Here is a 53,453-nt window from a genome sequence, read left to right on the forward strand (position 1 = left end):
CGGGCGACCGACGATCTGCGCGCGCACCGCAGCCTGCACCGCGGCACGCACGGCCGGATTGAGCAGCGCCTCCTCTGGCGGCGTATCGACGAGGTGCGAGCAGGCCTTCGCCAGCAGCTCATCGGGAAGGCGGGTTGGGATAGGGCGCATGTCAGGCTCCGGTGGCTTTTGCGATCGCTTCGCGCAGCTTGAAAAGCGCGATTGCTTCGGGATCAGTTGAACCTTCGATCCAGCGACCGCGTGCGAGGGTCGCCTCGGCGGCGATTGCTGCATCCAGCAGGTCCGGACATGCAGCGATGAGCAATTGATTCGCGTTGCTTTCCGCGGAGGTCTGCTCATGGTCGGAGCAGAGAAATCCCCACCCGATGTATTCCGCGGTGAGGATCGTGTGCACCGCATAGTGCTGAGGCTCACAGGCAGGATTCGGTTCGACGGGGTAGAGGTTGTAGCCTTCCCACTTCCATGGCCCGGGTGTGTGTTTGAGCTCGGACATGACGAGCCTCACAGGCAACGGGTGAGAGTGCACGACGTGTCGCCAGCGTCGACACGATCCTGGTACTGCTGCCAGCCCGTATAAAGCAGATAGGCGAAGAACACACCGAGGGCCGCGAGGACGTTGCGCACGACGCGGAGCGTCCGAACCAGCACGCGGATGCCGCGCGCGCCGGTGCGCGCGGCGCTGGCGGTGGGGGTGGCTTGCTGTTGCTGGGACATCGTTCGCTCCGTGTGCGTTTGCGTGTTGCGATCTGATGGAGCGAATATTAGAACTTCTCTCTCTTTATGTAAAGAGAACTTCTAATAAAAAATTCGACGAGGCGGCAATACCTCGAAGATGGGCTTACTGTGCTGAGGGATAGCCGCGGCGCGCGATCACGTCTTGACAGTTGACGATAGCTACGCCGGCTTGATAGCGGAGGAGCTTGTTTTCGTATCCGGAGATATTTGCAGCGCGCTTATCCTGCTCGATCGCATATTGGGCATTCGAGATCGTGCGCCGGCAATCGACGACGGCGCGGTCTGCTGCGGCTTTCTTGCCGGCTGGACTGTCTTCGTAGTCGCGCTGAGCCTGAATCTTTGCCATTCTCTCGTTCTCAGCTGCTTCGCGCGCAATTTTTTGCTGGAGCCGGGAATCATTTATGGAGAGGAACGAGGCGGTTGCGGCGCTCTCGGAGTCATTGACCGGCAGACCATTGCTACTGACGAAGGACCACACGGCATTCTCAAATCGATCAGTGGGTGAAAAACCGCGATCGAAAACGCCCGTCTTGAAGCGCTCGGTCGTTGCCGTGTAATACTCGAATCCTGATGCCGTTCGTTGCGTGGTGAGATGCAGGATAGCAGCGACGCGCATGCTAGGCGGATCGAACGAGGTCCGGCCCGAAAGAAGCGGGATCCCAGGAGCATCCGGAGCAATCGCCGGCGCGGGCTCATCGTCGCGTTCGCAATAAAGGCCGATGCGCGTGAACACGCCGGCGCATCTCGCATCGACAGCTTCTTTCGATGCTAAAAGCGTGGTTGTGGCGCATGCAGCATGCGAAACGGATAGGGCGAAAACTGCTGCCAGCCCGAATGTGTGAAGGTACCGGGTGCCTGTTCTTTTCATATCGAAGCGACGTCCATGAGCTCGTTCATAAGGGCAAGAAGCCCTCGGATAAGACGCGGCGCGTCAGCGGCGTTGACGTCGACCATGCCGTACTCAATTTCGTCCTGAGGTGTGATTTTGCTATAGACCGAGGGCTGCGGGGGACGCTGCCGTCTGCCGGCCGTGTATGGGAGCACACATCGACGACGGAAGTCGACCTTGATTACATTGTTAGCCCGACCCTTCCCGCTTGTTCTGTCCACCCGACTGCCCCGCGACGGTCTCGGCCAGAACCTTCTTTCTGGTGTGTCGCTGCGGGGACGGTGCGCGGGTCTCGAGCCGAAGTACGCCCATTAGGAGATCGAGTTTCTCCTCGGACAATCGACCCTCTCTCTCAGCGTGCGCGAGCTCGTTCCTGAATGCGGCAAGCTTCTGGCTAAAGGGTGTATTTAAATCCGTGCTGAGTTGTTTGCCACTAGGGGAAGTATCGACTTCATAATCCTTCACCGCTGCCGTTAACGCCCCAACCGCAGCTTTCTTTTCTTCGGGCGTCGTCGCAAGACCCATGTCAATGAATGGCTTCATCAGCCGCGGGCTGATGACTTCGGGCTTGGCATCGATCTGCGAGCAAATAGCGACGAGGGCCTTGAGGTTGAGCGGAATGATGCCCCTCAAATATTGACCCATCAGGCCCTGCGATCCGAGTTTGCTTGCGCTACCGAGCCATGCCTGTGTGACGCCCTTGTGGACTGCCTTGTAGTCGCGATATGCGGCCTCCAGCCGAATGGCTTCGGCTTGCTCCTCGCTCGTCAGTGGACGCTTTTCTACGGTTGCCATGGCGCGATTTTAATTAGCTGCGTTAATTTCCGTGCAACAAGGCAATTAGAAGGTTTGCGCTTTACTAATAAAAGAAGCTGTTCTAATATTCGCGCATGGATCTTCGAACCTACCTCACCAAGGTCAAGCACCGGCAGCGCGAGTTCGCTGACTCCCTCGGCGTTACGCAGGGGCTGATCAGCCAATGGGCGCGCGGCAAGGCGCTCCCGCCTCCTAACCGGTGCGTTGCCATCGAGCGCCTCACTCACGGAGAGGTGACGCGCAAAGAGCTTCGGCCGGTGGATTGGGCCGAATACTGGCCCGAGCTTGAGCACACCGCGCAGCACGAGGAGGGCGTCTGAGATGGCGACGCGAGTTCCGAAGCCGTATCCCGAAGAGCCGGCGCCGACGATCTTTCGGGCCGACTGTTTAAACGCAGTGCACGCCGATGTTCGTGCCGTTATTGAATCGAGTTCCGTTCGACCTGCGTGGTGGAGGTTCGAATGGCTTCGGCGATTGCGTAGAGGTGTTTCGAGATGGATTCGGGGCTGATTACCTCTGGCGGCATAGCTCGCGCGGTGGCTTCGAGCTGCCCAGCGATGTCGCTGCGATCGATCAAGCCCTTCGCGTGCAGTGCGTTGACCAGGACGACAAATGCCATGCGCTGGGCGGTAATGGGCGCGGCGAGTGTTTCGCCCATCTGGGCGATCAGATTGTCGAGATCCATGGGGATTCCTCCTCGTGAAGAAGCGGTTGGTGTGGGAACCACCGATTCTAAACGGGGCGTGAATCCCCACCCATTCGCCAGGAGTGCGTAGATGAAATCGCAACTGTTCTCCGGACTTCTCGCACCGCTGGCTGAAATCGTGCTCGGCTGGTATTGGCTGGCGGGTGGCCACGACGTCGCTGGCCGCCTGCTGACGTTCTATTGGTGGCTGACCGTCGCAGTGCTTTTCGGCTTCTCGTTCCTGGTCGTCATTGTGCGCATGGTGCTGGATCGCGCGTGGCCCACGCTGGCGCCCAGTTCGCGCGCGAGCCGCTTGTGGATGCGCTCGCTGTTCTTCGCACGCGTGATCGCGCAGGTGGCAATCGGCTGCACGACGCTTGCGGTCCTGTCGCTGTCGGCGTGGCTGTTTTGCCGTCTCGCGTTGCTGATCGCTTTCGACGGCGAGACGAAGGGCGCGGAGACGTGAATGGCTGATCGCACGCTGCGCGAGATCCTCGCCGACATCGTCGATGCTGGGCACCGATACCCGGCATTGCATGCGCAGATCTTCCATTGCCTGTTCGAAGGCGAGCAGCTGCGCCGCGGTCTGTTTCGCTACGAGTGCGGTACAGCGCCGCATCGGGCCGGCGACGGCATGCAAGTGACGGTGCTGGTGACGAAGGTCTGGCCGACCGAATGGCTGCTGCAGCTCGCGCATGCGCTTGGCCGCGGCGTGGTGCCCGAAATGGTGCTGGCGCCGGCGGATGAGTTTGATGGACATGAAATCTCGCATACGCGTGAGGAACATGAAGCGACTGTACCTGGCGATGCGTTCATGCGCATTCCTGAATATTTGAATCCGGAGTAACCCTGATGAATGCCGTTGCACAGACGGTCCCACTGATGCCTGCGCGCACGCCGCTCGTTGAAAAGCTGCTGCGTGAGGCGATCGCGGACCCGAAAAAGAAGCAGGCGATCCTCGACGCGACGGGCTGGGACCCATCGATGCCGTCGAAGATCCTCTCCAATTCCGCGGGCGTGACGCTCGAGCATTTCAACGCGCTTTTCTACGCGCTTGGGCTCGTGGTAACGACTGTCGGGTATATGGACTATCTCGCTGAGGGCAACGTGATCGGAAGCAATTGCCGCTGCGCGCGCATGAACATGGGCGCATGCGGCGCGGCCGCGTAGGCACAGATTCAGCCGTATTCCACGATCGTTGTCTAAATGCGCGGGGTCGCATCGCATGTCGTTTCATCTTTCGAATCTCGCCTGGGAAATCGAGCTTCGCGGACCGCAGAAGCTCGTTTTTCTGTGTCTGTCGCATCTGAGCCTGCAGAGCACGCGCGAGTGCAGCGTGACAATTGCGCGGCTGATGGTGCTGTGCGGAATGTCGTCGAGCGGCGTTCGCCAGCAACTGGCCACGCTCGTCTCGCTCGGGCTCGTCGAGGAGCTGCGCGACGGCCGCGTCGTGCATTACCGCGTCAATCTCGGCGCGCCGAGAGCGTGCGATGGCGAAGCCTGAGAACGTCTCCTGCGGCGCGCGGGCCCGCGCGCCGCAATTCAATGCCGGCCTCATCGAGGCCGCAATCCGGCGCCATGTTGATCACCGCGCAAATACGCTCATCCCCGAAGCATCGGTTCGCTACGGCCTCGGCTCGGCGCGCGGCGAGTACCGCGCTGACTTCGTCATGGTCACGCGCGCGGGCTATGCCACGGAGCTCGAAGTGAAGATCTCGCTGGCGGACTGGCGCAAGGATCTGTCGAAGCCGAAGTGGGTGGGCATGCCCGCCTGGATCACGCGGTTCGTCTACGTCGTGCCCGAGCGGCTCGGCATTCCCGAGTGGGTGCCCGAGCGTGCCGGCGTCTGGCATGTGCGTCCCCAGCCGCCGCGCTACGCGTCGTGGGAAGGTCCAACGCGGCCGGATGACTTCGAGATTGTCGTGGCCCGCGCGCCGCACGTCCTCGGCCGCGAGAAGCTGCCGGCGGCCGTGCTCGGTACGTGGCACAAAAACCTCTACTACCGCTACTGGGAGCAGCGCATGGACGCGCAGCGCCGGATTGCGCGGCACGTTCGTGAGGGCGTCGCGTGATCGATCAGATCGTTATCGGCGCGCTCGGCGCGGCCGCAGCCTACCTTTCGCAGGACCGTCTCGATGGCCGCCGGCGCTATGCGTGCCTTTGTGGGCTTGCTGCGCAACCGTTCTGGTTCTATGCATCGTGGACCGCCGGACAGTGGGGGATATTCGCGCTTTCGATCGTCTACACGCTTGCGTGGGCACGCGGGCTCGTGACGCATTGGCTCTGGAGGCGCTCATGAGGGCAGCTGACGTTCTCCGCGAGCTCGGCCGTCCGATCGCGTATTACCCCTTCCTGAGCCGCTATCTGGGCGGCGTCAATGCGTCCGTGCTCTTCTGCCAGATCTTCTACTGGCAGGACAAGGCGACGAGCGAGCTGGGCGTGCACAAGACGGTCGAGGAGCTCGAGGAGGAGACCGGGCTCAGCTATGAAGAGCAGCGCGCCGCGCGCGCGAAGCTGCGCGCCTGCGGCGTGCTGATCGAGACCGCGAAGCGCATCGAGCATCGCACCTACTTCCGCATCGACGAGGACGCGCTTGAGCGGTTGCTTGAATCTCCGGCACCCGAAAGAGCACCTCGTAAAAGTCCATCTCCCCGAGTGGGAAAATCCCATCTCCCGAGATGGGAAAAGTCCATTTCGGGAGATGGTAAAAGTCCACCTCACGAAATGGACAAACCCGAGCTCGCGAGCGAGGAAAAACCTATGCCGCGGGATGGGGAAAACCACGCCCGCGGGAACGGAAATTCCCATCCCGTTAACGGTACAGAGACTACAGCAGAGATTACTTCAGAGACTACAGCAGCAGCAGCGCGCGAGGGGCCATCTGTGGATAACTCTGCTGCCGCTGCTGCTGATGAGCAAAAAGCCGGAACGACCCCACTCGATGCTGAAGCCCAGCTGACCGATCTGCTGATCGGCCTCGAAGCCGAGCGCGGCAAGCGCCTCGTGGTCGACCGAAGCCGCGATCGCCTGCACATCGTGACATGGGTTGGTCGAGCGGTGACGCACGCTGAGCTGCGCGAGGCGCACAAGTGCGCCGTCGCGGCGCGGGATCGCGACGACGACTCCAGGGCGCTGAACGTCGGCTTCGTCGCACGGTTCGTCGACGAGGTGCTGGCGGCCCGCCAGCGCGAGGCTGGCGGCGCTTCCGACAGCGGACCCGGCAACGCAGCCGCGCCGGCTTCGGATTGGTGGCTGAGCGATTCAGGGACCGGCGCGCAGGGCAAACGCGTGCGTGTTGACCGCCGGCCGAACGAGTCCACCCCCGAATACCTCGTACGCGTGGCGAAGGCATCCGGCCGTGGCCCTTGGATCGATCACGTCCTGAAGAGCTGGCAGGGCAGCACGCGCTACCAGCAGATCATCGATTTCCTCGGCGCCGAGCTTCTTCCCTCGGACTTCTACGCATGATCAACGTCATCGACATCGACGAGCTCCGCGTGCAGCTCCAACTGCGCCATCTTTCTTTCGGCGGGGTTTAGACCATGAAGGCAACGGTCAACGCTCGCGGGATGCTCATCGTCGAGCCGGAGAACGAGCTCGAAGCATACGCGCTAGGCAAATGGTCGGCCGCAAACCTTACCGACCGGTTTTGCGCCTCGAAGCCGGACCTGAAGTTGATCGTGAATTGCGAGCAATGGCCCGATGCCATCGAGCCCGTGACGGTGGGTGTCATTCCGTGGCTTTCCCGCGGAGCTCAGAAGCCGTGAGCAAGCGAACCATACACATGTACCCGAGCGTTATCGCCGCGCGCGGCGCAGGGCGCAAGCGCATTCGGAAACAGATCGCCGACGCGGCGCGCGAGCTGGCGGACGAGAGCCCCGCGGCGCTCGGAAAGCCAATGCAGACGCTGCTTTCCACTTCCGTGCTTGCATCGCGCGCAGCTGGCCTGATGTCTCGCGAAGAAGCGTGGGGCGCGTTGGGCGCGCCTGCCGGCCATTGCTCACGCGTCGACGCGATGCGCGCGAAAGAGGTCGAGATCGCAACGCGCCCGCTCGCCGGGGCGATGGCGTTGCCCGCGCAGCTCGTGGCGTCTCAATGGCACGAAGCCAATTATCGATTCAGCGTTTCAGCCGTCGCGGCTGACGCGCAGAAGATCTCACCAGCCGCAGCTGGTGATCAACCACCCCTGGAGCAACGAATGACTACGATGCGAGCGAAATTGCAGGTTCAAGGTGTGTCCGATATCAACACGTGCGGCCCAAACTGGACGCCGGATAACCAGGATCTCGTGAAGAGTGGCGAGCGCCTCAACTTCATGGCTGTAGGCCTCGGCCGAGCATACAACGAGGACGGCTCTGGCGACGAAGACAACACCTATTCCCGCTGGTCGCCGCAAGCGAACTTCGATCTCGTGTGCATGAATCCGGCGTTGTTCGGCCAGTTCAAGGTCGGCGACAAATTCTACGTCGACTTCACGCGTGCCGACGTTGCAGCGGGAGTGCAGGAAGGCGCCGACGCCACGCAGGGCTGACGCCGCTCAATTCGATTTAGCCGGCCGCGCGCCGGCGAGTACTCAAAGGCTCATGAACGAGGATTGGCAATGCACATCAGCAAAAGGGACGTGCCCGACGCCGCTGGCGCAACTGACGCGGCGCCGACGCACATGCCCGCGCGCCGCGGGCACGGCATGGTCTTGAAAGACTCGGAAATCGATTATCGCGATCTCACCGAGTTCGGGCGCATCACGATCGAGCGCTCCGGGTTCGACGTCTACATCACCGTCGACGGCTTCAGGTTTGAGGACGTGACAACGGGCCGCCAGCAGGTTGCGAAGGCGTTCGCGTGGGGCCGCGACATGCTGGCGGCAAAACTCGAGGCTTTGCGTCTCGTGCCGGGTGGCGGCGTGGTGGCCGTCAGCGGGATAACGCAGGACGACCTCGATATCGAACGCCTCGCGCGCCGGGAGGCATCGTGAGGCAATTCTGGACGAGCGAGGAAGACGACGTGCTGCGAGACGTGGCGCGCCGCGGGGTAGGGCTGATCGGCGAGATGCATCGTCTTCCCGGGCGCACGCACTCAGCTGCACGCCAGCACGCTTGGGCGGCTCTCAAGCTGAAGCTTGGCGGTCGGGTATGGACCGATGACGAGCGCGAGACTCTGCGCCGCATCTACGCCTCGGACGAATCAGTTAAGCACGCTGTCGGCCGGCTGCTCCCGGGCCGCACATACTCTATGGCCAAGCAGGAGGCCGTGCGCCTCGATATCGCGAGCGGCAAAGTGCGGCGTGTGTATGGCTATTCGCTGATCTTCTATCGCGCGGAACGCCTGTTGGCGGACGGCCGCAAGGTGAGTGTCAAGCAGCTGGCGGCTGAGCTCGGTTCGTCCATCAGCGCCACGAAACGCGCGCTGAAGAGGCAGCACGGCGTTCGGACCCGCGTCGGAGATTACGGGCGTCTCTCGAACGGCCACTGGGAGGACCTGTGGATGCTCGGTAGCGGGCCTGATGCGCCGCGTCCGCCCCGCAGGACGGCGGCGCAGGTATGCCGCCTCAAGCGCGCCCGCGCGAAGGTGCGCGAGGGCCGCATAGATCCGTTCGCAACCCTCCGCCAGCAGATCGCAGCATGAAGCGCGGCGCGCCGATGAAGCGGACCGGCTTCAAACGCAAATCCGGTTCGCCGTTCAGCAGCTTGGCGAATCGCGGCACGGCGCTGCGGCGCGCGGCCATGAAACGGCGCATGCACAAACCGACGGTCGAAGAGGGCGCGCTCTATCTGGCGGCATGCCGAGGCGAGCCATGCTACCTGCTCATCCCCGGCGTGTGCCGCCTCGATCCGCATGACAAGACGGTCGTGCCGTGCCATTCGAACCTGCTCGAGCACGGCGGCGGAATGGGTCTCAAGGCGCACCACCAATTCACTTTCCCGGGCTGCGATGTATGCCATTTCTGGCTCGATCAATCCCGGATTCCAACGAAACAGCAGCGCCGCGCCGCGACGCACGCCGCGCTCGCGCGCTGGCGGCCGGTGCGCGCGCGAAAGATGGCGGCGGTGGAGGGTGCGCAATGACCGTTGTGCTAACGACAGAAGTGCCGACGATGGTGCCGATCCAGTATCGCGGCCGCGTTTCGTATCAGCCAGGCTTCGCCGAGCATGTCGCGCGCGTGCGCGTCGTCAGGCGTATCCGACTCCCGGACGGCTCGCTGGATCGTGAGCGCGCCGAGGTCGAGGTTTATGTGCCAGAGGATCGTCGCGCCGGTATCGAAGCGCCGCGCGATGCTTGGGTGACGCCCGAGTATCTGCGCTGCCATGCGCTTCGAAGCAAGAACAAGAAGAGCCTGCGCGACTTCTTCGAATCTGACGTGATGGAGCTGGCGGTTTGAACCGCCAGCCTGCGCGCGCGCTGCGCACGGATCTCGAAAGTGCATTGCGCGAGGCCTCACGCGCCGTGCGCGCGGGGCATCCCGAAGATCCGGTGACGATCTCGGCGTCCGCGCTCTGGCTGCTGAACGAGACGCTGCACGCACAGAGCGAACGAATCGAGCAACTGAAAAACATGCAACTCAAAAAGGCCAACCGATGAGCGAGACCACCGAAACACTATTCCGTACGCCTCAAGACGCTCTCGTGTTCGCGTTCAATTATTCGATGCAGACCCGCGATCGCTCCGCTATGGACCGGCTCGCTGCGCCGTCGCCGCGCACGGGGAAAGGCCTAAGCGGGAATGACGGAGCCGGACAGGCCGGCATGATCCGTCGCGAGCTGCAGCAACTGACGGATCTTGAGCGCGCGGTGCTCGTCGCGCGCTTTGCGCCAAAGGCGTGGCCATGCACGTGCGGCCATGCATGCTGTTCTGGCTACACGCCGAACCCTGAATATCAGGAGGCAATCACCCTGCTGACGCAAAAGGTGATGCCCTCGCTCGCAGGGCGTCTCGTTCACTATCAGCTACGGCGTGGGCTGATCGAGAAGGCGGCGGGCAGGAAAGTCGAAATCAAAGCACTCGCGCTTATCTGCGAGGTGTCGGAGAAGACCGCGGGCGAGCATTGGCAGATCATCAAACTATGGTTTCAAGGGCAGCCGAAGCGTAAAGCGAAGCCTTCGAAGCGGCGGCGCGCAGCAGCTGGGACTGCAACCGCAGATATCGCCGACGAAGCGCACCTACACGACGAGGCGATCGATGCGCCTGCGATTGAGAGTGCCGTTGACGGCGTGGATTCGAAGGCGCGGAAACGTGCCGATGAGCTGCTTTCGACGCTCCCTTTTATTCGTCCGTGACGGATTTTCTTGACGCCTTCCATTTTCGACAGTAAATTACGCCTCAATCTGACACTGTGAATAAGTGTCTCCAAAGCCCGCACGGTTGCCGCCGCGCGGGCTTTTTCGTTTCTGGCGTCCGAATTACGGATGCAGCGCCTTAGCAGCTTGATGCCCGCGCTGCTCGATTTCGCCAAGCGTCAGCGCATCGAGATGCTCGTGCTCAGCGACGGTGATGCGCACGTGAACGGACTGACCCGTTTCATCGGCGATCCCGACCTGCAGTGTTTGTGGTTTGCCGTTGCGATTGATATTGAGACTGCTGAGTTTCATGCTCATTTGTTTCTCCTTTTTACGGTGTAGCCGCAGCGTGTGGATGCTCGCGGAAAAGCTATATGGCGGTGCCAATCGTCATATCAACACAGGCGTAAACCCTGGCCATCGGCGCGCGCGCTCTTCATCTGGATGACACGATGAACAAACCGAAGTCAAAGGGCGTCGCGCCCATGATCGCGCGCCCGCGTCTCGGCGAGAGCGTCATCGTGCGCGCGCCATATTTCGGCAAACCGACTGTAGCGATCGTGATTGCCGACTATGGTGACGACACCGATGACATTGCCGTGCAGGCGTTTCCGTTAGGTCGCGATTCGCTGCAGATTCCTGCCATTCCATTTTTCGATACGGAGCCGGATGCAAGCGTTCGGTCGGCGGCATGGCCGGCCTGATGACGATCCGGGTCACGTCGAATGCACGTGACCTCGCGCGCGGGCTGAACGACTTCATCCAGAAGCAAGTTCCGTTCGCTATCGCGCAGGGCATCAACCGTACCGCGCAGCGCGTGGCCGATGTCGAGCGCGAAAATCTCGCAGACACGCTTACGAATCCATCGCCGTTCACGCGCAATGCGGTCGGCGTGCAGCGCGCGAAGAAGGGCGCGCCTACGGCGGTGGTCTACATGAAGGACATCACAGCCAGCTATCTGGAGCCGTTCGAGACCGGCGGCGTCCACAAGCTCAATAGCCGTGCGCTGCTTAACCCGAAAAACATCCGCCTCAACCAGTACGGCCAGCTGCCGCGCAACACGCTCGCGGCGCTCAAGGAGCGACCGGACGTATTCATCGGCGCAGTGAAGACCGCATCAGGCGAAACGATCAACGGTGTGTGGCAGAGACCCACAGATACGAAGCGAGTCTCGCTGCTCAACGCGCGCGGCAAGCGACTCGGGAAGGTGAACAAGCTCGACACGGAGCAGAACGGTGGGCGCGGCAAGCTGAAGTTGCTCATCCGCTTCGGCGAAGCGCTCCCGGTGAAGAAACGTCTCGATTGGGGCGCGCGGGCGCGCAGGACAGTCGATCAATGGATCAACCGCGACCTCGAGGCGGCGCTGTCCGCGGCCCTGAAGACCGCACGCCGGGCCTGAAAGGAAGGTCACCCGGTGGATGGTGACCGGCGTGCCAAGGGGCCCCCAAACCTTACAGGGTCCTTCCGGTAGAGCCCTAAGACGCGGGCATTGCGCGCGCCTGTTTTTCCCGTTCCTTTGAGCGAAAAAAAGTCGTTACACGTTACACGCTATGGTGGCATCCAATGCGGCTCAAAGGCGCGCCGCGCCTAGTGATACGGGTGTAACGCAACATGGCGTGAAAGCGCGAGGAAAGGCGAAGAACGTTACACAGGAACGCGTTACACCGATCGGCACCGACGGCGTCATCGGCAAAGCTGCGCTTGCTGACGCGCTCGGCTGGACGCGCCCGAAGCTCGACCGTCGACTGGACAGCGACGAATCATTTCCGATCGCGAAGCGCGGCACGCGCGCCGGCGGCTGGGAGTTCGATCTGGCCGCGGTGAAGGCGTATCTCGCGGGAGCCGCGAGCGCAGCGCGAACTCGCGCGCCGGCGCAAACCGCGGCGGCCGCACCTGATGCGAACCCTTACCCGGGCGCGAAATACACGGTGCTGCGACCGAGCGCCGTACCGCCGCCCGGCGTCGAGCCGGTCGTCCATAGCGGCGAGCAGACCGCGCGGCAGCGCCGCGACATGGTCCAGGCCGAGATCCTCGAGGACAAGCTGCGACGCGATCGCGGCGAGCTCGTGCAGGTCGAGGTGATGCGCCAGGTGATCACGAAGATGCTGGTGCACCTCGGCAAGGGCATGGACAGGCTTGCCGACCAGGTCGTCGAGAAGCTAGGGCTGCCCGAAGAAAGCTCGGACACGATCCGTGAGCTGACCGACGATCTCCGGACCACGATGGTCGACGAGCTCAAGGTGCTGCTGGGCCCCGATGCTTGAGAACGCATACGCAGACGCGTACCAAGTGGTACGCGAGGCGCTCGCCGCGCTCGTGCCGCCGGCGCGCGAGACTGTCGCACAGTATGCGTCACTCAATCGCCGGCTGACGAACCAGGGCGGCGGTTACGTCGGGCGCTGGCACCATGAGAAGGCGCCATACCTCGTTGCGCCGATGGAAACGCTCACGCGGCTCGACTACCTGACGACGGTGGTCGTAGGCCCGGGCCAGTCGGGCAAGACGGAGATCGCGCAGAACTGGATGCTGAAGTCGGTGGCCAACGACCCGGGCGACTTCCTCTGGTACATGCAGACCGACCCGGGCCTGGAAGCCTTCGTCAAAAGCCGGATCAATACGCAGATCGATGGCCACCCGGAGATGGCCATGCGCCTCGGCTCGAAGCCCATCGACGATTCGCTGCACTTCAAACGCTTCGACGGCATGCGTGTCGAGTTCCTGTCGGCGAACGAGAACAACCTGATCAACAAGTCGGCGCCGCGGATCGTCGCCGACGAGGTCGACGCATATCCGGAAGGCCTCGGCGATATCAAGGCGCTGCTCGATGTGCGGCGCCAGACGTTCGGGCGGCAGTCAATGCTGCTCGCGATGAGCCACCCGGACCGCGCCCGCGGCCTGAATCCGGAGCGCGACTGGACCGCCGGTGTCATGGCGCTGTACGGCGACAGTGATCGCCGCGTCTGGTACTGGCCGTGCCCGCACTGCGGTGCCTGGTCGAGCCCGGTGCCGATCGCCGCGCGCTTCATGCCGCTGCATTACGAGGAGGGCTGGAGCCTCGATGAGATCGAAGAAAAGGCGAGGCTCGTCTGTCCGGTCAATGGCTGCCTGATCGAGGACCGTGACCGCCGGGCGATGAACCTCGCAGCATACCGGTCACCGTTTGGCGGATGGGTGGGCGATGGTCAGGAGATCTCGCAGGAGGGAGTCATCAGCGGCGAGCTAGTCGCACGCAAGTCGGCCGGCTTCTGGATTGTCGGCGCGATGTCGCCGTTCATCCTGGGCGGCATCGGCGGCCTCGCACGTGCAAAAGCGAAGGCCGAACGCGAGCTCGAGGTCGACGGCGACGACAAAACACTGAAGCAGGTCGTCGTCAAGCAATGGGGTTTCCTGTACTCGCCGAAGCGCGGCGTTGGCTCGATCGATGCGAATGTGCTGGCGGAACGCGCGGAAGGCGATCTCAGGCTCGGGTTTGTACCGGACGGCGTGCGGTTTATTACCGGCGGGTGTGACGCCAACGGCGGGCGCTTCGAATGGCTCATGCGCGGCTGGGGTGTGAACGGCGAAAGCTGGGTGATCGACAAGGGCCGCGTTAACGGCGATCCGGCGACGTCGCCCGATGACTGGGACCTCTTGCTCGAGGTGATCCAGCGCACGTATCCGCTTGCAGATGGCAGCGGCCGACGCATGCCGGTCCGCGCGTTCGGCTTCGATAGCGGCGGCGAGGCTGGCGTCACGCAGCAGGCTTATGCGGCGTGGCGCCGCTGGCGGAAGCTGGACGGCGTCGTGCGTTTGATCGGCAAGATTTCGGGCCGCGACGCGTGGACCGTGCTCCCCACGAAGGGCGCGAGTGCGCTCACTGCGCAGCGGCTGTTAGTGACGTATCCGGACACCGCTCGGAAATCGAACCGCGCGGCCGCCGGCGGCACGGTTCCAGTCGCGCAGTTCAACCCGAACCTGTTCAAGGATGACCTCGCCGGACAGTTGCAGAAGGCTGACCTCGGCGACTGGTACGTGCATTTTCCGCACGGGCTGCGGTCTCCCGAAGAACCTCATGTCTGGTTCGAGCAGCTGACGTCCGAGACCCGGCAGAAGAACGGCCGCTGGGAAAAGCTCGTGCGCGGCCGCCGAAACGAAGCGCTCGATCTGATGGTGCTGACGCACATGGTTGCTCACCTTCACGGGCTCTCGCAGATCGACTGGAAGAGGCCGCCGTCATGGGCGGCCGCGTGGGATACGAACTCATCGCTCATCAGTACGACGGTGACGCCGACTCCGAAACCTGCGCAAAACGCAGCGTCGTCGGGGGTGCTAGTCGACGACGGCCCGAAGCCGAATAACCCGAAATCAGCTGTCCACCGTTTCCGCTAACCCTATGGCCACATCCGATATCAGTTCGCCGTATTACGGAATGACCGACGCGCAGCTGACGGCCGCCCTCACCAGCGCACAGCAGGCTTACATCCAGCTGCGTATGGGCTCGAAAGTGGTCACGGTGTCATACGCACAGGGCGGGGGATCGCGCAGCGCGACGTTTCAGCAAACCGATATGGCGAACCTGCGCATGCTCATCGCAGAACTGCAGCAGGCGCTCAACCCTGGCGTGTGCATCCGGCGCCGCCGTCCGATGAAGCCACTCTTCTGATATGGGCAACGAACTTTCGATCGTCGACGCCCAAGGCAACCCGATGCGGCGCCAGCGCGCTGAGTATCCGAACGGGATGCCGCTGACAAGCGGCGTGGGCCGCTGGTTCTTCCCGTATCAGGCGGCAGACTGGCAGACGCAGGAGATGGGCAACTGGTTGCCCTGGATCCGTTCGCCGGACGCCGAGATCACGCAGTTCCGCGATCGCATGGTTGCGCGCTCGCGCGACCAGGTGCGCAACGATGGCCGCTCGAGTGGAGCGATCACGCGCATCCTCGACAACACCGTTGGCGCGTCGCTGCGACTATCTGCAATGCCCGATTACCGCGCGCTGCGTCTGATCAGTGGCGCGGCATTCGATATCCAGTGGGCGAAGGAGTTCGCGAGCGCAGTCGAAGCCCGCTGGCGCCTCTTCTCGAATGACCTGAACCACTATAACGACGTATCGAGGCAACTGACCGTCTCGCAGCAGTTGCGCCTCGCGCTGCGACATAAGCTCATCGATGGCGAAGATCTCGTCGTGAACCACTGGAAGCCGGAGCGTATTGGGCGCGGCGCCGCGCAATACGCGACGTGCTATCTGGTCGTGGACCCGGATCGTCTTTCGAATCCCATGCAGATGGTCGACACCAGGCATCTGCGAGGCGGCGTCGAGATTGACGACGACGGCGTGCCTGTCGCGTATCACATTCGGAAGGCCCATCAGAACGACTGGTATAACGCCGTCGAGTCGATGGAGTGGGAACGCGTGATCGCCGAGGATGACGACGGATGGCGGCGCGTGATCCATGACTACGAGCGCGATCGCGCGGGTCAGAACCGGGGTATCGGCGTGTTTGTTCCGGTGCTCGCGCACGCGAAGATGCTCGCCCGCTACTACGGCATCGAGCTTCAAGCCGCGGCGCTCGCCGCGTCTATCGGCACGTATGTCACGAGCCCGTACGATCCGTCGGAGGTGCAGGATGCGATCGCTGGGGATCAGGAGCTCAAGTTCTACCAAAGCCTGCGCAAGGAATGGAATGACGAGCGGCCGGCGATGTTCAACGGCGTGCGCGTGCCGGCGCTGGCCCCGGGCGAAGAAATCAAGGCGGTGAGTTCCGACCACCCGCACAACGGCTTTACCGAGTTCGTGCATGAGATGCAGGGGTGCGTGGCCTCGGCGCTCGGCGTGTCTCAGGAGCAGGTCACCCAGGACTGGACTCGCACGACTTACTCGAGCGCACGTTCGGGTTTACTCGAAAGCTGGAAGACGCTCGTCCGCCGGCGTCTGGAGTTCTCGGCGGGGACCGCGACACCCATGTATGCGGTCTGGCTGCGCGAGTCGATGGAGAACGGAGAACTGCCACTGCCCTCCGGCGCGCCGGATTTCATCGAGGCGGCGACCGCCTATGCCGGTTGCTCGTGGCTGGGCCCGGCGCGCGGATGGGTGGATCCCGTGAAAGAGCCGCAGGGCTCGATCCTCAAGATGGATGCCGCGCTCACGACGCTCAAGCAGGAGGCTGCAGAACAGGGCTCTGACTGGGAAGAGCTGCTCGACCAGCGCCAGATCGAAATCGCCGAGTTCAAACGCCGCAACATTCCGCTTCCCGAATGGGGGGGCGCGGAGATGGCGACGCGCACGGATGAACCACCTGAAGAGCCGAAGGCAGCATGACCAATTTTCCTCATCTCGCGACGCGTCTCTTCAATGTGCCGATCGCGATCCTGCCGCACAAGGCAGAGATCGTTATGGCTGCGCTCGCCGACCGCTTCGGCATCGCACAGCTATTCCGCGAGGATGGCACGGCGCTCGCGCTGGCTGACGGCGGCGCGCGCGCATTCCTCGGGGAGTTCGACGACGGTGAGCCGGCCCGGTATCGGCCGTATGACGTCGCGGAGGGCGTCGCGCGAATCCCCGTCGAGGGGACGCTCGTGCACAAGCTCGGCACGCTCCATCCGTTCTCGGGCATGACGGGGTACGACGGCATCCGCGCGCTGCTTAGCATGGCGCTCGGCGACGACGAGGTGCGGGCGATCATGCTGGACATCGACTCACCGGGCGGTGAGGTTGCGGGATGTTTCGATCTCTGCGATGCGATCTATGGGGCGCGCGGCCGTAAGCCAATCTGGTCGGTCCTCACGGAGAGCGCATACTCGGCCGCCTATGCGATCGCGAGCGCCACCGACCGGATCATTGTGCCGCGCACCGGCGGCACGGGCAGCGTCGGCGTCATCTGTATGCACGTCGACATGTCACAGGCGCTTTCGCGCGCCGGCATCGATGTCACGCTCATTCAGTACGGCGCGCGCAAGGCCGACGGCAACGAGTTCAATCCACTGTCGAAGGACGCGCTGCGACGTTTCCAGGCAGACGTAGATGCGATGGGCGAAATTTTCGTCCGGACCGTTGCGCGTAATCGTGATCTCAAAACGGCCGCCGTGCGCGACACGGAAGCCGGCACCTTTCTCGGCGCCGATGGCGTCGACATTGGCTTCGCGGATGCCGTCATGGCACCTGACGAGGCCTTCGCGTCCCTGCTCGAAGAGCTGGGCTGATTCATCCCACCATCAGGGTAAATCTAATGAGCAACACGTTACGCAACCTCATGGCACGAGGTGGGTTGAGCTTCGCCCATCTCGGCCGTGGCGCCCGCTCCGAAGACGAGCGTCCGGGCGATGACGACGACAGCGGCAAGGGCAAGAAGGGCAAGCGCGCCGCGGATGAAGATGACGAACAGCAGGACCGCGACGACGGCGACAGCAAGCGCGGAAAGCGTGCCGAAGGCGGCGATTCGGACGATGACGATGAGGACGATCCGGACAACGACGTCGACGACGAAGACGAGCCGAACGACGACAGCGGCAAAGGCAAGCGCGGCAAGAAGGGTAAGCGAGCGGCCGACGACGAGGACGACGAGCGCGCGGAAGACGATGACGACGACGAGGAGGAGATGCGAGGCCAAAGCTCGGCAGCGCGCGCCCGTCGACGCGAACGTGCGCGCTGCGCCGCGATCTTCGCAAGCAAGGGTGCAGGGCGAAATCCGGAGCTCGCCTGCAACCTGGCCTTCGAGACAACGATGACGCGCAGCCAGGTGATCTCCGTGCTCAACAAGACGCGGGGATCCGCAGGTGGCACGCAAACGCGACGCAATCCGAATCTCGGTTCCGGTGACGCTCCGCGCATGTCGCAGGAGCAAGCCGTCGAAGCGAGCTGGGACTCCGCGTTCCAGAAGGCCGGGGCGAAGCCGCGCCGCGCCCGCTAAACCAGACGCCAGCGCACGCGCAGGCACTGTCCATTCTTCCCCCAAGGATTGAATCATGACCAATCCCCCCGTCCTCACCCAGACGCCGCTGATCGAGCAATGGCACGCCGGCGGATTCCTCGTTTCGGAGGCCCGCGGCCACCGTGCGCGCGACGTCGGTACCATCGGCGGCGCGACGAAGGTATATCCCGGCACCGTGCTAGGTCTTCAGACCGGTGGTGTGGCCGCTGCGTGGCCGGGCAACGCCGAGCAGGTGAATAACAACACCGGTAACGGCACGATCGCCATGGCCGGCACGCCGGTTGTTGCAGGGGCTCAACTCGGCATGTATTCGGCGATCGCGAGCGATGCAACGCACTTCGCTGTGAGCGATCCCTACGGCAATTCGCTCGGGACTGCCACCGCGGGTTCCGCGTTCAGCAACCAAATCGCGCTCACGATTACCGCCGGTGCGACGCCATTCGTCGCGGGTGACGAGTTCTCGATCCAGGTCGAGGCGATCAACGGCGTTTTCGTGCCGCTCAACCCATCTGCCAGCGACGGTTCGCAGTCCGCCGCGGGCATTGCGTTCGGTTTCACCGACGCGACGCTGAACGATGTGCCCGGCACGGTCGTGACGCGCGAATGTGAGGTTAACGGATCCGAGCTCATCTGGCCGAGCGGCGCGACGGCCGCGCAGATCGCAACGGCGACTGCGCAGCTCACTGCTCTGGGCATCATCACGCGCTGACTCCGCCGCGGCACACAGCCTTCTCCTCCCAACTTCGAGTCCTTATGGCCGCGCAAGCGGTCATTATTTTTTTCGGAGCCAAATAATGGCCAGCTTGGACGTATTCCATCAGGATCCTTTCACGACCATCCAGCTCACTGCGGCGGTCGACAAGTATCCGTTTCAGCCGACGGGTCTCGGCGATCTCGATATCTTCGAGCCGGATCCGATCCGGACGACGGCGCTGGCCGTCGAGCAGCGTCAGGGCAAGCTCATCATCGTGCCGACGTCGCCGCGCGGCGCCGAGGGCGTCCAGCGCACGACCGAAAAGCGCCAGGCCCGCTACTTCGATGTGCCGCGCCTGATGCACAGCGACACGATCTATGCGAATGAGATCCAGAACATCCGCGCCTTTGGTACGGAGTCGGAGCTCATGCAGGTGCAGGTGGAGGTTGCGCGCCGCATGAATGGACCGACCGGCATCCTGCGTAACATCGAATACACGTGGGAATTCCACCGGCTGGCGGCCGTGCAGGGGTTGCTGCTCGATGCCGACGGCAGCGTGCTTTTCGACTGGTTCGATCAGTTCGGAATCACTCCGGCCGCCCCGTGGCAGTTCAATCTCGCGGCGAACACGGAGTACTCGCTGCGTCCGCTCATCAACAAGATCCGCCGGACGATGGCGCGTAAGGCGCAGGGCTCATTCCTGCCCACGACGCGCGTCTACGCGCTGTGCGGCGATGAGTTCTACGATGCGTTCGTGAACCATCAGGACGTGATCCGCACGTTCATGAACTGGTCGGCGGCGGCGGACCTCCGCGATGATCGGCAGGGCGGCGCGTTCGATGTCTTCCCGTTCGCCGGTATCAACTGGCTGAACTATCGCGGTTCGGATGACAACGAAACCATCAAGGTACCGGACACGACCGTGAAGTTTTTCCCGGTCGGCGCGCCTGGTATCTTCCGCTGCGCATATGCGCCGGGTGAATCGTTCGAATGGGTGAACACTCCGGGCAAGCCGCAATATGTGATCCCGATCTTCGATCGCGACCGCAACAGCTGGTGGAAGATGGAGGCCTACAGTTATCCGTTGCACATATGTACTCGCCCGGAAGTCCTGCAGGAAGGGACGGCCTGACCGTGATCGACTTCGATGGCACGCTCAACGCCGCGATCAGTTCGACGTTGGGTGATGAAAAGGCCGTCATCTTTCTCCCGAAAGCCGGCGGCAGCTTCGCGGGACTACTCGGCGTTTTCACGCTGATCACCGACCACATCTTCGATGACGCCGGTGAATCGCAGGCCAACGTCACAGTGGCCACGCTCGGCGTGCAGGTCTCGCAGTTCAGCGCCATGGGCGCGCCGGAACCCATCCAGAGCGATGTCATGCAAGTTGGGGGTGTCGCCTACGTGGTAAAGGACGTGGCGATCGACGGCCTCGGCTGGGCATATATGGATCTGGGCAAGCAATGACAACGTCGAGCAATCTCCGCGAGCTCGCGGTGCAGGGGCTCACCATAGCGGGAGCAACGGCAGCCGGATCGAACGTGTATTCGCCACGCACGTGGGCAACGTGGGACGGAAAGTATCCGATGCTGATCGTCCAGACACCGGATGAGAATGGCCAGGGATGGGGGCCGCATGGGCCGCCGGCATTCACCGTGACGACGACGCTGCGCGTGACGGCGCGTGCGCAGGCGTCCGCGCTGGCCAATGACGCGGCTGCCGCTGCAGTCGAAGAGCAGCTCGAAACGCTGCGTGAGCAGGTCAAGGGGGCGCTCATCAACTATCCGCCGATCATGGGCCTGCTGCAGCAGTTCCCGGCCTTCCGCTCGACGATCAGCGTGCCGCGCGACGGCCAGTCTCCGATCGGTGAGCTGGTGCTGGATCTGGAGATGGAGCACGTGCAGGGGCCAGAGGACTTCTATCAGCCGCCGGCCGTGCCGCTCCAGGGTATCGATCTGACCATCGAGATGCCGGACGGCACAACCGAACCAGGCCTCACGATCAACCTCCCGCAATCCTGAGCGGCGCACACGCGTCACTGGAGCTCTCCATGTTTGTGAAACCCGCGCCGGGCGTGCTGCTTCGCGACCCGGTTACGAAGCAATTGCTTTCCTCGTCGCCCGTCGAGGGCGTGAAGACCACCGTTGTGCCGGACGAAGGCATGCAGGTGGACGACTTCGACATGTTCTGGCGCCGGCGCCTGCGCGACGGAGATGCCGTGCGGGCAATCAGCCCGAAAACGGCGCCGAGCGCACCGGCCGCGCCGGCTGTGGCCGTCCCGGCGACCGAGAAGACATCGAGCTAACTGTCCACAATCCACCAATGAGACCCCGCCCAGGCGGGGTTTTTGTTTGGGGCGCCACCTCGCCACCGGAGCTAACGAATGGGCGACATTTCCTTTCCCAACATCCCGCAGAACCTGCGGGTACCCCTCTTTTATGCGGACATCGATCCGAGTAACGCGAATACCGGCCAGCAGACCCAGCGCGCGCTCATCGTCGGCCAGATCCTGTCGTCGGGAACCGGTACCCCGGGCGTCCCGCAGATTTGCCAGGGTGTGAGCGACGCAAAGGCCGTCGGCGGCCGCGGCTCGATGCTTGCACTGATGACTGAGGCCTATCGCGCGCGCGATTCGTTCGGCGAGGTCTGGTATCTGCCGCTCGCCGACGGCGCGTCTTCCGTCGCCGCGTCGGGCAGCCTGAATTTCACGAGCGCGCCGACCGCGATGGGCGTGCTCTCGCTGTACATCGCTGGCCAGCTTGTTTCGCTCGTCGTTACCCCGGCGATGACAGCCGCGCAGATCGCGACCGCGCTTGTTGCGCAGATCGGCACGCTCCCCGACCTGCCAGTGACTGCCGCGGTCGACGCGACGACGACCACCAAGGTCGATATCACGGCGAAGAACAAGGGCCTCGCTGGCAACGACATCGATCTCCAGCTCAATTATGGAGGCACGCAGGCAGGCGAATCCACGCCGACTGGTCTCGCAGTGACGATCACGGCGATGGCCGGCGGCCTGGTCGCACCGGACGTTGCAGACGCGCTCGCAAACCTGGGCGACCAGACTTTCGATTTCATCGCGTTCGCGTATACGGACAGCGCGTCGCTGGACGCGATGAAGTCCTTCCTGAGCACTTCGACGGGACGCTGGAGCTGGAGCCAGCAACTCTATGGCGGCGCATATACCGCCTATCGAGGCACGCTTGGCGCGCTCACTACGTTTGGCGTGACGCGCAACGACGAGCACATGTCGATCCTCGGATTCAACGGCTCGCCGACCCCGAGCTGGGTGATTGCGGCGGACATCACTGCCGCCGTGGCTGTGTCGGCGCGCGCAGACCCCGCGCAGCCCCTTCAGACGGTGACGCTTGCGACGATGCAGGCGCCTCCGCTCGCGATGCGCTTTGCGCTGACCGATCGCAATACGCTGCTGTACGACGGCATCAGCACATTCTCGGTAGCAGACGACGGCACGTGCGCACTCGAGAATCTGATCACGACCTACCAGAAGAACTCGTTCGGTGACGCCGACGACAGCTATCTGGAAGTCGAGACAATGAACACGCTGACCTATGTTCTGCGGCAGCTCAAATCCGTTGTCACGACGAAGTACGCGCGCAAGAAGCTGGCCGCGAACGGCACGCGAGTCGTGCCGGGCACGAACGTCGTGACACCAGCGATGATCCGGGCCGACCTCGTCGCGCAGTACCAGACGATGGAAGAGAACGGCTATGTGCAGGGCAGCGCGGTGTTCGCGCAGGGGCTCATTGTGCAGCAGAACTCGCAGAACCCCAACCGCGTCGACGTGCTCTATCCGGCGATTTTGATCGACCAGTTGCGGATCTTCGCGCTGCTGATGCAGTTCTCGAACATCGTCCCGACCACCTCGAGCTGATCGACCGACAGCGATCCCTGATGCGCCGCACTGCGGCGCGTTTCCATTTTCTGGAGACATGTAATGGCTTCTCCCACTGGACTGCTCGCCGGCACCGCGTCGCTCTCGATCGACGGTACGACGTACATGATCACAGCCGATTTCAAGTACAAGCCCGCGAGTCGGAAGCGCGAAACCCTCGCGGGGATGGATAGCGTGCATGGCTACAAGGAAACCCCTTCGGCGCCGTTCATCTCGTTCAACCTGCGCGATTGGGGTGGCCTGACCGTCGCGTCGATCAACCTGATGACGGACGTCACGGTCGTCGCGCAACTGGCCAATGGCAAGACGATCATCGGTCGCGACATGTGGACCGTCGAAGAGCAGGAAGTCGATTCCAACGACGCGAAGTTCGACGTGCGCCTGGAGGGGCCCGAAGGCTGCGTCACCGAAACCACCACGAGCTGAACATGGACGATACGAAAATCATCAACCTCAAAAAGCCCATCACACTGAAGGGCGATACGAAGACCTACGAAACGGTCACACTGCGCGAGCCGGAAGTCGATGAGCTCGATCGCAGCGCGCAGGTTCAGGGCTCGCAGTACGCCGCAAATGCGGCCCTCATCGCAATGGTGTCCGGCATTCCGCTGCCGGTCATTCGCAAGATGGTGAAGACCGACTACGAGGAGGCGGTGACATTCCTCTCGGGTTTTACCTGGACGCCCCCGCAGTCTGGCGAGACCTCGGGGACCGACGCGCAGACGTCACTTACTTCTTCCGCTGGGGACCAGACGACGCTGGCAAGCTGAAGCTGCGCCGTTTCAACTACTGGTTTGAGCAAGCCATGCGTCTGAAAGGGGCTTCCTGATGGCGAATGTTTTTTCGATCACGATTACCGCAGTCGACCGGGCCACGTCCGTCGCGCAGCAGGTAAATCGATCGATCGCGCAGATCACGAAGCCGATTTCGGATGTAAAGGCATCCGTCTCCGCTTTCGCGAAAGAGACGGGAATGGACAAGCTCGGGCGCAGCATCGAGAAGGTCGGCATCTTCGCGACCGAATCGGCACGCCGCGTTGCGTCTCTCGCACCTCCGATCGCGGCATTGACCGGTGCGGCGACGGTCGCCGGCGTCGTGGCCTTTGCGACGAGCTGGGGCCGTTCTGCGAAGCAGATCAGCAATACCGCGTACAGCATCGGTATCGGTACGACGCAGTTGCAGGAATATCAGGGCGCGGCCCGCCTCGCTGGCCTGTCGAGCGAGTCGATGAGCAACGGGTTGAAATCCGTCGGCAACGCGTTCGAGGATGCAGCGGCGGGCCGCGATACGTTCGTCGCCGGCGTGATGGCGGACAAGGGCATTGGTATCCACAGGCTGCGCGACGGCTCGATCGACACGGCACGCGCGCTGCGCGATGTGGCGAACGCCGCCTCGAAAATCAGCAATACACAAGCGCGGCAAAAGTTCCTCGAGATTTTCGGAGTTGGCGACCTCGGACCATTGCTCGGCAAGGGCGGTGCTGCGATCGATGCATACGTCGCGAAGTTCCGCGCGCTGAATGCGGTGATGACGCCCGAGCAGATCGCACAGGGCGAGCGTTACAACGAGGCAATCGTCGGACTCGATGCAAGCGTCGACAAGCTGAAGAATTCGGTCGGTTCGGCGCTCGCGCCGGCGCTGGGGAAAGTCGCTGAACAGATGGTGCCGATCGCGAACGAGTATGGGCCGAAGATCGCGCACTGGATTGAAACAACCGACTGGTCGAAGAAGGCCGAAGAGGTGGAGGAGTTCGTCGATGCGATTGGCGGCGTGAAGACCATCGCGGCTGGGCTCGCGGCGATCACGTTCGCGGGACCAATCGCCAGCATTGCCACGCTCATTGCGCGCGCCGTGCGTCTGGTCGGTCTTCTGACGACGATCGCCGCGACGACGAGCACCGGGGGCGCTGCCGTGACGGCCGCCGCCGGCTATCTCGCAGAGCATGAGCGAGCGAAGGCGCTCGATCGAAGCATTCACCAATTGCCCGGTGAGACGGCTGCCGGGCGCGATCAGCGGGTCGCCGAGGCGATCGCAGGCGGTGTGGCGACACCCAACGCCGTAGCACCGGCTGACGGCGGCCTGGGCGGCCGAATCTATCGTTCGATCCGCAGCCTGTTTGTGAAGAGTGCTGCCGACAACGCGCAGACGCCCGCGATCGTGCAGCGATTTCAGGACATGGGCTGGTCGCGGGACCAGGCGTCAGGCATCGCGGCTAACCTCTTTCGCGAAAGCGGCTACGACGCGAGCGCCGTAGGCGACAACGGCTCGGCTTATGGCATCGGTCAGTGGCATCAGGACCGGCAAGAAGCGTTTCGCAAGCGCTTTGGAATCGATATCCGCAACTCGACGCTCGATCAGCAGCTCCAGTTCGTCGACTACGAGATGCGGCAGGGCGCCGAAAAGCGTGCTGGCGATGCACTTTCGCAGGCAACGACGGCGGCGCAAGCAGGTGACGTTGTGTCGCGGCTATACGAACGGCCGAAGGATACCGAGGGCGAGGCCTCGAGCCGCGCCGCTGACGCGGTCGCGGTTAGCCAGAGTATTCAGCAGACTACGAGCCGTACGGAAAACCAGAACGTGCAGCAGACCACAAGCGGCGCCGTGCACGTAAAGGTCGAGATTCCCAATGCGCCGCAGGGCACTCGCGCAAGCGTGCGCACGACCGGAAATGCTACGGCGACCGCCGCGGTCGGCAATTCGGCTCTCATGGAACCGGCAATATGAGCATCGCGACACTGACCAATCTGACCGGGAGCATCGGGGGCGTCGCGTCGGCCGCAAGTCAGCTTGCTTCGCTGCTTACCGGCGATCTGGCGAGCTCGTGGTGGGGATCGCTGCGCCAAGCTTCATTTGGCGGTGTGCCGTTTGCGGTTGTGGCCACGAACACGCGCTTCGGATCGCGCAACGCTGTGCACGAGTATCCGTTTCGCGATGATGCATGGATAGAGGAGCTCGGGAAACTGCCACGCCGTTTCGAGATATTTGGCTTCCTGATCGAGAACAGTCGTATATATGGCGGCGGCTCGGTGATCGGCCAGCGCGATCGCCTTGTTGCGGTGTGTGAAAGCGGCAAGCAAACGCTGGTGCATCCGACGTTCGGGCGCATCGAGAACGTTTCATGCCTCGATGCGCAGGTCGCCGAGAGTGTGGAGCACGGGCGAGTCATACTCGTGCGCTTTGTTTTCATGCGTAACGGGACGCAGTCCTATCCGTCCGTTACCTCGGACACTCGATCTCTACTAGGAGCGGTCGCGGATTCGCTTGGCATTGGTGCCGAGCTCGACTTCGCGCTGGACACGGCAATGGCAATTCAGGAAGGCGCGGCAGTCGTGCAGACCGCTGTTGGCGCTGCGGTAAGCTGGTACCAGCTCGGCGTCACGGCCGTGAACGACGTGCGCCGCTTCGTGAACTCAGTGAGCACGCTCTCGGGCAATTTTGGGCGGTTCTTCGGCGCGGGCAACGCCGGGTATAGCGGATCAAACCAATCGGCACCCGCAGGCACGACGGCCGCGCAGTTGCTCGCCGACGATGCGGCGGCGCGCGCGGCGTTCGCGCAGGCGGGAGCCGCGCTCCAGACAGCGGCCGCGAACCCCTCGGACGCTGCGACATTGAATTCCTCCGCGCAGGCCTTCGCCGTTGCATTGGCGGCCACCATGGCCAGTCCAAGCGATGCAATCCGTTCGCTATCCACGCTCGCGAGCTTCTCGCCGAGCGGCACCTTCACGAGCTCGACGATCGGCGTGGCCATGTCGACGATGCAGACGGCGGCGAGCGCGCTTTTGCGGCGAGCGGCGTTTTCGCAGCTCGCGCTGGCTGTGGCAACTTGGCAGCCATCGTCGTACGACGATGCGATCTCGATGATGTCGTCGGTAACAGATCTCCTTGATGCGGAGATCGAGATCGCGGCGGATGCATCGGACGACAACAGCTTCACTGCGCTGCGCGCCACACGCACTGCCGTCGTCGATGACCTTCAAACGCGGGGCGCGGATCTCGCGTCGCTCGCGGCGATGACGTTCAACGGGAGCCTGCCAGCACTTGTGCTAGCGCACCGCATCTACGGCGACGCCACGCGCGCCGATCAACTCGTGCAGCAGGTTGCACCCGTGCATCCGCTTTTCATGCCGGCGACGTTTCAGGCGCTCGCGAGCTGACGATGGGCGATGATCTGTATTTGAGCGTCGGCAATCAGACGATCACCGGGTGGACCGACATCCGAGTTACACGCGGGATCGAGCGATGCGTGTCCGATTTCGATATCGGTCTCACCGAGAACCAGATCGAATTGAACGTCCCGACTGAGGTAGTGGTTCAGCCGGGCGATTCGTGTCTCGTGGAGCTGGGCGCTGACCTCGTGCTGACCGGCTACGTCGATAACTATGTTCCATCGATCTCGCCGAACGAGCATGGAGTTCGCGTTACGGGTCGAAGCAGATGCGAAGACCTCGTTGACTGCTCGGCGGTATGGCCTAATGGACAGATAAGCGGGACATCGGCGCTTGATGTCGCGACGAAGCTGGCGGCTCACTATGGCATTAGCGTGCGCTGTGATGTAAGTGATCTCATCGCGATTCCGCAGTTCAACATCTTCATCGGAGAGACGCCGTTCGAGATCATCGAGCGCGTGAGCCGTTACAGCCAGTTGCTCGTTTATGACGAGCCAGATGGCAATCTGCGTCTCGCGCGCGCGAACCCCGGGGTGCAAGCGGCTGGCGGCCTCGTGCAGGGCGTCAATATTCAGTCGGCCTCGGTCGTATATTCAGCGGTCGATCGTTTCTCGAAGTACACGTGCTTTGCGCAATCGGTGCTCGCGTACTCTGACGCCGGAATCGGTCCGAACATGATCGCGACGGTGGACGATGTCGGCGTGCAGCGTGTTCGCGAACGATATATCGTCGCCGAGGCCGTACAGGGCTTTCAGGATCTCGCGAAACGCAGGGCCATCTGGGAAATGAATCGGCGCGCCGGCCGCGCCGCCTTCGTTATGGTCAAAACGGATAGCTGGCGGGATGCCAGCGGGACGCTCTGGACACCGAATACCCTGGTGCTGGTCGACATTCCGAAGCTCAAAGTGTCGAACGAGACGTGGCTCATCGGCGAGGTTTCGTATCGACGCTCGCTAGACGAGGGAACCACGTGCGAGATGGTCATCATGGACCCGGCTGCATATCTGCCTGAGCCGATTGCGTTGCAGCCTCTCTTCGTCGATTCAAATGTGCTGGGATCGCAGCAATGAGCAAGGATGTTTTGAGTCGCACGGTGCGCCGCCTTCTCAATCTCATCGGACGAGCACGCGTGAACCTTGTCGACGACTCGGGGCCCGTGCAGATGGTCCAGGTGACGGTGAACGAACTTGAGACGATCGACAGGGTGCCGCGCGTGCAGGAATTCGGCTTCGCGTCCGTGCCGCCGAAAGGGAGCGACGTCGCGCTCATATTCATCGGTGGTGACCGCGGCAACGGCGCGATCGTCGGCTCGAACCATCAGGCGTCGCGTCAGCGCGGCCTGAAGTACGGCGAGTCGATGATCTATACCGAGGATGGAAAGCGCATCTATCTGACTGCCTCCGGTGGTATCGAGATCGATGCCAACGGGCAGCCGGTGACGATCAATAATTCAACGACCGTCACCATAAATGCTTCGACCGGCGTGGTGATGAATACCCCGCTGCTGCAGGTATCAGGTGACATCCTCGACAACTATGGAACGAACACGCGCACTGTGGCCGGTATGCGGCAGGTCGCGAATATGCACACGCACAAGGTTGTCAACGTGCAGGGCGGCGGCAGCACGATCGAAACCAATCCACCGGATCAGCCGGAATGAGCGATATCAAGATCTTCTGGGATGTCGAGAATGCGCGTGGCGATTGGGGGCTGCTGCCGAACGACATTGCGACGGGGGACGATCTCGAAACGGCGCTCCTTTTCAGCGTCTTTAGCGACCGCGAGGCAGCCGCCGATGACCAGATTCCCGATGGTACGACGGACCGCCGCGGCTGGTGGGGCGATGATGGCGTGAACGATGGAAGTGGCCTTACGGGCTCGCGCCTGTGGCTGCTCTCGCGCAGGAAGTCGCCGACAGACGAGACACTTCGCGATGCATACGACTATCTCGTCGAATCAATTCAATGGCTCATTGATACCAGTGTCGTTGCACGCTTTGACGTCACCGTGCAGTGGACCAGACCGAACATGATTGGCAGCTCAATCGTCGCGTGGCCACTGGACGGCGGCGCGCCTCGCACCTATAACTGGGCATGGGGAACGAATTAATGCCGTACTCCCGACCGACTCTCACCGAACTGCGCACCCAGATCTGGAGCGACATTCAGACCGGGCTTGGATCGATTCTCTCGTTCCTGCAGAAGGCCGTTCTGAAGATTCTCGGAGCTGCACTTGCTGCCCTGATCTGGGGCGTTTACGGCTATCTCGACTGGATCGCTAAACAGGCAGTGCCCTGGACTGCTGTCGATGAATTTCTTGCGGGATGGGGGGCACTGAAGGACACATACCTGAAGGAGGCAACGCCAGCCGTTCTGCAGATCATGTTCACCGGAGCGACTCCAGGCACACCGCTCAATGTGGGCACCGGAATTTCGCGGCAGGACAATGAACTTTATACGGTGACGTCGTCCGCGGCCGTCGCAAGCGATGGCACGCTCACGGCGACCGTCACTGCGGTGACTGCTGGCAGCGCGGCGAACTGCGATAACGACACATCGATGACGCTGACGTCCGCGGTGCCAGGCATTCCATCGTCAGGCGTCGTTTCGTCGACAGTCACGTCCGGAGCCGACGTCGAGGATCAGGAGGACTATCGCACGCGCGTGATGGCGGCATACCAGAATCCGGCGCAGGGCGGCGCACAAAGCGATTACGTGAAATGGGCGACCGACATCGCGGGAGTGACGCGGGCATGGTGTCAGCCCAACGGCTTCGGCGCCGGCACGGTGGTGCTCTATTTCATGATGGATGAGGTCGAGGAGGCATACGTGGGCTTTCCTCAAGGGACGAACGGCGTGTCGCAGCACGATCAAGGCCCGAATGGCCTGCCACGCGGCGTGGTTGCGACTGGCGACCAATTGATGGTCGCGGACACGCTCATCACGGAGCAGCCGGTAACCGCGCTCTTGTATGCATGCTCGCCTATCGAGAACCAGATCGGCTTCACTATTTCCGGACTGAGCACCGCGGGTAGTACCACCCAGGCGGCTGTCAACTCAGCACTCGCCGATGTGTTCTTCAGGAATGGAGAGCCGAAAGGAACGATTGACTGGTCGGATATCACGGGCGCCGTGAATTCGGTACCCGGGACGAGCGGATATCTGATTACTGCAGCCACGAGCACCGTTGCTGGCATGACGACCTCACTTCCGACAAACGCGAATATCACGATGTCGGCAGGCCAGCTGCCGGTGCTCGGAACTGTCACCTACGTTTAATCCATGCCCGCACCCAATTACAGCGCCGCGGATTACCTGCGAGCGTTGCAGGCGCATCTGCCGCGCGGCCGTGTGTGGCCACGCGAGAGCGATGCAACGCAGACGGCTGTCCTCAGCACGCTAACGCCCTGTTTTGAGACGCTCAATACGCGCGCCAACTATCTGCTGACGGACGCATTTCCGGCCTCAACGTATGAGCTGCTGCCGGAATGGGAAGCAACCCTCGGACTGCCAGACCCATGTGCGGGGGAAGCGCCTACCACGGAGCAGCGCGTCGCGCAGGTTGTTGGACGTCTGACCGCGACCGGCGGCCAGTCGATACCCTACTTCACGGCAGTGGCGAGTGCTCTCGGTTACGCGATCACCATCACGCAGTTCGTGCCCGCGCAATTTGGCATGGCTTTCGGGATGCCTTTCGGCAACGACGATTGGGCTTTCGCATGGCAGGTCAATGCGCCCACGTTCTCGATCAACTACCTCACGTTCAGCGGATCATTTGGCACGCCATTCGCAACATGGGGCAACAACGTTCTGCAGTGCGAGATGGCACGCATAGCGCCCGCGCACACCATTCTCAATTTCTCGTATTCGGACTGACCGCACATGGATCGACTCATTGCATCGAATTCCGTACCGATGGCGCAGGCGGACACCGCCCCGCTCACCGGCACCCCGCAGGGCGCGACCGATGGCAACCCCGCGACCAATATTCCCGCGACGCGCTGGCCTTCCTATCAATACAATGCAATTCAGGAAGAGCTCATCGCCATCCTGACTGCGGCCGGTATCACGCCGAATCGCACGAACAATGCCCAGATCGCGGGCGCAATTCAGTCGCTCATACAAGGCGGAAAGACGAATGTCGGCGCCGATACGGGTGCCGCGAATGCATACGTCGTGGCATTCACTCCAGCCTTGTCCGCACCGATTCCGTGGGCGCCGTTCTGGTTCAAGGTGAAAACCACGAACACCGGCGCGTCGACGCTCAATGCGAGCGGAACGGCATATGCAATGGTCGGCGCTGCTCATGCCGCATTGCAGGGCGGCGAGCTCGTTGCGAATGGTGATGCGCTTGTCTACTGGAACCCGACTCTGGCGTCAGGTTCCGGATCCTTTGTGCTTTTACTCTGTTCTGGTGCTGCCGAGCAGATCGCCCCCGCCACCCAGAGCCAGCATGCGGTGCAGCTCGGGCAGATGCAGGCTGCGGGGCCATCTGTTGGTGCCACAGACGTAGCGGCGTATATCGCGAGCGCAGCCTCAAGCGTCACCTTCACTGCATCACAGGTTGTGATGGGTGTATCGGTGAGTGGGGCGAAGCAGATCGTCGGGAATATCTCGCGGACTATCAATATCGCCACTGTTGGCGCCAACGGAATGGATACCGGGGCATCACCCGCCAGTACGTCCATTGCGGTCTATGCAATCTATAACCCGACAACCAGTACGACTGCGCTGCTGGGCCAACAAATCGGCTCGGTGCCGACGCCAACTTACGGCGGCGCGAACATGCCGTCTGGCTATACGTATTCAGCGCTTCTGGGTGTGTATATCACGAATCCGAGCGGTCAATTCGTGGCGTTCAAGCAGATCAACCGCAAGATCTGGGTGACGCGTGCAGGCATCTTTGGCACGACTTCAAGCGGCGGCACGACATGGCATCAGACGTCGTTCAGCGGGATAGCTCCATGGGGAGCAAAGGCAATCTCAGGCGATGCGAATGCGGTCGCAACCGCAGCGGGCTCCATTGTGTTCAACCTAGGGGTTGGCGGTGACGCGAACGGCATCGGAAACCAGACGTCGAACACAACCTACCCAAGTGGCTGCGGTCCATCTCTTCAGTATGCGGACATTCCGCTCGATTCGAATCTCAACGCGTATCTGTACTACAACTGCCCAACAGGTTCACCAACCGCGCAGTCGTATAACTTCTTCGCAAGTGCGTACACGTTCTAAGGAATTCAAATGGCAAGCACGGAAAATGTTGCTTTTTCAGACTCCACGGAGACAGTTATCGTTGCGTGGAGTCTTTCTCCCATTGTCGACAAGACGACCTATCCCAATATTGGAACGGTGTCGACGGGCGATGCACGATACAAGGCGTTCTACGAGAGCAACACTTTCTTTCGGGCCATGTTGCCCGCTCCGACTATGTGATTTTTCGTGTCATACCAGCATCGTCGCACTTATCCATTAGGAACAACATTCAACGTTGAGCAGTTGCAATAGGACCTTCAAGGAACGCCGTGAAGTGAGGAAGTAGCATCAAGTTCGCGTAGCCGCTCAGATGGTCACCGTCGAGAAAGAGCGGCTCTTTGCCATGAAATGCCGAGCATTCCTGTCCCGGGCAGAGGATGGGGAATGGGTCCCATACCGTCACGCCTGGCACGGCTTGTTCGATCTGCTGGTATGCACTCATGATCGGTGAGCGTAGTTCCTCAAGCAGCGCGCGTGGTACTTCGTTGCCATTCCTGCATATCGGGTTGCTCTGGTTGAACCAGTCCGCACACCGGAAAGGGATCGTCAGCATGTTCGGCGTCGGCCCTTCAAAAACTACCGTCGCACCGCGTGCCGTTATCTTCCGAAGCAGGGGGATGGCGCGCTGCACGCCATCGGCACGGCCTTTTGCGGCCTCTGGGCTCGCCACCTGTGCGCGCGCGGAATCGACGCCGAAGATCTCGCTCTGTTCGACCATGCGCGGAATCCGCAGCGATGCGAGAAACACCACATCACCGGCCTGGATACGCGGCAGCATGTCGGCGACAGCCGCCTCGCCGTACTTCTCGCATTGCTCATTCGCTGGCTGAAGACTAATGAACGGGCAACCACCATTGTTGTATGCGTAAACCGTCGTGCCGGTGCGCAGCGCGAGCTGGCGATACATCGCCGTGTAGGCCATTGCGTGCGAGTCGCCGATCACAAAGAGGTTATGCGCCCACTCCGCCGGCTTGATGCAGTTGACGCGCCGGTGCGTCCAGAGCCAGCCGCCTTTGACGTCCTGCATATCGTCGGCAACCGCGCAGCCGTCCGGGCTGGAAACGGAGACGGCGCCCATCGGATACCACATATCGTGGTTGCGAGAGACGGTGCTCAGCGAAAGTTCGCGCTGGTTGGAGGCGATCGAGTTCGAGACGCCGAACCCAAGCGCGACAAGCGCGAGACCGGCGCCGATCATGACAGGCTTCTTCAGGCGCTTGGCGGCGCGTCGCGGCGGCTGCTCGATGAAGTGGTACGAGAGGGCCGACAGCGCAAACGTCAATGCGATAGCCGATACCTGCCACACTGGCTTATCAAGGCCCGCCGTCCAGCGAAACAGCACATAGACCGGCCAGTGCCACAGGTATAGCGAATAGGAGATGCGGCCAATAAAGGCCATCGGGCGCCAGGTGAGCACGACATGGGCAAAGCTTCCCTTGCGCCCGTGGATGGCGAAAAGCACAAGGGCCGTGCCGACGACCGGGAGCACGCACGCCGGAAAGGGTGCAGACTGCGGGCGCGCGATTACGAGCCCCGCGATCACGACCAGCAGACCGACGTCCGCGAGAATCGAGAATAGCGGTCGTCTCGGGCTCGCATCATCGAAGGAATGCCCGCGCGCCGACATGATCTGGAAAAGCAGCACGCCAATCGCAAGCTCCCAGTAGCGCGACCACGCCATATAGAAGGCGTACGTCTCGTTCTTCCGTCCGAGCCAGATCGCGCACGCGAAGGATGCAATGAGCGCCACAGCAAAGATCCATCGCGACGCAGCCTTATGACCGCGCAGCCACAGGTAGAACAGCCACGGGAAGGTAAGGTAGAACTGCTCCTCAACCGCGAGCGACCATGTGTGCGTGAAGGGGTTGAACTCGGCGAGCGGCGCGAAATAGTTGCCCGTGTTTGATGCGAGCACGAAATTCGACAGCCCAAGGAACGCATAGAGGCCGGTCTTTTGGTTGGATGACGAGAGCCACGCGTCCGGGATGAAGAGTGCGGATGCGAGGAACGTCGCGACCAGCACCACCACGAGCACCGGCGTAATGCGTACGATCCGGCGCGCATAGAAGTAGGCGAGGAACCGGCCCAAACTGAGCTTGCCGAGTTCGCTCACGGAGAGTGCGACGACGAAGCCAGAGATGACAAAGAACACGTCGACGCCCGCGAAACCTCCGGGCAACCACGATGCATTAAGGTGGTATGCCATCACCGACAGGACTGCGATTGCGCGCAGTCCGTCGATGTACGCGGCATGGAACGGCTTCTTTTCCATAAAGCAAAAATGTAAGGTGAGTGGGGTAATTGCCCGCAATGGTACCCTAAGACAGATGCCCCGCCGTCTTTCGGCCTTGTAAGGTTATTGCTGGAGCATCGCGGTCGCGATCGGTTTAAGCGCCTTGAAATATTGGCGCTCCTTTGCGGCGTAGCCCTCATCGGTCGGATGGATGCAGTCCGGCTGAAGATTCGTCACCCACCAGCTCTCAACCGAGAACCACGTCTCGTAGTTCGATAGCACCGAGACGCCCATCTGGTTCCCGACCTGATCCATGGCCAGCACAAAGTCCATGTCGTCGCGCTGCTCGATATATTTCGGGCAGAGCGGGTTTGGCTCCTGGAGGACCGGTCGTGCACCGGCAGCCTGGACAAGCTGAATCCACTGAATCAGGTTGGCCTTGTACGTGTTGACGTCATAGTAGCTGACGTCATTGATCTCGCTATTGGTCAGCACGAGATCAGGCTTCACTTCGGATAGGCGCTGCACGAGCGTGCCCTTGTTGGCGTAGTTTTGCCCTGAAATGTCATCGGCAAGTGTCGATCCGGAAGCGGTCTCGTCAACTACCGTTACCCGTCCTGCTCCGAAGGCTGCATCCATGTCACGCTGCATGAGCTCGGCCGGATTGTTCGCGATCTGGTTCGGGACCTGAGGGACCTCGATGGGGTTGTATCCAAGGTTCGTTGAGTCGCCATCGAGCATCAGGATGAGATGTTTCGGAACTGCCGGCGCTCGAGATTGAGGCTGCTGGGCGGGTGCTGTGGAACTGCCTCCACTTCCGCCACCACCCCCGCATGCGCTGACCGTAACGGTGCAGCCAAGCATCATTGCTACGGCTGCCGCTCTCCAGCGGGATCCTCCGCTACGTGCGCGCCGAATTCCACCATCTTCTCGAGGACGCGCGTGAACTCGGCCTCCGTGAGAACGAGCTTCGCCGCTGCAACGAACGCCATGTGCGGGCTCAGCTCGCGCGGCGTCTGACCGCCCGTGTATTTGCGCCACTGATGATCGCCTGCCAGCCAGAACAGGTCGGCCATCTGCTTGCCTGTCCGATTCAGATCGTGCTTGAGGTTCGCGAGATCCCGCGTCGAGGGCGGCGTGTATTTGATTGGCATATGGTCGTGCGCGCGCCATGCGCGGGCGAAATGTGAGCTTCATGGTCAGTCCTTTCGGGTTGTCGGGCTGCGCTTAATGCGCTACCTCAATGCGTTAAATTAGACCCATAGGGTCTATATGTCAAGAACAATCACGAGCCGTCTTTGAGGCGGTTTTTTTACTCCTGAGCGATTTTCGTGAGCCCATTACGTTATGCCATCTTCCGGTGATGACCTGAGCCTGGTGAAGCTCCTCTCCGGCATTTCAGCATCTCTTGCCGTGCTTGCTGGCACGCTTTCGGCCGGCTGGCTGCGTACCCGAAAGGAGCTCTCCGGTCTGCGCAGGACCGAGTCGAGCGACAAGCTCGATATCAAACGCAATGAGATCGAAGCGGCGTCGCTCGCAAGCCTGCAACGGCTGGCGCAGGAGTGGGAGTCCCAATATCACAAGGTGGTCGCACGCGAGACACGTCTGCGGCGCTTGTTGCTGGTGGCCGAAGAGCGATTGCGGCGCACTGCGAAACAGGCGACGGATGACCGACTGGAGGATCGCCTGAGGATCGAAGGGCTGATGGCGACGCTTGCGGAAAAGGATCGCCATATTGCGGATCTCGAAGCAAAACTGGGAGGCCGTCGACCGACGGACAAGCCATGACGAAAGGTCAACGACTGAAGGCGATCTGGCATCGCGTCGACATATTCGTGCTCTTCGCGATGGTAGTCATGCTGGCCATGGCCGCTGGCGCCGCAGTCATGAACTGGCTCAACCAGCGCGAGCGCATGCAGTTGCTCGACCGCTTCCCGGGCATCCGGGCCGAGGAGCGTGCATCGTGCGTACGGGAGTTTCAAGGGCGAATCGATGGTCTGACGCGTCTGAATCAACAGGGCGCGATTGCGCTCAATGACCTGCGCAACCAGATGTCCGACACGCACGAACTCGCTGTGCAAACACTCACGTTCCTTGCTGACCGGGCGCGTATCACAGACGCGAGCACAGCGGCCATGCTCAAACAGGCGCGCGTCGCTGCGCAGACCGCCGCAGCTACCCAGCAGTCGACCGCGCAGGTCGAAAAGAAGGTCACGGCGGCCGCGACAAAGGCCGGCGAGGCTGCGAGCACGGCTCAAGACCTAAGCCGAAAGCTCGACGCCGCGGTACGGGCGCCGCTGCCGGCGAAGCCCTGGGTTGGCAATTCCCATTGAAGTCCGGCGCCACTCTGGCGCCAGGAGCATCCCGACATGACACCCGAAACGCTCGCTGCGGCGCTGCAGATCCCGCTCGCCCGTGCAATCCAGTGGGTCGATCCGCTGACGGCCGCGATGGCGCTTTATGCAATTGACTCACCGCTGCGGCAGGCCGCATTCCTCGCCGAGTGCGGCCACGAGTGCGGCCGCCTGGTCTGGCTGCGCGAGCTGTGGGGCCCGACGGCTGCGCAGCTTCTCTACGAGCCGGTGACGCAGAAGTCACGTGCGTTGGGCAACACGCAGGTGGGCGACGGTTTCCGGTATCGCGGGGGAGGGCTGATCCAGATTACTGGCCGATATAACTACCGGGTGACTGGCCAGAAGATCAATGTCGATCTCGAGGGTAATCCCGCTCAGATATCGGATCCCTCGACTGCATCGCTCGCAGCCGCACAGTTCTGGATCGATCATGGTCTCAACGCGTACGCAGACGCCGGCGATCTGCTTTCACTGTCGCGCGCGATCAACCTCGGTGATCCGCATTCGACCGCCATGCCCGTGGGCATGGATGATCGCAAGCAGCTCTATACGAGCTGCGGGCAGGCACTCGGTATCACCGCCTGAGTTTGAAGTTTCGCAGATTCACATCGGCCGCCTCGCGGCTATTTTTTTGACCAGAGGAAATCATGAATGCATGGATCAAACTGCTTGCGGCGACTGGGCTGTTCGTCCTGTGGGGCGCGCTCGTTTTCACTCATCAGGCTGACCCGAAGGAACTCGTCATGGGGATCGCCGCCGCGCTCACCGGTCTCGGCGTGTTCCATGCGGCGACGAACGGCGCATCGCCGGATGGCGAGTCGGCCGCCAGTATTGGGGAACTCGGCGGGTCTTCTACGCCTGCAGAGCCTGCACTGGGCGCTGGAGGCTATCAACCGAAGTCTGCGGTGATGTCTCCTCCGCCTGTGCCGGCGCCCGCGCCGACGGCTGCAGCGCCTGCAGCAGTGCAATAGCCACGGTCATCTTCAGCAGTACTTCCCGCGGCGATCGCCGCATTTCACTCCCGAAGGTTCTCACCATGAAAAAACTTATGCTGCTTGCGGCAGGCATTGTCGCGTCCATCTTCTTTGCTGCCTGCTCGACCAGTCAGCAGCAATCGGCTGCCGATGCACTTGCGAAACTACAGACGGCCGTCGTGAATGGTTGCATGGTCGTGCAGCCGACGCTTCAGAGCGTCGCTGCGCTCGACCCAACAATCGCGGTAGCCGCGACCGCGAATGGCCTGTTCTGTGCGGCGGCCGCGAGCGTCACGGTGACGTCAGTGCAGTCACTCATCGCGACAGGCATTCCGGCCATGGAGAAGGCGGTCAACGCATCGATGCTCATCCCGGCGAACCAGAAGCCCATCGCGATGGCCGCGCTCGGAGTGTTCCAGTTGACCGTCACGAATGCATTGGCGATCTACGGGCAGGCGACCGTGATTGGCACGCCTGCCTCGAGCGTGCCTGCAGCTTCGGCGCCGGCGCCGGCATCGAGCGCCTCATGAGGCCGATCCGGGTCGCATTGAGCGGCTCCGGCTTCAGGGTGCCGGCACACGTCGGCGCCCTGCAGGCGATCGCCGATGCCGGCTTCGTGCCGGTGGAGCTTGCGGGTACGTCCGGTGGCAGCATCGTCGCCGCGCTTGCCGCATGTGGCATGGCGCTTTCGGACATGAAAACGATGGCGCTGACTTTCGACTGGTCGGGGATGCTGTCCTTCAGTCCGCTCGCGGCGCTGCGCATGCGTGGCTTTTGTGATGGCTCAAGGCTGCTCGCATGGCTCGCTGAGCATACTGGTGGCCTGTCGTTCGGCCAGCTTGGCGTCGACCTGACGGTCGTCGCATCCGACGTGGCGGCCGAGGCACCTTTCGAGTTCTCGCGCATGTGCACGCCATCTGCGACGATCGCGCGCGCAGTGCGCGCGTCGACATCGATTCCCTTCGTCTTCGAGCCGTTGCGATTCGGTGCCGCGCTCCTGGCCGATGGCGGCATGGTGAACAATATTCCGGTCGACCGCCTGAAGATTGACGATGTGCCTCGGCTCGGGATCCAGCTTGTGAGTCAGGACCTGCCGGTGCGCCCGCGCAGCACGCTCTCGGCGGTTCAGTTCTCGATGCGCCTCATCGACCTGATGCTCTCCGCATGCGAGTCGACGCACGTGTCGGCCGCGCAGGCCGCGGGCGCGCGCATGGCATTCGTTGAAACCGGGTATGCGTCAACGCTCGATCGCTCGATGCCGCTCGAGTTGCGGCAGCGGTTGTTCAACGATGGTTATGCCGCCGCACAGGCGGCGCTGGCGCAGCTCGTCCCGCCGGCGTCCACCGGCTCGTAGTCGCGGCATCACTGTGCCCAATGTGTGCCCAATAGAGCCGGGAAAGGTCGCAAAACGCCTGAAAACCCTGAATAGCCCATAGCTGACCGGCGCAGGCTACATCAGTTAAAAATCAAATAGTTAGGGCCGTTTTGGCGGGTAATCCGTCACTCTCATAATCCGCCGGAGAAATCCCGTCGTCGGTTCGAACCCGACCCGGCCCACCATTCCAAAGTGTTCCAGGGCATTCCTGGACGTTCTGTTTTTCTCCCCAAGTGCAGATTGGATAGGGGCGCCGGTCATTCCGGACGCACCCCGGGTAGCCGCTTCATTCCGTTGGGCAGCCGTAGGTCGCGCTCAAGCAGCCCTTTGATAACTGGTTCGAGATTCTGTACCCGCATGGCGACGTGAAACCAGTCGAGTCCTCTTGCGCCACAGTCGCCAAAGTTGAGTCGGGCGCGGCGCACGGTGTCGCTATCGTCGGACAGGCAAGTTACCGGCAGGTCCGCGTCGACGCCTTCCTGCGCAAGAAAAGCCAGCATTCGATCGGCGTCTCGCGCCTGGTGTTGAGCGTTTAGAGCGCGGCTAGATTGCCGCCACTCTTGTCCACGGTGACAGTTTCGGGCTCGCCGTTCTGGGCAATCGTCTTCTCGAAATACCGGCGCGCAGCCTTGTCTACGGCCCGGTACAAGTATTGATAAGGAGCGGCCAGGTGTCGCTCACCTACCGACGGCGCTCGGTCAATGCGCGGCACGGTCTTTGTGGCTCGAAACGAATTGCCTGAAGCGATCCGACCGCAGTTCGTCGAATACTTCGTCGGGCGTTCCGTCAACGTCCACTTGCCCTTGATGCAGAAACATCACGCGGTTGGACACATGGCGCGCAAAACCCATCTCGTGCGTCACCACCAGCATCGTCCGGCCTTCTTCCGCTAGCGTTCTCATGACGCGAAGTACCTCACCGACGAGTTCGGGATCGAGCGCCGACGTCGGCTCGTCAAAAAGCATGACTTTCGGATGCATGGCAAGCGCACGTGCTATGGCGACCCGCTGCTGCTGTCCGCCCGACAAATGCGCGGGGTAGTACGCACGTTTGTCGGCAAGGCCGACTTTCGCAAGTAATGCCTCGGCTTCCTCAATCGCCTCCGCACGAGCGCGTTTCAGTACTCGAACCGGCCCTTCAATCAGGTTATCGAGCACGGTCATGTGGGACCATAGATTGAAATTCTGGAACACCATGCCGATCTGCGAGCGAATACGGTCGACCTGCTGGCGATTGCCGGCATGCAGCTTGCCGTCGCGCCGGCGTACTAGCGCCAGTTGCTCTCCGGCGAGAGAAATCGAGCCGTCGTCTGGGGTTTCTAGCAGGTTCATACAGCGCAGTAATGTGCTTTTTCCCGAGCCGCTTGCGCCCAGGATGGAGATCACATCGCCTTCGTGCGCATCGAGAGAGATGCCGTTGAGGACGCTATGTTTGCCGAACGATTTATGAATGTTGCTAACCGACAATGCCGTGGGAAGCGGGTTGCTCATGGATATCTCCGAAGAAGAATCATGGGTCACGATGCGACGCGATGTGGATCGGCGACAGCCGCGGTGGCCTTCGAACCCATCGCCTGCGAATACAACCGGTTGGGCGCAGCACGAAGGTGGCGCGAAAGGCGTGCTTCAAGCAAGCCAAAAGACCGTACGATGATGAAGTTCAGAAACAGATAGATAAGCGCAGCACAAAGAAAGACTTCGCTGGTGCGATAGGTTTGCTGGATGATTTGCTGCGCGACGCCTGTCACTTCCCATACCGTGACGAGACTGGCGAGTGCGGTCGATTTCACCTGAAGCACCGCTTCGGTCGTATAGGCGGGCAGGCACTGGCGCAGCGCGATGGGCCCGACGATCCGGCGCAGGAGCGTGAATCCGGACATTCCGATCGAATAGCCCGCTTCGATCTGTCCGAGCGGAACGGCCAGCAGCCCACCGCGGATGATCTCGGCGGTGTAGCCGGCCGTGCACAGTGCAAGAGACAACACGGCGCACGTATACGGCTCACGCAGGAGCGGCCAAACGAAGCTTTGCCGGATGACGCCGAACTGGGCGAGTCCGTAATAGACCAAAAATAGCTGGATGAGAATCGGCGAGCCGCGAAATACAAGAATGTACGCGCGTGCCAGTCGATTCGGCAGCCAGTGCTGCGAGACGCGCATCGCTACGATCACGAGAGACAACGTGCCGCCAAGCACAATAGAGCAAAAAAACAGACCAAGCGTGACAGGAACGGCGGCGAGCAGGCGAGTGAAGGTATCGAACAGAAAAGCGATTTCGGAATGCATGTTGATGCGTCCTCGTCAGTTGCGTGCAAAATTGGTGCGAAAGGTTCGCCCGACGCGCGCTTCCGCATGATTGAAGACCCGGTTGGAGATCATTGTCATCACCATATAAAGCGTGCCGCCCACGATGAAGAACAGGAAATACTGATGCGTCGAACCGGCGGCAACCTGACTCGTGCGCAATAGTTCCGCAAGGCCCGTTACCGAAATGAGTGCGGAATCTTTCAGGCTCAGTTGCCAGACGTTTCCGATCCCGGGGAGTGCAAAACGGATGACTTGCGGGATCAGGATGCGCCGCATCATCAACGATGCCGGCATGCCGACCGCGCGCGCTGCCTCCAGCTCGCCGCGCGAAACTGCCAGCACCGCTGCGCGATAGACCTCGGCCTGGTAGGCGCCGGAAATCATGCCGACGGCCAGCGAGCCAATCAGAAATGGGGGAACGCCGATGAAGCCCGTCGCGCCGAACCAGTGTCCGACCGAGGTGACGAATGTCGATCCGCCGAAATAAAACAGATAGATGACGAGGAGTTCGGGTACGCCGCGAAAGACAGTCGTGTAGATATCTCCAGCGATACGAAAGATACGGACTCCAGACAGTTTTGCGGCCGTAATGAGCGTGCCAATCAACGCACCTATGGCGAGTGCAGTCAACGTCACTGCGATGGTCATCGACGCCGCGAGCAATAGGACGCCGCCCCATCCGTCGTCCCCAAAACCGAGTAGTTCAAGTATTGACATTCGTCGTACTCCTGTTGATTTGTCTATACAAGACTGCACATTTCAGAATTGCCACGCAAGCTATTTCTGGAAATATCTGTGACGTCGTCGGGAAACCCCTAAACCATTGATAATGGTGGCACATAAATATCTGCCATGTGTTTAGAAAAATTGAGGCGCAACGTTAGATTTAATCGCTTGATCGATGTTTATCTCCGTTCTTATTCTGTCCACCATCCGACAACGAACTACACACGGAAGAGGTGGCAATGTATTTGCGCAACGCATGGTATGTGGCAGCCTGGAGCGATGAAATCGGCGACCGGCCGGTGGGTCGCGTCATCCTCGGCGAGCCTGTCGTGTTTTATCGCAATGCGGACCGCGCGGTCGTCGCGCTGGAGGATGCCTGTCCCCATCGAAAGCTCCCGCTTTCAATGGGAGAGGTCGTGGGCAACCATCTGCGCTGCGGCTATCACGGGCTGGAATTCGGCGCGGACGGTACGTGCACGCGTGCGCCAGGCCTCTCGCGAACGCCGCCGAATGCGTGCGTGAAGCCTTATCCCATTGCGGAACGTTACGGATTGGTCTGGATCTGGATGGGTCCCGCTGAGTTGGCGGATCCGGATACGATCATTCCGGTTGCGCATTACGACGACCCTGCGTGGGGCGTCAATCGGGGCCCGGCCATGGATGTCGACTGCGGTTACCTGTACATGACGGATAACCTGCTCGATCCCTCGCACGTCACCTACGTGCACAAGACGTCGCTGGGTAATGTGGCGACGGCCGATGTGCCGGTCAGAATGTCGGTCGTCGAAAACGGCGTGCTTGCGTCGCGCTGGATGCTCGATTGCGAACTTGCGCCGTTCTTTATTCCGTACGTGAGTTTCACCGGCCGCGCCGACCGCCTCCAGCATTACGAAGTGCAATATCCGTCGCACGCGATCATTCGAGACGTCATTGCGCCGGCGAATTCGGGTGCGCCACAAGGGAATCTTCATTCCAATGCATTTCTTATGGACTCGTACAATTTTGTGACGCCGGTTACCGAGAATACGTGCCGCTATTTCTGGTTCCAGGTGCGCAATTTTCACCCGAATTGCATGGCGACCAGTCGCGCTTTGACCAACGATTTTATCGCTGCGTTCAAGGAAGATCTTGTCGTGTTGGCGGCGGTCGATCGGGGCATGAAGAACAAACGCACGCCGAACACCGATATCGAAACCGACGCTGCGCCGCTGCGCTTTCGCAGAGTGCTGAAAAAGATGATCGATGCGGAGCAGGCATTGCAACCGGTGCTGTCATGATAGTGGGGAGTAATAGGTCATGAACGCTTTGATCGAGACGATCGAGGTCGTTGTCGGTGAGGCCGAGGGCGGAACGGATGACACGCGCGTATTGAAGCTGGCCCGACCGGACGGCGAGCCGCTGCCGGCTTATCGGCCAGGCGCGCATGTCGACGTCTATCTTCCGAACGGGCTCGTGCGTCAATATTCGCTTTGCGGCCCAAACGCGCAGGCGCCCGATTACCGGATTGCCGTCAAGCGGGCGAGTGAGTCGAGAGGTGGCTCCGAGTGGCTTTGCGGCCAGGCAGGAAACGGCACCCCGTTGCGGATCGGCATGCCAAGACACGCCTTCAGTGTGAACGAGGCGGCCAGGCATCACATCCTGGTGGCCGGAGGAATCGGTGTCACGCCAATTCTCTCGATGGCTTACGCATTGCAAGCGTCGGGAGAGTCGTACCAGTTCGAATATTTCGTCCGCAGCGACGCCGATACGGTCTTTCGGGATGAAATCATGGCCTCGCCGCTGGCCGGGCAAACACGAATTCATCCCGCTCTCGCTCCGCAGGCAGTGCGCGAGCGCATCGCGGAGTTGCTGGCTGCTGCGAAAGCGCAGTCGCACCTGTACGTGTGCGGTCCCGAGGCGCTGATGCAGACGACCGCCGAGCTGGCTCGCGGCGTACTCGGTGATGCGAACGTTCACATGGAAGCCTTTGCGCCGTCGGCGCTCCCCGCAACCGGCGAGCGCGGATTTGCCGTCATGCTGGACACGAGCGGCAAGACGGTCGAAGTTCCGCCGGGCAAGTCGGTGTTGGCGTGTCTTCGCGAAGCCGGGCATGAGATCGAGTCTTCGTGCGAGGTCGGAGTGTGCGGGACCTGCATGATGCGCGTGATTAAAGGGGAGCCAGACCATCGGGACAGTTATTTGACGGATGATGAGCGCGTGGCGGGAGCGCACTTTATACCCTGCGTGTCGCGTTCGAAGTCGCCAGTGCTTGTGCTTGCTTGCGAACCTTGACAACGGACGTACTGGAATTCAAATTCAACAGTGACGGAGGAGATATGAATAGGATTACAAGTCAACGGAGTCTTGTGAAGGCGGTGGCAGGTGCGATTGCTTTCGCGGCCATTGCGGCAATCACACCGGCGCAGGCAACGCAGGGCAAGACGGTGAGTATTGCCCTCGAGGGCAGTTACGAGCCCTGGAACCTGACACGGCCCGACGGCAGGCTCGATGGCTTCGAACCGGAATTGGCCCAGAATCTTTGCTTGCGAATGCATGTGCAGTGCAAGCTCGTTGCTCAGGATTGGGACGGCTTGATTCCCGGCCTGAATGCAGGCAAGTTCGACGTGATCATGGACGCCCTGTCCATCAGCGAGGACCGCAAGAAGGCCATCGCCTTTTCGGCGCCGTACGCAAATACACCGGCGGTATTCGTTTCGGCATGCCCGGGCGTGCTTTCGAAGAGTCCATCCAACGGGGCACTGCTGAAGTTGACAGGAATTCCAGCGCAGGACAAGCCAACGGTCGCGCTGCTGCGCAATAGCCTTAAAGGCAAAACGATCGGCATTGTTACGGGATCGGTCTACAGCAACTTCATCAACCAGAATTTCAAGGACATTGCGACCGTTCGGGAATACAAGAGCGCACCGGATCACGATATCGACTTGACTTCGGGACGTATCGATGTCGCGTTCGATGACGCGGCCTACTATGCTTCGGCATTGTCGAAGCCGGGCAACACTTCGCTTTGTCTGACCGGTCCCAAGATCGGCGGCGCGATCTGGGGCGATGGCGAAGCGCTCGGTCTGCGCAAGAGCGATGCCGATCTGAAGACGATGTTCGATCGAGCCATTGCCGACGCGCTTGCCGATGGAACGGTCAAGCGCTTGAGCGAAAAATGGTTCAAGACAGACGTTACGCCTTGATGGTCCTTTTCGCGCAATCGCGACCCGAAGCGCGAATCGTTGTCGCATGAGCTTGAGTATTGAGTAGTCTCCGATTTGCCGTCGTGCCGATAAGGACGACGGCTTTTTTTTTGCGTGTCTAGTCGGATTGATCGTGCAGGGAGGTCAATGACAAGCAGAAGGTGAGGGAGATAGCGACCTGTAATGCACTACGGACGCTATTCCCGCACCTTCGGGGTTTCGTTATTGCCGTGAGGCTGTCATTGCGGGCTGCTTATGCATGGAGCGTGCCCACAACGCTTTCGGCAACGCTTGTGAGATCGCCTTCGGCCACGAGCCGATGAATGGCGACCATGTCGGGATAGAAGTAGCGATCGTCCTCGACCTTTGCTGCCACCTGCCTGATGCGCGCATAGACAGCCGCAGTGGCGGGCGAGGCGTCGGCGGGATCGAAGAATTCCAGTGCTTGAGCCGCAGTCATCAATTCGATTGCGAGCACATGCTGGAGCTTCTGCGAGACCGCATAGGCCTTGCGTGCGGCGAGATAGGCGAAGCTCACCGGATCTTCCTGGTTGCCGCTCGTGGAGACGCTGTCGAGCGTCGCGGGATGGGAGAGGGCGCGCATTTCGCCCAGCAAGCCGGCCGCCGTGTACTGCGTGATCATGTAGCCGCTATTGAGGCCAGGGCGCGCGACGAGGAAGGCCGGCAACTCGCTGAAGTGCGGGTTGACCATGCGATCGGTTCGGCGTTCGGAGATCTTCGCAAGGTTGGTCATGGCGATGCAGAGCAGGTCGCTCGCAATGCCCACGAACGTGCCGTCGAAGTTCGCCCCCGAGATCGCGAGACCCTCTCCGTCGCCCGGGTGAATCACGGGATTGTCGCCGGACGAGCGCGTCTCGTTGAGAATCGATGTGCGCGCGTCATCTATCGCGCGTTTCGACGCGCCGTGCACCTGTGCCATCGCACGCAGGCTGTAAGTGTCTTGCAACCGGTAGTCGACAAAACGCTCGGCCAGCGCGCTGCCGGTAAGCAGGCGCCGCAGGTTGTCCGCCGCGTTGGCTTGATCCGGGTGCTTCTTGATTGCGTGGTAACGCTGATCCAGCGAGCGAGTCGTGCCTTTGAGCGGCTGCAGGGACATCGCGGCAGCAATGTCCGCGACCCTGGAGGCTTCTAATGCGTTGTGGAGCGCGAGCATCGCTATTGCGGTAACCGATGTGGTTCCGTTGACCAGCGCGAGTCCCTCCTTGCAACGCAGTGTGTGGGGCTTGAGCCCCGCGCCCTGCAACGCGTGCAATCCGCTCACGCGTTCGCCGCGCCAGGTGGCCTCGCCTTCGCCGATCAGCACGAGCGCCATATGCGCCTCTGGGCCGAGATAGCCTACTGAGCCGTCTCCCGGCGCGAACGGCGTAATGTCGTTGTTCAGAAGGTCGGCAACGAGTTGCAGCAACTCGAGGGTGACGCCGGAATAGCCCTTGCCCAGGCTAATGAGGATCATCAACTGGTTCGCGCGGACCACTTCGCGCGGCAGCGGCTCTCCAACGGAAACGGCGTGAGAGCGGACGATGTTGCACTGGAGCTGCTCCGCTTCTTCGGGGCGCACGACGCGAGTCGAGTTGTCGCCGAATCCCGTTGTCACGCCATAGACGAGTCGATTCTCTTGAAGAAAGCGCTCGACGAGTGCGCGAGAGCTGCATACACGTTCGCAATACGCGGGAGAAAGATGCACACGCGCACCGTACTTTGCGACAGCGATGAATTGATCAAGTGAAATATCGTCGTCGCCGAGCAGCACTTCTGCGATTTCCTGCGCGCGAACGCGAAATTCTGTACGAGGTGTGTTCATGTCGTTGCATCGATCCTGTAGAAAAGTGGGTGGTGAGCGCCAAGCGTCAAATCCTGCAAAGACGCGCAATGCAGGCGCACGGAAACCACGTTCGAGAATAGGAGGACGCAATGAGGCCGACAAACCATTTAATTTGTCGACCGTTTATAGATTATCTAAAACGAGGATGAAAAACGGTGTCAGGCAATCAGCCGAACATCGAATCGATGTCGCGATTCGTCTGCTCCGCCTCGGCAATCAGCCAGTCGATGAATTGCCGGGCGCCGGGTGTATCGAGCGAGCCGGGTTGCCATACCAGATAGTACGGGCGTGGCATGGTCAGCGAGATTTTGAATGGCGCGATGAGCCGGCCATTATTGAGGTCGTCAATCGCAAACAATCCCTGCCCGAGTGAAATACCCCTGCCGCGGACCGCCGCGTCAATCGCCATCGAGGAAAGAGAGTAGGTGAGCGGCGCGAGCGTATCGGGTACCGGGACGCCGGCGGCATTGAGCCAGTTGGCCCAGGTTGGCGGCGAGAGATCGGCCCAGCCCCATTCGACGTGAACGAGCGGATAGTGCAACAAATCCGCAGGCTGCTTGAGCGGCAGGTCCGGCGTTGGTAGCGATGGGGCGCTCACGGGCGCAACGCGATCGGTAAACAGCAGCCGATGAGGGGTGTCGTCGGTGGGCGGCGTGCCATACGCCAGGCGGATATCCGCGCGGTTTTCGCCACGCTTGGGCTCGCGGTCGATCGCCTCGACGTGGATGCGAATATCGGGCGACAGCGCGTGCCATTTGTCCAGCCGTGCGGCGATCCAGTGCGTTGCCACCGACGGAAACGTACTGAGTGTCAAATGCGGGCCGTGACGCGCCCCAACCAGCGCGGCGTGGGCGTTATGAAAACACTCGAAGCCCTGCGCGATATGTTGATGGTAGAGCTGGCCAAGTTCCGTGGGACGCAATCCCGTGCTCTCGCGAACAAAGAGCGCCACGCCCAGCGCATCTTCGAGCAGCCGGATCTGCTGGCTGACCGCCCCAGGCGTTACATGCAGCGCTTCGGCGGCGGCGACCACATTGCCGTTGCGAACCACGGCGTCGAATGCTTGCAACGCGCGTAACGGGGGCAGGCGACTCATTTCGTTTTCCGTAGGGTTCCGTATGGGGTGGGTATCGTCGGACCGGCGTGAAGACTGCGATTTTCCGTGGTTTCCGTGCGGGTTGTCTAGCGTTGCCGGCCATTCGCGACGAGGGTTTTCAGTAGTTCCAGAGCGATGCGTTTTGTTGTTGGCCTACTTTCGTCGAATGAATACAACTTAAGAGCGCGCACCAGGCGCGTTCTTTCGCACAACTAGTCTCAGTCTGCAGACGGTCGTCGCACATGCGTCGCCGGCAGCGACACATCGTCGAGCGCCTCGCAAAAGCTCTCGCGCAACGCATGCGCGGCTGGGCTCAGCGAGCGGCCGGTCAGTTCGACGAAGCCCACCGCGCGCTCGATGCGCGGTGCGTCGAGCGGAACGAAACGCAGTGTCTCGCGATGGCGCTGCTGCGCGAGATAGGGCAGCACGGTGAGGCCCACGCCGCCTTCGACAGCCGAAAGCAGTGTCGTTGTGTTGGCGATGAAGATGTCGTCCTGGCCGCCCGCAGCGCGCCGCACCGGCTCGGGTAACGCGCGCAGCGTGCCGTTGCCAATCAGCCGGTAGCCCGATAAATCCTTCCATTCCACGCGGCGTTGCCTGAAGAGCGCATGACCCGCATTCACGACCACACACATCACGTCGGCGAGCAGCGGCGTAAAGCTTAGCTCGGAGTCGTCCTTGGGCTCGCCGGCGATGCCGAAGTCGATCGCGCCCGAGCGCACCCGGTCATGGATATAGGCGGCCGTGCCGTCTTCCACATGCAGATGGATGCCCGGATGCCGGGGCGAGAACCGGCTGATCGCGCGCGGCAGTATCTCGTGCGCGATCGACGGCACCGCAGCCACGCGCACGCGTCCGCCACGCACCTGGGCCACGTCGATCGCCGAGGCTATGGCGCGTTCGTAATGCTCGACGAGCTTGCGCGCTTCGCCATAGAGCATCGCGCCGAACGGCGTGGGCGACGCGTGGCTGCCTTTCTCGAACAGCGCCGAGCCCAGCGCGCCCTCGAGCTCCTTGATCGATAGCGATAGCGCCGGCTGGCTGCGAAACACGGCCTTCGCGGCGGCCTTGAAGCCGCCGTGCTCGATGACAGCTACGAAATGGCGTAACTGCGCAATCTTCACGTCGGGGAGCCGATCCATAGATTTATAAGAACAATAAATATTTCAATCAGAAAAATTGGTTTTGGTTATTTTAGCGTGGTTTCTAGAATCGCTCTCACGTCAATCGCGTTGAGATCGAAGATGAATCCTCAGACCTTTTTGAACTGGATCGACGGCCAATGGCTGGCCGGCGAGACCTTCATTGAAAACCGCAGCCCGTCCGATACCGACGACCTGATCGGCCAATACGCCCAGGCCACCGGCGACCAGGTGCAGCAAGCCATCGAAGCCGCGCGCCGCGCGCAACCGCAGTGGGCCGCCACGGGGCTCGAAAAGCGCCACGACGCGCTGCGTGCGATTGGCGACGAGTTGATCGCACGCAGCGAAGAGCTTGGCCGACAACTTGCGCGCGAGGAGGGCAAGACGCGTGCGGAAGGCGTGGGCGAGGTCGCGCGCGCAGGCCAGTTCTTCCATTACTTTGCGGCCGAAGTGCTGCGGCAGCACGGCAGCAACGCCGATTCGGTGCGACCGGGCATCGAGATCGATGTCCGGCGCGAGCCGCTCGGTGTGGTCGGCATCATCACACCGTGGAACTTTCCGATGGCGACCGCGAGCTGGAAGATCGCGCCAGCGCTCGCATTCGGCAACGCCGTGCTGTTCAAGCCGGCCAACCTCACGCCGGCCAGCGCCTGGGCGCTCGCGGAAATCATCAGCCGGCAGGCGCTGCCCCCCGGCACGTTCAACCTGCTGATGGGGCCCGGCGAGGCAGTCGGCAACCGGCTCGCGAGCTCGCCGCGCGTTGATGGCATCTCGTTCACCGGCTCGCTGGAAACCGGCCGCCGCCTTGCCGCAGTGGCCGCGCCGAATCTCATCAAGTTGCAGATGGAGATGGGCAGCAAGAACGCGCTCGTCGTCCTCGATGACGCCGATCTCGATCTCGCGGTCGAGTGCGCGTTTCAAGGGGCGTATTCGGGCACTGGGCAGAAGTGCACCGCCTCGTCGCGGCTCGTCGTGACGCCGGGCATTCACGCGGCGTTCGTCGAGCGGCTGGCCGAGCGGCTCGCCAACGTGCGGGTGGGCCGCGCGCTCGACGAAGGCGTGCAGATGGGCCCCGTGATCGATGGGCGCCAGCTCGAAGCGAATCTGCGTTACGTCGCGCTCGGACAGCGCGAGGGCGCGCGGCTCGTGTGCGGCGGCGAGGCGCTCGCGCGTCCCGAGCGCGCCTGGTGCATGTCGCCCGCGCTATTCGACGATGGTCGCAACGACATGCAGATCAATCGCGACGAGATGTTCGGCCCGATTGCCTGTGTGATCCCCGTGCGCGACTACGACGAGGCGCTGGCTGTGGCGAACGACACGGCGTTCGGCCTCACGGCCGGCATCGTGACGCAATCGCTGCGCCACGCGACGCATTTCCGCCGCCATGCCCAAGCCGGCTGCGTGATGGTCAACCTGCCGACCGCCGGCACCGATTATCACGTGCCGTTCGGGGGGCGTAAGGCGTCGAGCTACGGCCCGCGCGAGCAGGGCCCGAATGCGTCCGAGTTCTATACCACGCTCAAGACCGCCTACACGCGCGCATAGCACAAGCCGGGAAACGACCGATATGAAACTGCATGACTCGCTCGTCGTCATCGACGGCACGCAATACTCGAACTGGGACCGCGGCATCTTCGAACAGATGCGCGATGGCGGCGTCGCGGCCGTCAACGCGACCATCGTTTACTGGGAGAACGCGCGCGAGACGCTCACGCGCATCGCCGAATGGAACGCGCGCTTCGAGCGTCACGCCGATCTCGTCGTCCCCGCCCGCACGATGGACGACGTGCTGACGGCGAAACAGGCCGGCAAGGTCGCGATTTTATTTGGACTGCAGAACTGTTCGCCGATCGAGGACGACATCGGCCTCGTCGAGGTGTTTCGCGATCTCGGCGTGCGCACGATGCAGCTCACCTACAACAATCAGAGCCTGCTGGCCACGGGCTGCTACGAGTCAGCCGATGGCGGCGTGACGCGATTCGGCCGCGCGGTAATCGAGGAAATGAACCGCGTCGGCATGGTCATCGACATGTCGCACAGCGCCGAGCGCTCGACGCTTGAAGCGATTGCGTTGTCGTCGCGGCCCATCGTGATCAGCCACGCGAATCCGTCGTTCTTTCACGAGGCGAAGCGCAACAAGTCGGACGCGGTGCTGCGCGCGCTCGGCGAGCGCGGCGGCCTGGTCGGCTTCAGCCTCTATCCGTTTCATCTGAAGAACGGCAGCCGCTGCACGCCCGGCGAGTTCACCGACATGGTCGCGCGCACCGTGGACCTCATCGGCATCGACCACGTGGGCATCGGCAGCGACCTGTGCCAGGGGCAACCGTATCGCGTGCTCGAGTGGATGCGCAATGGCCGCTGGAGCAAGCAGACCGATTACGGCGAAGGCAGTGCCGATAACGCGGCATGGCCCGAGCCCGTGAGCTGGTTCGGCTCGAACGCCGACTTTCCGAACCTCACGGCGGCACTCGTACACGCGGGCTTTACCGATGCGGAGGTCGCTCAAATCATGGGTGGCAACTGGATGCGGGTCCTGCGCGATGCCGAGCAGCGCCGCCAGGGTACCCGAGACTAATATTCATATCTGGAGGAGACATGGAAATACCGACATCGGCGGACCTCGCGGCCGCGCCGCCGCAGGCGGCCATTCGAAAGGGCCGCATCGACTGGCCTATCTTCACGATCAGCGGTGGCTTCTTCGCGTTGTTTCTCGCCGCCGCGCTTGTCAACCTGCCGTGGCTCTCGGCGGCGGTCGACACCGCCTTCGGCTGGGCAACGCGCGGCTTCGGGCTGTATTGGCAGTTGCTCATGCTCGCGACCTTCGTGGTGAGTCTCGGCATCGCGTTCTCGAAGCTGGGCCGCGTGAAGCTGGGTGGCCGCGGCGCGGTGCCGTCGAATTCGACCTTCAACTGGGTCGTGATCATCATGTGCGCGCTGCTGGCCGGAGGCGGCGCGTTCTGGGCCGCCGCCGAGCCGCTCATGCATTTCATGAGCCCACCGCCGTTCTTCGGCGCGGCGCCGCGCAGCGAGGCGGCGGCGGTCGCGGCGCTTGCGCAATCTTTCCTGCACTGGGGCTTTCTGGCGTGGGCCGTGCTCGGCAGCCTGCTGACCATCGTGTTCATGCACCTGCATTTCGATAAGGGCCTGCCGCTTGCGCCGCGCACGCTGCTGTATCCGCTGTTCGGCCAGCGTGCGCTCCGGGGCCCGATCGCGGCGCTGGCCGACGCGACCTCGATCATCGCCGTCGCAGCGGGCACCATCGGCCCGATTGGCTTCCTCGGCCTGCAGATCGCCTATGTGCTGCAGTCGGTCTGGCACGTGCCCGATACCATCGCGACCCAGGCGCTCGTCATTCTCGCGGTGACCGCCATCTTCACGACGGCCTGCATCGCGGGGCTCGAAGGCTTGCGTTTCGTCTGCAAAATCCACGTCTGGCTGATGCTGGGCCTCGCCGCGTATCTCTATGTCTGTGGGCCCACGAGCTTCCTGAGCAGCGTTTTCTTCAAGGCGTTCGCGACGCACCTCGTGGACTTCGTGCAGACCGCGATGTATCGCGGGGACGGCAAATGGCTCAACGCGTGGACACTGTTCTACTGGGGCTGGTTCATCGGCTATGCGCCCATCATGGCGATCTATGTCGCGAAGGTATCGCGCGGCCGCACGATTCGCGAGCTTGTGGTGCTGCTCTCGATCGCGGCGCCGCTAATCACGATGTTGTGGTTCACGCTCGTGGGCGGCGCGGGCATCGGCATTGAACTGGCCTCGCCGGGCCAGGTGATTTCGCACGGCACGCTGCCCGAGGCGCTGCTGCTCGGCGTCGCCCAGGCCATGCCGCTGCGCAACCTGATCTCGGCGCTGTTCCTGTTCCTCAGTTTCTTTTCGGTGGTGACG

69 protein-coding genes and 2 pseudogenes (2 of these 71 running past the window's edge) are annotated in these 53,453 nt (G+C 62.0%); 53 read left to right on the top strand and 18 right to left on the bottom strand.

What is annotated here, in order from left to right:
• From HV773_RS07810 to HV773_RS07830, 5 genes are all read right to left on the bottom strand, one after another.
• On the bottom strand, positions 1-150 hold the 5' portion of the coding sequence (locus HV773_RS07810) for a hypothetical protein (protein ID WP_175194540.1). Its footprint begins 123 nt before the window's first position; 150 of the gene's 273 nt are visible here — the first part of the coding sequence; it begins with the start codon at positions 148-150; the stop codon falls past the left edge of the window.
• 1 nt (position 151) lies between these two features.
• A complete protein-coding gene (locus tag HV773_RS07815) occupies positions 152-493 on the bottom strand; it encodes a hypothetical protein (protein WP_175194541.1) in 342 nt (113 codons plus the stop codon).
• A gap of 8 nt (positions 494-501) precedes the next feature.
• Positions 502-714, bottom strand: coding sequence for a hypothetical protein (locus HV773_RS07820; protein WP_175194543.1), 213 nt, complete (start codon positions 712-714; stop codon positions 502-504).
• Positions 715-838: 124 nt separating this feature from the next.
• Positions 839-1,468 (bottom strand): hypothetical protein, encoded by a 630-nt coding sequence (locus HV773_RS07825; RefSeq protein ID WP_175194545.1) that lies wholly within the window; start codon positions 1,466-1,468, stop codon positions 839-841.
• 345 nt (positions 1,469-1,813) lie between these two features.
• Complete coding sequence (locus HV773_RS07830; RefSeq protein WP_175194547.1) at positions 1,814-2,419, bottom strand: hypothetical protein; 606 nt, start codon at positions 2,417-2,419, stop codon at positions 1,814-1,816.
• Positions 2,420-2,514: 95 nt separating this feature from the next.
• Between HV773_RS07830 and HV773_RS07835 the strand changes: the two genes are divergently transcribed.
• Positions 2,515-2,760 (top strand): transcriptional regulator, encoded by a 246-nt coding sequence (locus HV773_RS07835; protein ID WP_175194549.1) that lies wholly within the window; start codon positions 2,515-2,517, stop codon positions 2,758-2,760.
• A 98-nt stretch (positions 2,761-2,858) separates the two neighbouring features.
• Here HV773_RS07835 and HV773_RS07840 read toward each other — a convergent pair whose 3' ends face one another.
• A complete protein-coding gene (locus tag HV773_RS07840) occupies positions 2,859-3,125 on the bottom strand; it encodes a hypothetical protein (protein WP_175194550.1) in 267 nt (88 codons plus the stop codon).
• Positions 3,126-3,216: 91 nt separating this feature from the next.
• Here HV773_RS07840 and HV773_RS07845 point away from each other — a divergent pair, with 91 nt between their 5' ends.
• From HV773_RS07845 to HV773_RS07915, 15 genes are all read left to right on the top strand, one after another.
• Entirely contained in the window at positions 3,217-3,591 is a 375-nt protein-coding gene (locus HV773_RS07845; RefSeq protein WP_175194552.1) for a hypothetical protein, read from the top strand.
• Complete coding sequence (locus HV773_RS07850; RefSeq protein WP_175194554.1) at positions 3,592-3,972, top strand: hypothetical protein; 381 nt, start codon at positions 3,592-3,594, stop codon at positions 3,970-3,972.
• Between the two features lie 5 nt (positions 3,973-3,977).
• Positions 3,978-4,295, top strand: coding sequence for a DNA-binding protein (locus HV773_RS07855; RefSeq protein ID WP_175194555.1), 318 nt, complete (start codon positions 3,978-3,980; stop codon positions 4,293-4,295).
• 55 nt (positions 4,296-4,350) lie between these two features.
• A complete protein-coding gene (locus HV773_RS07860) occupies positions 4,351-4,629 on the top strand; it encodes a helix-turn-helix transcriptional regulator (RefSeq protein WP_175194557.1) in 279 nt (92 codons plus the stop codon).
• The gene (locus HV773_RS07865; RefSeq protein ID WP_175194559.1) at positions 4,616-5,197 is read left to right on the top strand and encodes a hypothetical protein; all 582 of its coding nucleotides are present in this window, start codon (positions 4,616-4,618) and stop codon (positions 5,195-5,197) included. Before HV773_RS07860 ends, HV773_RS07865 begins: the two co-directional genes overlap by 14 nt.
• Positions 5,194-5,424: a hypothetical protein gene (locus HV773_RS07870; RefSeq protein ID WP_175194560.1), complete on the top strand. Its 231-nt coding sequence runs from the start codon at positions 5,194-5,196 to the stop codon at positions 5,422-5,424. The genes HV773_RS07865 and HV773_RS07870 overlap by 4 nt, the downstream gene beginning before the upstream one ends.
• Positions 5,421-6,593, top strand: a complete 1,173-nt coding sequence (locus HV773_RS07875) for a hypothetical protein (RefSeq protein WP_175194562.1) — start codon at positions 5,421-5,423, stop codon at positions 6,591-6,593. The genes HV773_RS07870 and HV773_RS07875 overlap by 4 nt, the downstream gene beginning before the upstream one ends.
• A gap of 74 nt (positions 6,594-6,667) precedes the next feature.
• A complete protein-coding gene (locus HV773_RS07880; protein ID WP_175194563.1) occupies positions 6,668-6,892 on the top strand; it encodes a hypothetical protein in 225 nt (74 codons plus the stop codon).
• The gene (locus HV773_RS36790; RefSeq protein WP_246282236.1) at positions 6,889-7,656 is read left to right on the top strand and encodes a hypothetical protein; all 768 of its coding nucleotides are present in this window, start codon (positions 6,889-6,891) and stop codon (positions 7,654-7,656) included. Before HV773_RS07880 ends, HV773_RS36790 begins: the two co-directional genes overlap by 4 nt.
• Positions 7,657-7,725: 69 nt before the next feature.
• Complete coding sequence (locus HV773_RS07890; protein ID WP_175194565.1) at positions 7,726-8,100, top strand: phage capsid protein; 375 nt, start codon at positions 7,726-7,728, stop codon at positions 8,098-8,100.
• Positions 8,097-8,750, top strand: a complete 654-nt coding sequence (locus HV773_RS07895; protein ID WP_175194567.1) for a hypothetical protein — start codon at positions 8,097-8,099, stop codon at positions 8,748-8,750. Before HV773_RS07890 ends, HV773_RS07895 begins: the two co-directional genes overlap by 4 nt.
• A gap of 14 nt (positions 8,751-8,764) precedes the next feature.
• Positions 8,765-9,190 carry a nuclease domain-containing protein gene (locus HV773_RS07900; protein WP_175194813.1) on the top strand — a complete coding sequence of 142 codons (426 nt, stop codon included), beginning with the start codon at positions 8,765-8,767 and terminating at the stop codon, positions 9,188-9,190.
• Positions 9,187-9,504 carry a hypothetical protein gene (locus HV773_RS07905; RefSeq protein ID WP_175194569.1) on the top strand — a complete coding sequence of 106 codons (318 nt, stop codon included), beginning with the start codon at positions 9,187-9,189 and terminating at the stop codon, positions 9,502-9,504. Before HV773_RS07900 ends, HV773_RS07905 begins: the two co-directional genes overlap by 4 nt.
• Positions 9,501-9,704, top strand: a complete 204-nt coding sequence (locus HV773_RS07910) for a hypothetical protein (RefSeq protein WP_175194571.1) — start codon at positions 9,501-9,503, stop codon at positions 9,702-9,704. The genes HV773_RS07905 and HV773_RS07910 overlap by 4 nt, the downstream gene beginning before the upstream one ends.
• Entirely contained in the window at positions 9,701-10,399 is a 699-nt protein-coding gene (locus HV773_RS07915; protein WP_175194572.1) for a DNA-binding protein, read from the top strand. The genes HV773_RS07910 and HV773_RS07915 overlap by 4 nt, the downstream gene beginning before the upstream one ends.
• Positions 10,400-10,522: 123 nt before the next feature.
• Here HV773_RS07915 and HV773_RS07920 read toward each other — a convergent pair whose 3' ends face one another.
• Positions 10,523-10,717: a hypothetical protein gene (locus HV773_RS07920; RefSeq protein WP_175194574.1), complete on the bottom strand. Its 195-nt coding sequence runs from the start codon at positions 10,715-10,717 to the stop codon at positions 10,523-10,525.
• 134 nt (positions 10,718-10,851) lie between these two features.
• Between HV773_RS07920 and HV773_RS07925 the strand changes: the two genes are divergently transcribed.
• The 25 genes from HV773_RS07925 to HV773_RS08045 all read left to right on the top strand — a co-directional run bounded on the left by HV773_RS07925 (position 10,852) and on the right by HV773_RS08045 (position 32,512).
• A complete protein-coding gene (locus HV773_RS07925; protein WP_175194576.1) occupies positions 10,852-11,103 on the top strand; it encodes a hypothetical protein in 252 nt (83 codons plus the stop codon).
• Positions 11,091-11,798, top strand: a complete 708-nt coding sequence (locus tag HV773_RS07930) for a hypothetical protein (RefSeq protein ID WP_175194577.1) — start codon at positions 11,091-11,093, stop codon at positions 11,796-11,798. The genes HV773_RS07925 and HV773_RS07930 overlap by 13 nt, the downstream gene beginning before the upstream one ends.
• Positions 11,799-12,015: 217 nt before the next feature.
• A complete protein-coding gene (locus HV773_RS07935) occupies positions 12,016-12,663 on the top strand; it encodes a hypothetical protein (protein WP_175194579.1) in 648 nt (215 codons plus the stop codon).
• Positions 12,656-14,767, top strand: coding sequence for a phage terminase large subunit family protein (locus HV773_RS07940; RefSeq protein WP_175194580.1), 2,112 nt, complete (start codon positions 12,656-12,658; stop codon positions 14,765-14,767). Before HV773_RS07935 ends, HV773_RS07940 begins: the two co-directional genes overlap by 8 nt.
• A gap of 40 nt (positions 14,768-14,807) precedes the next feature.
• Positions 14,808-15,041 carry a gpW family protein gene (gene gpW, locus HV773_RS07945; RefSeq protein ID WP_246282238.1) on the top strand — a complete coding sequence of 78 codons (234 nt, stop codon included), beginning with the start codon at positions 14,808-14,810 and terminating at the stop codon, positions 15,039-15,041.
• A gap of 1 nt (position 15,042) precedes the next feature.
• Positions 15,043-16,695, top strand: a complete 1,653-nt coding sequence (locus HV773_RS07950; protein ID WP_175194583.1) for a phage portal protein — start codon at positions 15,043-15,045, stop codon at positions 16,693-16,695.
• A gap of 35 nt (positions 16,696-16,730) precedes the next feature.
• On the top strand, positions 16,731-17,576 hold the full coding sequence (locus HV773_RS07955) for a S49 family peptidase (RefSeq protein ID WP_246282239.1): 846 nt from the start codon (positions 16,731-16,733) through the stop codon (positions 17,574-17,576).
• 26 nt (positions 17,577-17,602) lie between these two features.
• Complete coding sequence (locus tag HV773_RS07960) at positions 17,603-18,283, top strand: hypothetical protein (RefSeq protein WP_175194587.1); 681 nt, start codon at positions 17,603-17,605, stop codon at positions 18,281-18,283.
• Positions 18,284-18,338: 55 nt separating this feature from the next.
• On the top strand, positions 18,339-19,013 hold the full coding sequence (locus tag HV773_RS07965) for a head decoration protein (RefSeq protein WP_175194589.1): 675 nt from the start codon (positions 18,339-18,341) through the stop codon (positions 19,011-19,013).
• 85 nt (positions 19,014-19,098) lie between these two features.
• A complete protein-coding gene (locus tag HV773_RS07970) occupies positions 19,099-20,130 on the top strand; it encodes a major capsid protein (RefSeq protein ID WP_175194592.1) in 1,032 nt (343 codons plus the stop codon).
• A 2-nt stretch (positions 20,131-20,132) separates the two neighbouring features.
• The gene (locus tag HV773_RS07975; RefSeq protein ID WP_175194594.1) at positions 20,133-20,465 is read left to right on the top strand and encodes a head-tail joining protein; all 333 of its coding nucleotides are present in this window, start codon (positions 20,133-20,135) and stop codon (positions 20,463-20,465) included.
• Positions 20,462-21,019, top strand: coding sequence for an ATP-binding protein (locus tag HV773_RS07980; protein ID WP_175194596.1), 558 nt, complete (start codon positions 20,462-20,464; stop codon positions 21,017-21,019). Before HV773_RS07975 ends, HV773_RS07980 begins: the two co-directional genes overlap by 4 nt.
• Before the next feature lie 29 nt (positions 21,020-21,048).
• Positions 21,049-21,303, top strand: a complete 255-nt coding sequence (locus tag HV773_RS07985; RefSeq protein ID WP_175194598.1) for a DUF2635 domain-containing protein — start codon at positions 21,049-21,051, stop codon at positions 21,301-21,303.
• A 78-nt stretch (positions 21,304-21,381) separates the two neighbouring features.
• On the top strand, positions 21,382-22,893 hold the full coding sequence (locus HV773_RS07990; protein WP_175194600.1) for a phage tail sheath subtilisin-like domain-containing protein: 1,512 nt from the start codon (positions 21,382-21,384) through the stop codon (positions 22,891-22,893).
• 63 nt (positions 22,894-22,956) lie between these two features.
• Positions 22,957-23,340, top strand: coding sequence for a phage tail tube protein (locus HV773_RS07995; protein WP_175194601.1), 384 nt, complete (start codon positions 22,957-22,959; stop codon positions 23,338-23,340).
• A 2-nt stretch (positions 23,341-23,342) separates the two neighbouring features.
• Positions 23,343-23,684 carry a phage tail assembly protein gene (locus HV773_RS08000; RefSeq protein ID WP_175194602.1) on the top strand — a complete coding sequence of 114 codons (342 nt, stop codon included), beginning with the start codon at positions 23,343-23,345 and terminating at the stop codon, positions 23,682-23,684.
• Between the two features lie 58 nt (positions 23,685-23,742).
• Entirely contained in the window at positions 23,743-25,638 is a 1,896-nt protein-coding gene (locus HV773_RS08005; RefSeq protein ID WP_175194604.1) for a phage tail tip lysozyme, read from the top strand.
• Positions 25,635-27,068 (top strand): DNA circularization protein, encoded by a 1,434-nt coding sequence (locus tag HV773_RS08010; protein WP_175194606.1) that lies wholly within the window; start codon positions 25,635-25,637, stop codon positions 27,066-27,068. Before HV773_RS08005 ends, HV773_RS08010 begins: the two co-directional genes overlap by 4 nt.
• A gap of 2 nt (positions 27,069-27,070) precedes the next feature.
• Positions 27,071-28,150, top strand: a complete 1,080-nt coding sequence (locus HV773_RS08015; protein ID WP_343052320.1) for a phage baseplate assembly protein — start codon at positions 27,071-27,073, stop codon at positions 28,148-28,150.
• Positions 28,147-28,740: a phage baseplate assembly protein V gene (locus HV773_RS08020; protein WP_175194608.1), complete on the top strand. Its 594-nt coding sequence runs from the start codon at positions 28,147-28,149 to the stop codon at positions 28,738-28,740. The genes HV773_RS08015 and HV773_RS08020 overlap by 4 nt, the downstream gene beginning before the upstream one ends.
• On the top strand, positions 28,737-29,189 hold the full coding sequence (locus HV773_RS08025; protein ID WP_175194609.1) for a phage GP46 family protein: 453 nt from the start codon (positions 28,737-28,739) through the stop codon (positions 29,187-29,189). The genes HV773_RS08020 and HV773_RS08025 overlap by 4 nt, the downstream gene beginning before the upstream one ends.
• Entirely contained in the window at positions 29,174-30,358 is a 1,185-nt protein-coding gene (locus HV773_RS08030) for a baseplate J/gp47 family protein (protein WP_246282240.1), read from the top strand. The genes HV773_RS08025 and HV773_RS08030 overlap by 16 nt, the downstream gene beginning before the upstream one ends.
• Positions 30,359-30,361: 3 nt before the next feature.
• Positions 30,362-30,955, top strand: coding sequence for a YmfQ family protein (locus HV773_RS08035; protein ID WP_175194610.1), 594 nt, complete (start codon positions 30,362-30,364; stop codon positions 30,953-30,955).
• A 6-nt stretch (positions 30,956-30,961) separates the two neighbouring features.
• Positions 30,962-32,311, top strand: a complete 1,350-nt coding sequence (locus tag HV773_RS08040; RefSeq protein WP_175194611.1) for a hypothetical protein — start codon at positions 30,962-30,964, stop codon at positions 32,309-32,311.
• A gap of 9 nt (positions 32,312-32,320) precedes the next feature.
• Entirely contained in the window at positions 32,321-32,512 is a 192-nt protein-coding gene (locus tag HV773_RS08045; RefSeq protein ID WP_175194612.1) for a hypothetical protein, read from the top strand.
• Positions 32,513-32,561: 49 nt separating this feature from the next.
• Here the strand turns inward: HV773_RS08045 and HV773_RS08050 are convergent, their stop codons facing one another.
• The 3 genes from HV773_RS08050 to HV773_RS08060 all read right to left on the bottom strand — a co-directional run bounded on the left by HV773_RS08050 (position 32,562) and on the right by HV773_RS08060 (position 35,719).
• Positions 32,562-34,604 (bottom strand): acyltransferase family protein, encoded by a 2,043-nt coding sequence (locus HV773_RS08050; RefSeq protein ID WP_175194817.1) that lies wholly within the window; start codon positions 34,602-34,604, stop codon positions 32,562-32,564.
• Positions 34,605-34,688: 84 nt separating this feature from the next.
• Positions 34,689-35,306 (bottom strand): SGNH/GDSL hydrolase family protein, encoded by a 618-nt coding sequence (locus HV773_RS08055; RefSeq protein WP_175194614.1) that lies wholly within the window; start codon positions 35,304-35,306, stop codon positions 34,689-34,691.
• 128 nt (positions 35,307-35,434) lie between these two features.
• Positions 35,435-35,719 carry an XRE family transcriptional regulator gene (locus tag HV773_RS08060; RefSeq protein WP_175194616.1) on the bottom strand — a complete coding sequence of 95 codons (285 nt, stop codon included), beginning with the start codon at positions 35,717-35,719 and terminating at the stop codon, positions 35,435-35,437.
• A 223-nt stretch (positions 35,720-35,942) separates the two neighbouring features.
• Between HV773_RS08060 and HV773_RS08065 the strand changes: the two genes are divergently transcribed.
• From HV773_RS08065 to HV773_RS08090, 6 genes are all read left to right on the top strand, one after another.
• Entirely contained in the window at positions 35,943-36,353 is a 411-nt protein-coding gene (locus tag HV773_RS08065) for a hypothetical protein (protein ID WP_175194618.1), read from the top strand.
• The gene (locus HV773_RS08070) at positions 36,350-36,898 is read left to right on the top strand and encodes a hypothetical protein (RefSeq protein ID WP_175194619.1); all 549 of its coding nucleotides are present in this window, start codon (positions 36,350-36,352) and stop codon (positions 36,896-36,898) included. The genes HV773_RS08065 and HV773_RS08070 overlap by 4 nt, the downstream gene beginning before the upstream one ends.
• A gap of 36 nt (positions 36,899-36,934) precedes the next feature.
• On the top strand, positions 36,935-37,504 hold the full coding sequence (locus HV773_RS08075) for a glycoside hydrolase family 19 protein (RefSeq protein ID WP_175194621.1): 570 nt from the start codon (positions 36,935-36,937) through the stop codon (positions 37,502-37,504).
• A 62-nt stretch (positions 37,505-37,566) separates the two neighbouring features.
• The gene (locus HV773_RS08080) at positions 37,567-37,890 is read left to right on the top strand and encodes a hypothetical protein (protein WP_175194623.1); all 324 of its coding nucleotides are present in this window, start codon (positions 37,567-37,569) and stop codon (positions 37,888-37,890) included.
• A gap of 65 nt (positions 37,891-37,955) precedes the next feature.
• Positions 37,956-38,423, top strand: coding sequence for a hypothetical protein (locus HV773_RS08085; RefSeq protein ID WP_175194625.1), 468 nt, complete (start codon positions 37,956-37,958; stop codon positions 38,421-38,423).
• Entirely contained in the window at positions 38,420-39,247 is an 828-nt protein-coding gene (locus tag HV773_RS08090) for a patatin-like phospholipase family protein (protein ID WP_175194626.1), read from the top strand. The genes HV773_RS08085 and HV773_RS08090 overlap by 4 nt, the downstream gene beginning before the upstream one ends.
• A gap of 323 nt (positions 39,248-39,570) precedes the next feature.
• On the opposite strand, the pseudogene HV773_RS08095 reads toward HV773_RS08090, so the two are convergent.
• From HV773_RS08095 to HV773_RS08115, 5 genes and pseudogenes are all read right to left on the bottom strand, one after another.
• Positions 39,571-39,777: pseudogene (locus HV773_RS08095) on the bottom strand (ISKra4-like element ISBte1 family transposase); the annotation flags it as partial.
• Positions 39,778-39,803: 26 nt separating this feature from the next.
• A pseudogene (locus tag HV773_RS08100) lies at positions 39,804-39,926 on the bottom strand (IS6 family transposase); the annotation flags it as partial.
• 40 nt (positions 39,927-39,966) lie between these two features.
• The gene (locus HV773_RS08105; RefSeq protein WP_175194628.1) at positions 39,967-40,758 is read right to left on the bottom strand and encodes an ABC transporter ATP-binding protein; all 792 of its coding nucleotides are present in this window, start codon (positions 40,756-40,758) and stop codon (positions 39,967-39,969) included.
• Between the two features lie 26 nt (positions 40,759-40,784).
• Positions 40,785-41,552 (bottom strand): ABC transporter permease, encoded by a 768-nt coding sequence (locus tag HV773_RS08110; RefSeq protein ID WP_175194629.1) that lies wholly within the window; start codon positions 41,550-41,552, stop codon positions 40,785-40,787.
• A gap of 15 nt (positions 41,553-41,567) precedes the next feature.
• Positions 41,568-42,290: an ABC transporter permease gene (locus tag HV773_RS08115; protein WP_175194631.1), complete on the bottom strand. Its 723-nt coding sequence runs from the start codon at positions 42,288-42,290 to the stop codon at positions 41,568-41,570.
• 248 nt (positions 42,291-42,538) lie between these two features.
• On the opposite strand from HV773_RS08115, the gene HV773_RS08120 reads away from it, so the two are divergent.
• The 3 genes from HV773_RS08120 to HV773_RS08130 are packed head-to-tail and all read left to right on the top strand — an operon-like array spanning position 42,539 to position 45,481.
• Positions 42,539-43,576 carry an aromatic ring-hydroxylating dioxygenase subunit alpha gene (locus tag HV773_RS08120; RefSeq protein WP_175194632.1) on the top strand — a complete coding sequence of 346 codons (1,038 nt, stop codon included), beginning with the start codon at positions 42,539-42,541 and terminating at the stop codon, positions 43,574-43,576.
• Positions 43,577-43,595: 19 nt separating this feature from the next.
• Positions 43,596-44,570: a PDR/VanB family oxidoreductase gene (locus HV773_RS08125; RefSeq protein WP_175194634.1), complete on the top strand. Its 975-nt coding sequence runs from the start codon at positions 43,596-43,598 to the stop codon at positions 44,568-44,570.
• Between the two features lie 44 nt (positions 44,571-44,614).
• Positions 44,615-45,481, top strand: a complete 867-nt coding sequence (locus HV773_RS08130; RefSeq protein WP_175194819.1) for a transporter substrate-binding domain-containing protein — start codon at positions 44,615-44,617, stop codon at positions 45,479-45,481.
• 253 nt (positions 45,482-45,734) lie between these two features.
• On the opposite strand, the gene HV773_RS08135 is transcribed toward HV773_RS08130, so the two are convergent.
• The 3 genes from HV773_RS08135 to HV773_RS08145 form a co-directional block, all read right to left on the bottom strand.
• Positions 45,735-47,303: an HAL/PAL/TAL family ammonia-lyase gene (locus tag HV773_RS08135; protein WP_175194636.1), complete on the bottom strand. Its 1,569-nt coding sequence runs from the start codon at positions 47,301-47,303 to the stop codon at positions 45,735-45,737.
• Between the two features lie 187 nt (positions 47,304-47,490).
• A complete protein-coding gene (locus HV773_RS08140) occupies positions 47,491-48,420 on the bottom strand; it encodes a LysR substrate-binding domain-containing protein (RefSeq protein ID WP_175194638.1) in 930 nt (309 codons plus the stop codon).
• Positions 48,421-48,638: 218 nt separating this feature from the next.
• Positions 48,639-49,562, bottom strand: coding sequence for a LysR family transcriptional regulator (locus tag HV773_RS08145; protein WP_175194639.1), 924 nt, complete (start codon positions 49,560-49,562; stop codon positions 48,639-48,641).
• 102 nt (positions 49,563-49,664) lie between these two features.
• Here HV773_RS08145 and HV773_RS08150 point away from each other — a divergent pair, with 102 nt between their 5' ends.
• The 3 genes in view from HV773_RS08150 to HV773_RS08160 are tightly spaced (at most 22 nt apart) and all read left to right on the top strand, a layout consistent with a single transcriptional unit that may run on beyond the window.
• Positions 49,665-51,107, top strand: a complete 1,443-nt coding sequence (locus tag HV773_RS08150) for an aldehyde dehydrogenase family protein (protein ID WP_175194641.1) — start codon at positions 49,665-49,667, stop codon at positions 51,105-51,107.
• Positions 51,108-51,129: 22 nt separating this feature from the next.
• Positions 51,130-52,137: a dipeptidase gene (locus HV773_RS08155; RefSeq protein ID WP_246282242.1), complete on the top strand. Its 1,008-nt coding sequence runs from the start codon at positions 51,130-51,132 to the stop codon at positions 52,135-52,137.
• Positions 52,138-52,157: 20 nt separating this feature from the next.
• Positions 52,158-53,453: the 5' portion of a BCCT family transporter gene (locus HV773_RS08160; RefSeq protein ID WP_175194643.1), read on the top strand. It continues 264 nt past the right edge of the window; only the first 1,296 of its 1,560 coding nucleotides appear in the window; its start codon is at positions 52,158-52,160; the stop codon falls past the right edge of the window.

It is taken from the genome of Paraburkholderia caffeinitolerans (assembly GCF_902859945.1).
GTDB lineage: Bacteria > Pseudomonadota > Gammaproteobacteria > Burkholderiales > Burkholderiaceae > Paraburkholderia > Paraburkholderia caffeinitolerans.

Coding starts and splice junctions, on each gene's coding strand:
- HV773_RS07950 (WP_175194583.1), top strand. CDS start 15,043: ATGGGCAACGAACTTTCGATCGTCGACGCCCAAGGCAACCCGATGCGG.
- HV773_RS08120 (WP_175194632.1), top strand. CDS start 42,539: ATGTATTTGCGCAACGCATGGTATGTGGCAGCCTGGAGCGATGAAATC.
- HV773_RS07930 (WP_175194577.1), top strand. CDS start 11,091: ATGGCCGGCCTGATGACGATCCGGGTCACGTCGAATGCACGTGACCTC.
- HV773_RS07835 (WP_175194549.1), top strand. CDS start 2,515: ATGGATCTTCGAACCTACCTCACCAAGGTCAAGCACCGGCAGCGCGAG.
- HV773_RS07880 (WP_175194563.1), top strand. CDS start 6,668: ATGAAGGCAACGGTCAACGCTCGCGGGATGCTCATCGTCGAGCCGGAG.
- HV773_RS08115 (WP_175194631.1), bottom strand. CDS start 42,290: ATGTCAATACTTGAACTACTCGGTTTTGGGGACGACGGATGGGGCGGC.
- HV773_RS08050 (WP_175194817.1), bottom strand. CDS start 34,604: ATGGAAAAGAAGCCGTTCCATGCCGCGTACATCGACGGACTGCGCGCA.
- HV773_RS08070 (WP_175194619.1), top strand. CDS start 36,350: ATGACGAAAGGTCAACGACTGAAGGCGATCTGGCATCGCGTCGACATA.
- HV773_RS08025 (WP_175194609.1), top strand. CDS start 28,737: ATGAGCGATATCAAGATCTTCTGGGATGTCGAGAATGCGCGTGGCGAT.
- HV773_RS08150 (WP_175194641.1), top strand. CDS start 49,665: ATGAATCCTCAGACCTTTTTGAACTGGATCGACGGCCAATGGCTGGCC.
- HV773_RS07990 (WP_175194600.1), top strand. CDS start 21,382: ATGGGCGACATTTCCTTTCCCAACATCCCGCAGAACCTGCGGGTACCC.
- HV773_RS08140 (WP_175194638.1), bottom strand. CDS start 48,420: ATGAGTCGCCTGCCCCCGTTACGCGCGTTGCAAGCATTCGACGCCGTG.
- HV773_RS08035 (WP_175194610.1), top strand. CDS start 30,362: ATGCCCGCACCCAATTACAGCGCCGCGGATTACCTGCGAGCGTTGCAG.
- HV773_RS07815 (WP_175194541.1), bottom strand. CDS start 493: ATGTCCGAGCTCAAACACACACCCGGGCCATGGAAGTGGGAAGGCTAC.
- HV773_RS08080 (WP_175194623.1), top strand. CDS start 37,567: ATGAATGCATGGATCAAACTGCTTGCGGCGACTGGGCTGTTCGTCCTG.
- HV773_RS08145 (WP_175194639.1), bottom strand. CDS start 49,562: ATGGATCGGCTCCCCGACGTGAAGATTGCGCAGTTACGCCATTTCGTA.
- HV773_RS08090 (WP_175194626.1), top strand. CDS start 38,420: ATGAGGCCGATCCGGGTCGCATTGAGCGGCTCCGGCTTCAGGGTGCCG.
- HV773_RS07840 (WP_175194550.1), bottom strand. CDS start 3,125: ATGGATCTCGACAATCTGATCGCCCAGATGGGCGAAACACTCGCCGCG.
- HV773_RS08010 (WP_175194606.1), top strand. CDS start 25,635: ATGAGCATCGCGACACTGACCAATCTGACCGGGAGCATCGGGGGCGTC.
- HV773_RS07980 (WP_175194596.1), top strand. CDS start 20,462: ATGACAACGTCGAGCAATCTCCGCGAGCTCGCGGTGCAGGGGCTCACC.
- HV773_RS07860 (WP_175194557.1), top strand. CDS start 4,351: ATGTCGTTTCATCTTTCGAATCTCGCCTGGGAAATCGAGCTTCGCGGA.
- HV773_RS07875 (WP_175194562.1), top strand. CDS start 5,421: ATGAGGGCAGCTGACGTTCTCCGCGAGCTCGGCCGTCCGATCGCGTAT.
- HV773_RS07845 (WP_175194552.1), top strand. CDS start 3,217: ATGAAATCGCAACTGTTCTCCGGACTTCTCGCACCGCTGGCTGAAATC.
- HV773_RS07905 (WP_175194569.1), top strand. CDS start 9,187: ATGACCGTTGTGCTAACGACAGAAGTGCCGACGATGGTGCCGATCCAG.
- HV773_RS07830 (WP_175194547.1), bottom strand. CDS start 2,419: ATGGCAACCGTAGAAAAGCGTCCACTGACGAGCGAGGAGCAAGCCGAA.
- HV773_RS08135 (WP_175194636.1), bottom strand. CDS start 47,303: ATGAACACACCTCGTACAGAATTTCGCGTTCGCGCGCAGGAAATCGCA.
- HV773_RS08045 (WP_175194612.1), top strand. CDS start 32,321: ATGGCAAGCACGGAAAATGTTGCTTTTTCAGACTCCACGGAGACAGTT.
- HV773_RS07925 (WP_175194576.1), top strand. CDS start 10,852: ATGAACAAACCGAAGTCAAAGGGCGTCGCGCCCATGATCGCGCGCCCG.
- HV773_RS08130 (WP_175194819.1), top strand. CDS start 44,615: ATGAATAGGATTACAAGTCAACGGAGTCTTGTGAAGGCGGTGGCAGGT.
- HV773_RS08085 (WP_175194625.1), top strand. CDS start 37,956: ATGAAAAAACTTATGCTGCTTGCGGCAGGCATTGTCGCGTCCATCTTC.
- HV773_RS08060 (WP_175194616.1), bottom strand. CDS start 35,719: ATGCCAATCAAATACACGCCGCCCTCGACGCGGGATCTCGCGAACCTC.
- HV773_RS08155 (WP_246282242.1), top strand. CDS start 51,130: ATGAAACTGCATGACTCGCTCGTCGTCATCGACGGCACGCAATACTCG.
- HV773_RS07960 (WP_175194587.1), top strand. CDS start 17,603: ATGAGCAACACGTTACGCAACCTCATGGCACGAGGTGGGTTGAGCTTC.
- HV773_RS08005 (WP_175194604.1), top strand. CDS start 23,743: ATGGCGAATGTTTTTTCGATCACGATTACCGCAGTCGACCGGGCCACG.
- HV773_RS07865 (WP_175194559.1), top strand. CDS start 4,616: ATGGCGAAGCCTGAGAACGTCTCCTGCGGCGCGCGGGCCCGCGCGCCG.
- HV773_RS08015 (WP_343052320.1), top strand. CDS start 27,071: ATGGGCGATGATCTGTATTTGAGCGTCGGCAATCAGACGATCACCGGG.
- HV773_RS08075 (WP_175194621.1), top strand. CDS start 36,935: ATGACACCCGAAACGCTCGCTGCGGCGCTGCAGATCCCGCTCGCCCGT.
- HV773_RS08105 (WP_175194628.1), bottom strand. CDS start 40,758: ATGAGCAACCCGCTTCCCACGGCATTGTCGGTTAGCAACATTCATAAA.
- HV773_RS07965 (WP_175194589.1), top strand. CDS start 18,339: ATGACCAATCCCCCCGTCCTCACCCAGACGCCGCTGATCGAGCAATGG.
- HV773_RS07940 (WP_175194580.1), top strand. CDS start 12,656: ATGCTTGAGAACGCATACGCAGACGCGTACCAAGTGGTACGCGAGGCG.
- HV773_RS07900 (WP_175194813.1), top strand. CDS start 8,765: ATGAAGCGGACCGGCTTCAAACGCAAATCCGGTTCGCCGTTCAGCAGC.
- HV773_RS07970 (WP_175194592.1), top strand. CDS start 19,099: ATGGCCAGCTTGGACGTATTCCATCAGGATCCTTTCACGACCATCCAG.
- HV773_RS08125 (WP_175194634.1), top strand. CDS start 43,596: ATGAACGCTTTGATCGAGACGATCGAGGTCGTTGTCGGTGAGGCCGAG.
- HV773_RS07855 (WP_175194555.1), top strand. CDS start 3,978: ATGAATGCCGTTGCACAGACGGTCCCACTGATGCCTGCGCGCACGCCG.
- HV773_RS07915 (WP_175194572.1), top strand. CDS start 9,701: ATGAGCGAGACCACCGAAACACTATTCCGTACGCCTCAAGACGCTCTC.
- HV773_RS07890 (WP_175194565.1), top strand. CDS start 7,726: ATGCACATCAGCAAAAGGGACGTGCCCGACGCCGCTGGCGCAACTGAC.
- HV773_RS07820 (WP_175194543.1), bottom strand. CDS start 714: ATGTCCCAGCAACAGCAAGCCACCCCCACCGCCAGCGCCGCGCGCACC.
- HV773_RS07850 (WP_175194554.1), top strand. CDS start 3,592: ATGGCTGATCGCACGCTGCGCGAGATCCTCGCCGACATCGTCGATGCT.
- HV773_RS08040 (WP_175194611.1), top strand. CDS start 30,962: ATGGATCGACTCATTGCATCGAATTCCGTACCGATGGCGCAGGCGGAC.
- HV773_RS07920 (WP_175194574.1), bottom strand. CDS start 10,717: ATGAGCATGAAACTCAGCAGTCTCAATATCAATCGCAACGGCAAACCA.
- HV773_RS08055 (WP_175194614.1), bottom strand. CDS start 35,306: ATGCTCGATGGCGACTCAACGAACCTTGGATACAACCCCATCGAGGTC.
- HV773_RS08110 (WP_175194629.1), bottom strand. CDS start 41,552: ATGCATTCCGAAATCGCTTTTCTGTTCGATACCTTCACTCGCCTGCTC.
- HV773_RS07995 (WP_175194601.1), top strand. CDS start 22,957: ATGGCTTCTCCCACTGGACTGCTCGCCGGCACCGCGTCGCTCTCGATC.
- gpW (WP_246282238.1), top strand. CDS start 14,808: ATGACCGACGCGCAGCTGACGGCCGCCCTCACCAGCGCACAGCAGGCT.
- HV773_RS08030 (WP_246282240.1), top strand. CDS start 29,174: ATGGGGAACGAATTAATGCCGTACTCCCGACCGACTCTCACCGAACTG.
- HV773_RS08020 (WP_175194608.1), top strand. CDS start 28,147: ATGAGCAAGGATGTTTTGAGTCGCACGGTGCGCCGCCTTCTCAATCTC.
- HV773_RS08000 (WP_175194602.1), top strand. CDS start 23,343: ATGGACGATACGAAAATCATCAACCTCAAAAAGCCCATCACACTGAAG.
- HV773_RS07985 (WP_175194598.1), top strand. CDS start 21,049: ATGTTTGTGAAACCCGCGCCGGGCGTGCTGCTTCGCGACCCGGTTACG.